Origin of the sequence: Paraburkholderia terricola (genome assembly GCF_900142195.1) — a bacterium.
GTDB classification, from domain to species: Bacteria; Pseudomonadota; Gammaproteobacteria; order Burkholderiales; family Burkholderiaceae; genus Paraburkholderia; species Paraburkholderia terricola.
In genome coordinates this window covers 1-57,671 of the sequence record NZ_FRAB01000036.1, presented here as the reverse complement: position 1 = coordinate 57,671, position 57,671 = coordinate 1, and the positions used below count along the sequence as shown (strand labels likewise).

At 61.5% G+C, this 57,671-nt stretch carries 51 protein-coding genes (1 of these 51 running past the window's edge); 14 read left to right on the top strand and 37 right to left on the bottom strand.

From position 1 onward, the window contains the following. Positions 1–657, bottom strand: the 5' portion of a protein-coding gene (locus BUE39_RS24985; protein WP_073431398.1) for an MraY family glycosyltransferase. The gene continues 384 nt to the left of window position 1, outside the view; only the first 657 of its 1,041 coding nucleotides appear in the window; the start codon lies at positions 655–657; the stop codon falls past the left edge of the window. A gap of 129 nt (positions 658–786) precedes the next feature. After that, positions 787–1,758: a UDP-glucose 4-epimerase family protein gene (locus BUE39_RS24980; protein ID WP_073431397.1), complete on the bottom strand. Its 972-nt coding sequence runs from the start codon at positions 1,756–1,758 to the stop codon at positions 787–789. Between the two features lie 114 nt (positions 1,759–1,872). Between BUE39_RS24980 and BUE39_RS24975 the strand changes: the two genes are divergently transcribed. After that, positions 1,873–2,964 (top strand): acyltransferase family protein, encoded by a 1,092-nt coding sequence (locus BUE39_RS24975; protein WP_073431396.1) that lies wholly within the window; start codon positions 1,873–1,875, stop codon positions 2,962–2,964. Between the two features lie 9 nt (positions 2,965–2,973). On the opposite strand, the gene BUE39_RS24970 is transcribed toward BUE39_RS24975, so the two are convergent. The 13 genes from BUE39_RS24970 to BUE39_RS24910 all read right to left on the bottom strand — a co-directional run bounded on the left by BUE39_RS24970 (position 2,974) and on the right by BUE39_RS24910 (position 17,780). Next, positions 2,974–3,825, bottom strand: coding sequence for a glycosyltransferase (locus tag BUE39_RS24970; protein ID WP_090518827.1), 852 nt, complete (start codon positions 3,823–3,825; stop codon positions 2,974–2,976). A 207-nt stretch (positions 3,826–4,032) separates the two neighbouring features. Next, positions 4,033–4,617: a hypothetical protein gene (locus BUE39_RS34450; RefSeq protein ID WP_235004935.1), complete on the bottom strand. Its 585-nt coding sequence runs from the start codon at positions 4,615–4,617 to the stop codon at positions 4,033–4,035. Positions 4,618–4,874: 257 nt separating this feature from the next. Continuing rightward, positions 4,875–6,788 (bottom strand): glycosyltransferase family 2 protein, encoded by a 1,914-nt coding sequence (locus BUE39_RS24960; RefSeq protein WP_235004951.1) that lies wholly within the window; start codon positions 6,786–6,788, stop codon positions 4,875–4,877. A gap of 2 nt (positions 6,789–6,790) precedes the next feature. Further along, on the bottom strand, positions 6,791–8,515 hold the full coding sequence (locus tag BUE39_RS24955; RefSeq protein WP_073431394.1) for a methyltransferase domain-containing protein: 1,725 nt from the start codon (positions 8,513–8,515) through the stop codon (positions 6,791–6,793). A 9-nt stretch (positions 8,516–8,524) separates the two neighbouring features. Continuing rightward, on the bottom strand, positions 8,525–9,451 hold the full coding sequence (locus BUE39_RS24950) for a glycosyltransferase family 2 protein (RefSeq protein ID WP_090518825.1): 927 nt from the start codon (positions 9,449–9,451) through the stop codon (positions 8,525–8,527). 9 nt (positions 9,452–9,460) lie between these two features. Next, complete coding sequence (locus tag BUE39_RS24945) at positions 9,461–10,555, bottom strand: NAD-dependent epimerase/dehydratase family protein (RefSeq protein ID WP_073431393.1); 1,095 nt, start codon at positions 10,553–10,555, stop codon at positions 9,461–9,463. A gap of 93 nt (positions 10,556–10,648) precedes the next feature. Further along, the gene (locus tag BUE39_RS24940) at positions 10,649–12,028 is read right to left on the bottom strand and encodes an ABC transporter ATP-binding protein (protein ID WP_073431392.1); all 1,380 of its coding nucleotides are present in this window, start codon (positions 12,026–12,028) and stop codon (positions 10,649–10,651) included. Continuing rightward, a complete protein-coding gene (locus BUE39_RS24935; protein ID WP_073431391.1) occupies positions 12,018–12,845 on the bottom strand; it encodes an ABC transporter permease in 828 nt (275 codons plus the stop codon). The genes BUE39_RS24940 and BUE39_RS24935 overlap by 11 nt, the downstream gene beginning before the upstream one ends. A gap of 70 nt (positions 12,846–12,915) precedes the next feature. Then, complete coding sequence (gene rfbD, locus BUE39_RS24930; RefSeq protein ID WP_073431390.1) at positions 12,916–13,818, bottom strand: dTDP-4-dehydrorhamnose reductase; 903 nt, start codon at positions 13,816–13,818, stop codon at positions 12,916–12,918. Continuing rightward, positions 13,815–14,366 carry a dTDP-4-dehydrorhamnose 3,5-epimerase gene (gene rfbC, locus BUE39_RS24925; protein ID WP_073431389.1) on the bottom strand — a complete coding sequence of 184 codons (552 nt, stop codon included), beginning with the start codon at positions 14,364–14,366 and terminating at the stop codon, positions 13,815–13,817. The genes rfbD and rfbC overlap by 4 nt, the downstream gene beginning before the upstream one ends. Next, positions 14,351–15,244, bottom strand: coding sequence for a glucose-1-phosphate thymidylyltransferase RfbA (gene rfbA, locus BUE39_RS24920; RefSeq protein WP_073431388.1), 894 nt, complete (start codon positions 15,242–15,244; stop codon positions 14,351–14,353). The genes rfbC and rfbA overlap by 16 nt, the downstream gene beginning before the upstream one ends. Before the next feature lie 10 nt (positions 15,245–15,254). Continuing rightward, positions 15,255–16,316, bottom strand: a complete 1,062-nt coding sequence (gene rfbB, locus BUE39_RS24915; RefSeq protein WP_073431387.1) for a dTDP-glucose 4,6-dehydratase — start codon at positions 16,314–16,316, stop codon at positions 15,255–15,257. Between the two features lie 552 nt (positions 16,317–16,868). Continuing rightward, complete coding sequence (locus tag BUE39_RS24910; RefSeq protein ID WP_073431386.1) at positions 16,869–17,780, bottom strand: GDP-mannose 4,6-dehydratase; 912 nt, start codon at positions 17,778–17,780, stop codon at positions 16,869–16,871. Positions 17,781–17,980: 200 nt separating this feature from the next. Here BUE39_RS24910 and BUE39_RS24905 point away from each other — a divergent pair, with 200 nt between their 5' ends. Next, on the top strand, positions 17,981–18,865 hold the full coding sequence (locus BUE39_RS24905; protein WP_073431385.1) for a symmetrical bis(5'-nucleosyl)-tetraphosphatase: 885 nt from the start codon (positions 17,981–17,983) through the stop codon (positions 18,863–18,865). A gap of 70 nt (positions 18,866–18,935) precedes the next feature. On the opposite strand, the gene BUE39_RS24900 is transcribed toward BUE39_RS24905, so the two are convergent. The 8 genes from BUE39_RS24900 to BUE39_RS24865 all read right to left on the bottom strand — a co-directional run bounded on the left by BUE39_RS24900 (position 18,936) and on the right by BUE39_RS24865 (position 26,010). Then, positions 18,936–19,772 (bottom strand): lysophospholipid acyltransferase family protein, encoded by an 837-nt coding sequence (locus BUE39_RS24900; RefSeq protein WP_073431384.1) that lies wholly within the window; start codon positions 19,770–19,772, stop codon positions 18,936–18,938. 35 nt (positions 19,773–19,807) lie between these two features. Next, on the bottom strand, positions 19,808–21,088 hold the full coding sequence (locus BUE39_RS24895; protein WP_073431383.1) for a dihydroorotase: 1,281 nt from the start codon (positions 21,086–21,088) through the stop codon (positions 19,808–19,810). A gap of 127 nt (positions 21,089–21,215) precedes the next feature. Beyond that, complete coding sequence (locus BUE39_RS24890; RefSeq protein WP_073431382.1) at positions 21,216–22,241, bottom strand: aspartate carbamoyltransferase catalytic subunit; 1,026 nt, start codon at positions 22,239–22,241, stop codon at positions 21,216–21,218. A gap of 148 nt (positions 22,242–22,389) precedes the next feature. Further along, the gene (gene pyrR / locus BUE39_RS24885) at positions 22,390–22,932 is read right to left on the bottom strand and encodes a bifunctional pyr operon transcriptional regulator/uracil phosphoribosyltransferase PyrR (RefSeq protein WP_073431381.1); all 543 of its coding nucleotides are present in this window, start codon (positions 22,930–22,932) and stop codon (positions 22,390–22,392) included. After that, positions 22,919–23,359 (bottom strand): Holliday junction resolvase RuvX, encoded by a 441-nt coding sequence (gene ruvX, locus BUE39_RS24880; protein WP_073431380.1) that lies wholly within the window; start codon positions 23,357–23,359, stop codon positions 22,919–22,921. The genes pyrR and ruvX overlap by 14 nt, the downstream gene beginning before the upstream one ends. Beyond that, a complete protein-coding gene (locus BUE39_RS24875) occupies positions 23,356–23,934 on the bottom strand; it encodes a YqgE/AlgH family protein (protein WP_073431379.1) in 579 nt (192 codons plus the stop codon). Before BUE39_RS24875 ends, ruvX begins: the two co-directional genes overlap by 4 nt. Positions 23,935–24,193: 259 nt before the next feature. Further along, the gene (locus tag BUE39_RS24870; RefSeq protein ID WP_073431378.1) at positions 24,194–25,606 is read right to left on the bottom strand and encodes a hypothetical protein; all 1,413 of its coding nucleotides are present in this window, start codon (positions 25,604–25,606) and stop codon (positions 24,194–24,196) included. 233 nt (positions 25,607–25,839) lie between these two features. Next, positions 25,840–26,010, bottom strand: coding sequence for a rubredoxin (locus tag BUE39_RS24865; RefSeq protein WP_007178992.1), 171 nt, complete (start codon positions 26,008–26,010; stop codon positions 25,840–25,842). Positions 26,011–26,298: 288 nt separating this feature from the next. Here BUE39_RS24865 and BUE39_RS24860 point away from each other — a divergent pair, with 288 nt between their 5' ends. The 3 genes from BUE39_RS24860 to cysC all read left to right on the top strand — a co-directional run bounded on the left by BUE39_RS24860 (position 26,299) and on the right by cysC (position 28,611). After that, on the top strand, positions 26,299–27,159 hold the full coding sequence (locus tag BUE39_RS24860) for a hydroxymethylpyrimidine/phosphomethylpyrimidine kinase (RefSeq protein WP_073431377.1): 861 nt from the start codon (positions 26,299–26,301) through the stop codon (positions 27,157–27,159). Between the two features lie 191 nt (positions 27,160–27,350). Continuing rightward, a complete protein-coding gene (locus BUE39_RS34445; RefSeq protein WP_143031976.1) occupies positions 27,351–27,962 on the top strand; it encodes a hypothetical protein in 612 nt (203 codons plus the stop codon). Between the two features lie 19 nt (positions 27,963–27,981). After that, positions 27,982–28,611 (top strand): adenylyl-sulfate kinase, encoded by a 630-nt coding sequence (cysC, locus tag BUE39_RS24855; RefSeq protein WP_073431376.1) that lies wholly within the window; start codon positions 27,982–27,984, stop codon positions 28,609–28,611. Positions 28,612–28,759: 148 nt separating this feature from the next. Here cysC and groL read toward each other — a convergent pair whose 3' ends face one another. Further along, positions 28,760–30,403 carry a chaperonin GroEL gene (gene groL / locus BUE39_RS24850; protein ID WP_073431375.1) on the bottom strand — a complete coding sequence of 548 codons (1,644 nt, stop codon included), beginning with the start codon at positions 30,401–30,403 and terminating at the stop codon, positions 28,760–28,762. Positions 30,404–30,455: 52 nt separating this feature from the next. After that, positions 30,456–30,746 carry a co-chaperone GroES gene (groES, locus tag BUE39_RS24845; RefSeq protein WP_073431374.1) on the bottom strand — a complete coding sequence of 97 codons (291 nt, stop codon included), beginning with the start codon at positions 30,744–30,746 and terminating at the stop codon, positions 30,456–30,458. 944 nt (positions 30,747–31,690) lie between these two features. Between groES and BUE39_RS36105 the strand changes: the two genes are divergently transcribed. After that, positions 31,691–31,939 carry a GGDEF domain-containing protein gene (locus BUE39_RS36105; protein WP_073431373.1) on the top strand — a complete coding sequence of 83 codons (249 nt, stop codon included), beginning with the start codon at positions 31,691–31,693 and terminating at the stop codon, positions 31,937–31,939. Between the two features lie 61 nt (positions 31,940–32,000). Continuing rightward, positions 32,001–32,303, top strand: coding sequence for a GGDEF domain-containing protein (locus tag BUE39_RS36100; RefSeq protein WP_073431372.1), 303 nt, complete (start codon positions 32,001–32,003; stop codon positions 32,301–32,303). Between the two features lie 42 nt (positions 32,304–32,345). Here the strand turns inward: BUE39_RS36100 and BUE39_RS24830 are convergent, their stop codons facing one another. Further along, positions 32,346–32,822: an SRPBCC family protein gene (locus BUE39_RS24830; RefSeq protein ID WP_073431371.1), complete on the bottom strand. Its 477-nt coding sequence runs from the start codon at positions 32,820–32,822 to the stop codon at positions 32,346–32,348. A 41-nt stretch (positions 32,823–32,863) separates the two neighbouring features. Here BUE39_RS24830 and BUE39_RS34945 point away from each other — a divergent pair, with 41 nt between their 5' ends. The 3 genes from BUE39_RS34945 to BUE39_RS24820 all read left to right on the top strand — a co-directional run bounded on the left by BUE39_RS34945 (position 32,864) and on the right by BUE39_RS24820 (position 37,926). Next, entirely contained in the window at positions 32,864–33,307 is a 444-nt protein-coding gene (locus BUE39_RS34945) for a hypothetical protein (protein WP_159442592.1), read from the top strand. Positions 33,308–34,888: 1,581 nt separating this feature from the next. Continuing rightward, a complete protein-coding gene (locus tag BUE39_RS24825; RefSeq protein ID WP_073431370.1) occupies positions 34,889–36,106 on the top strand; it encodes a pectate lyase family protein in 1,218 nt (405 codons plus the stop codon). A gap of 953 nt (positions 36,107–37,059) precedes the next feature. Beyond that, positions 37,060–37,926, top strand: a complete 867-nt coding sequence (locus BUE39_RS24820; RefSeq protein ID WP_073431369.1) for a transposase — start codon at positions 37,060–37,062, stop codon at positions 37,924–37,926. A 63-nt stretch (positions 37,927–37,989) separates the two neighbouring features. Here BUE39_RS24820 and BUE39_RS24815 read toward each other — a convergent pair whose 3' ends face one another. Continuing rightward, positions 37,990–39,426 carry a tyrosinase family protein gene (locus BUE39_RS24815; protein WP_073431368.1) on the bottom strand — a complete coding sequence of 479 codons (1,437 nt, stop codon included), beginning with the start codon at positions 39,424–39,426 and terminating at the stop codon, positions 37,990–37,992. On the opposite strand from BUE39_RS24815, the gene BUE39_RS24810 reads away from it, so the two are divergent. Beyond that, positions 39,362–40,576 carry a zinc ribbon domain-containing protein gene (locus BUE39_RS24810; protein WP_167363302.1) on the top strand — a complete coding sequence of 405 codons (1,215 nt, stop codon included), beginning with the start codon at positions 39,362–39,364 and terminating at the stop codon, positions 40,574–40,576. The genes BUE39_RS24815 and BUE39_RS24810 overlap by 65 nt on opposite strands. Before the next feature lie 44 nt (positions 40,577–40,620). On the opposite strand, the gene BUE39_RS24805 is transcribed toward BUE39_RS24810, so the two are convergent. From BUE39_RS24805 to BUE39_RS24770, 8 genes are all read right to left on the bottom strand, one after another. Beyond that, a complete protein-coding gene (locus tag BUE39_RS24805) occupies positions 40,621–41,802 on the bottom strand; it encodes a glycosyltransferase family 4 protein (protein WP_073431366.1) in 1,182 nt (393 codons plus the stop codon). Then, a complete protein-coding gene (locus BUE39_RS24800) occupies positions 41,799–42,980 on the bottom strand; it encodes a glycosyltransferase family 4 protein (protein ID WP_073431365.1) in 1,182 nt (393 codons plus the stop codon). Before BUE39_RS24800 ends, BUE39_RS24805 begins: the two co-directional genes overlap by 4 nt. Then, positions 42,977–44,242, bottom strand: a complete 1,266-nt coding sequence (locus tag BUE39_RS24795; RefSeq protein WP_073431364.1) for a glycosyltransferase family 4 protein — start codon at positions 44,240–44,242, stop codon at positions 42,977–42,979. Before BUE39_RS24795 ends, BUE39_RS24800 begins: the two co-directional genes overlap by 4 nt. Beyond that, a complete protein-coding gene (gene murJ / locus BUE39_RS24790; protein WP_084561475.1) occupies positions 44,239–45,534 on the bottom strand; it encodes a murein biosynthesis integral membrane protein MurJ in 1,296 nt (431 codons plus the stop codon). Before murJ ends, BUE39_RS24795 begins: the two co-directional genes overlap by 4 nt. A gap of 82 nt (positions 45,535–45,616) precedes the next feature. Continuing rightward, positions 45,617–46,708 carry an SDR family oxidoreductase gene (locus BUE39_RS24785; RefSeq protein WP_073431362.1) on the bottom strand — a complete coding sequence of 364 codons (1,092 nt, stop codon included), beginning with the start codon at positions 46,706–46,708 and terminating at the stop codon, positions 45,617–45,619. A 59-nt stretch (positions 46,709–46,767) separates the two neighbouring features. Further along, positions 46,768–48,045 carry a Vi polysaccharide biosynthesis UDP-N-acetylglucosamine C-6 dehydrogenase TviB gene (gene tviB, locus BUE39_RS24780; RefSeq protein WP_073431361.1) on the bottom strand — a complete coding sequence of 426 codons (1,278 nt, stop codon included), beginning with the start codon at positions 48,043–48,045 and terminating at the stop codon, positions 46,768–46,770. Between the two features lie 87 nt (positions 48,046–48,132). Beyond that, positions 48,133–50,385, bottom strand: coding sequence for a polysaccharide biosynthesis tyrosine autokinase (locus BUE39_RS24775; RefSeq protein ID WP_073431360.1), 2,253 nt, complete (start codon positions 50,383–50,385; stop codon positions 48,133–48,135). 139 nt (positions 50,386–50,524) lie between these two features. Next, complete coding sequence (locus BUE39_RS24770; protein WP_235004933.1) at positions 50,525–51,517, bottom strand: right-handed parallel beta-helix repeat-containing protein; 993 nt, start codon at positions 51,515–51,517, stop codon at positions 50,525–50,527. Positions 51,518–52,193: 676 nt separating this feature from the next. On the opposite strand from BUE39_RS24770, the gene BUE39_RS24765 reads away from it, so the two are divergent. After that, a complete protein-coding gene (locus BUE39_RS24765; protein WP_073431358.1) occupies positions 52,194–53,330 on the top strand; it encodes an MraY family glycosyltransferase in 1,137 nt (378 codons plus the stop codon). Between the two features lie 22 nt (positions 53,331–53,352). Here BUE39_RS24765 and BUE39_RS24760 read toward each other — a convergent pair whose 3' ends face one another. Next, positions 53,353–54,492 (bottom strand): GNAT family N-acetyltransferase, encoded by a 1,140-nt coding sequence (locus BUE39_RS24760; protein ID WP_073431357.1) that lies wholly within the window; start codon positions 54,490–54,492, stop codon positions 53,353–53,355. 82 nt (positions 54,493–54,574) lie between these two features. Here BUE39_RS24760 and BUE39_RS34435 point away from each other — a divergent pair, with 82 nt between their 5' ends. Both BUE39_RS34435 and BUE39_RS24755 read left to right on the top strand, forming a co-directional pair. Further along, entirely contained in the window at positions 54,575–54,778 is a 204-nt protein-coding gene (locus tag BUE39_RS34435) for a hypothetical protein (protein WP_143031974.1), read from the top strand. Between the two features lie 314 nt (positions 54,779–55,092). Beyond that, on the top strand, positions 55,093–57,027 hold the full coding sequence (locus tag BUE39_RS24755; RefSeq protein WP_073431356.1) for an acyltransferase family protein: 1,935 nt from the start codon (positions 55,093–55,095) through the stop codon (positions 57,025–57,027). Positions 57,028–57,030: 3 nt separating this feature from the next. Here BUE39_RS24755 and BUE39_RS24750 read toward each other — a convergent pair. Next, positions 57,031–57,671: GNAT family N-acetyltransferase (locus tag BUE39_RS24750; protein WP_143169519.1), on the bottom strand; the 641-nt coding region annotated here is incomplete at its 5' end.

Sequence of the window (57,671 nt, the reverse complement as noted above, 5' to 3'; positions counted from 1 at the left end):
CAGAAAGCCGAGCGGAATCGACCCGGCGTCACCGAGGAAGATTTTGGCCGGGTGAAAGTTGAAGATCAGGAAACCCGCCGCCGCCCCCGCCACCGAGCCCGAAGCCAAGGTGAGTTCCGGCGAGGGATGCCCGGAAATTGCGGCCCCGAGCGCGTAGCCAGCGAAGCCGAATAGCGACATGCCGCCAGCGAGACCGTCCGCACCGTCCATAAAATTGTAAAGATTGACCAGCCAGAGCAGTAAAAATGACAGGCCCGCCAGCAGCCAAAGCGGCGCCGGCGCCGGGTGCGCCCAGACGAAGACCGCCACCGCGGCGAAGTGCGCCGCGAACCTGACCCGCGCGGGCAAGCCACGCCGGTCGTCGATCTGGGAGACAGCCGCAAGCGCCGCCGCGAGCACCGCCGCGAGCCAGATGGTTGGCGTAGCGATCAGCATCGCGAGCACGCTCACAGGGATGATGCCCCAGCCGCCCACACGTGGCGTTGGAAGCGTGTGTAGCGAACGTTCGTTTGGCACATCGGTCGCGAGACGCCATGCGAGGCCGGTCCGCAGCAACGTCAGGAGAATCAACGCACAGGCCGCGAGCGAAACCGCCGCGACGCACGCGGCCGAGATCCATGGCGAATCGATAAAGAAAGGGAACACCGGGTGGATCATCCCAAATATTGATGCAGTAAAGGTAGCGCAATTGTCGAGACTGAGATATTGCTGGCTTAACGCTCGTTCGCGCGTTACGGGGACTTATCGGTTGTTACTGGATGTTAATTCGCCCGACCGGGCGGAACATTAATCCGTGCGCCCCGAGGCGGCGGGTCGTGACGCCAGATACCACGCGGCCGTGGCAGCCAGCCCTGCGTCCAGTGAAAACGGGGGCGACCAGCCCAGCACATCGCGGATATGGCTCGAATCGACGCGCAGGCTGCCCGTCAGTCGATCGATCTGGGCGGTTTTTCCCGTCAGCCGCCCCGCCATCTTCAGCACGCCGGGCGGCACGGGTACAAGCCGCGCCGGTCGCTTCAGATGCTGACCGAGACGGCGCGCCAGTTCCGCGACGCTCGCGTCTTCGCCATCAGTCACGTGAAACAGTTGGTTTGCGGCACCCGGATGCGTCGCGCAGGCGACGAGCGCGCTCACAAGATTGTCCACGTAGACCATGCTCCGACGCGCAGCGACCGCGCCGATCGGCAGCGGCATGCCTCTGGCAATCGCATGCATCAATGCAAAGAAGTTTGCACGGACCTCCGGTCCGTAGACGAGCGGCGGACGAATCACCACGATCTCCAGGCCCGCGGGTGCGCCATAGTCTTGCAGCATCACTTCGGCTTCCGCTTTCGATACGCCGTAAGGATCGGGCGGATGACGCTCGTCGGTTTCATAGAGTGGCCGGCCAGAGTCGAGCTCCGCGAGCGCCTTGATGCTGCTCACGAAGACGAAGCGCTTCACTCCGGCGCGCATCGCGGCTTCGGCGACTTTCAGCGTGCCGTCGACGTTTGTGGCGCGGAAGGCAGCAAGCGGATCGGTGGCAGCGTCGCGCATCACGTGGACGCGGGCCGCGAGATGGATCACTGAATCGGCGCGGGCGAAGGCATCGGGCGTAATCGCGTCGAGCGATGCGATGCGCACCGTCTCGTCGCCCCGCTCGAGCGTCGCGCCATCGCGCACGATGCCGACCGGCTGCATGCCGGCATCACGCAGGGTACGCGTGAGCGCGCGCCCGACGAAGCCGTTGGCGCCGGTGATGACGATGCGCGAGGTCATGCCTCAGCGCTCCGGATACACCGCGCCGCCACGTTGGAGGCGGACCTGCAAAAATCCTTGTGTAGTATCATTTACGATCCCTTGTTTTCAATCCCGGCCCCCGTTGCCCGCCCCATGCAGAATCTGAAGCCCGCCACGAGTTCCGACGCGTCTCGCCAGCTTGCCCATCCGCGCGACAACTTCGATGCCATCCGCCTCATCGCGGCGTTGATCGTTGTGTACGGCCATGCGTTTCCGCTCAGCGGTGTGGCAAGTCCGAACATTCTCGGCAACGAAGTGCAGACGCTCGCAGTCAAGGTGTTCTTCGTGATCAGCGGTTATCTCGTGATCGAGAGCTGGCGCCGCGATCCCTCGCCCTATCGCTATCTGTGGCGCCGCTGCCTGCGCATTTTCCCGGGCCTGTTCGTCTGCGTCGTGCTCAGCGCGTTCGTGCTCGGGCCGCTCGTTACGTGGCTGCCGCTCAAGGAATTCTTTGCGAACGAGTGGACGCGCCGCTATTTGGGAAACATCGTACTGTACCCGTCATACGCGTTGCCGGGCGTCTTCGACAAGATCACCTATCCGAATGCCGTCAACGGCTCGCTATGGACCCTGCCGGTCGAGTTCTCGATGTACCTCCTCTGCCCATTCGTCGTCCTGTGGGGTCGCGGCGAGAAAGTGCGCATTCTCATCGCGACGGCCATCCTGTGCGCGGCGGGATTGTATCTGGTGCGCTTCGCCCGCCCCGCCCACCAGATCGTTTTTTACGCGACCGATGTGGTGTCGGCCCTCGATGCCGCGCCGTACTTCTTCCTCGGCGCGAGCTGGCGCATTCTGGCGCCACAGAAGGCCTACAACCTGCAGGCCGCCCTGCTCGCGGTGCTGATGCTGGCTGCGATTCCCCACGGCACGATCACCTACGAGGTCGGACTCTATCTCGTGCTGCCCTACGCGATCCTGTCGTTTTCGCTCGCCAAACCGGCAGTATTCGGATGGGCCGGGCGCTTCGGCGACTTCTCGTATGGCGTCTATATCTATGGCTTCGTCGTTCAGCAGAACGTCTCGTATCTGTTCAACACTGGCGGGCGACCATACGTCAATTTCCTCATCTCGGTAGTACCGACGCTGGTGCTCTCCGTGATCTCGTGGCATCTGATCGAGAAGAAATTCCTCCTGCTCAAGCCGAAGAAGCGCCGCGCCGCCGCGACTGCTCTGGCGACGCCCTGAGGTCGCACGTCACAACCACTTCCAGCCAAAGCGCCGGAAGAAGGTCCAGGCCGAATGTGCGAACAGCATGATGTGCTTCCGTCCCTTCTTCGCCGCGCCGCCACCGTGGTGGACTACTTCGACACCCGGCACGAACACGACGCGCGCGAGCTTGCGAGTGCGCAGACTGAGGTCGTAGTCCTCGAAGTAGAGGAAGTAGCGCGGGTCGAAGCCGTCGAGGCGCTTGAGCGTGTCGGTGCGAAACAGCATGAAGCAGCCGCTGACGATGGGCGGATCCCAGAACACGCGCCTCGCGTCCATCACGTCGCGCATCTCGTAGTGGTCCAGCCGCCGCGCGAACGGACGCCGCAGCGGCACGGGCAAAAAGCCGCGCACGAACAGATCCAGCACCGACGGGAAGCGCCGGCACAGGAACGCCTGTTCGCCGTTCTCGTTGCGAATCAGCGGCGTGAGCAGGCCCGCCTCGCGATGCGCTTCGAGAAAGTCCAGCGCCTCGCGCAGCGCGTTCTCGTCCAGTTCGATATCGGGATTCAGCACCAGGTGATAACGGCTGCGCATCTGTTCGAGCGCGAGATTGTGGCCGCGTCCGTAGCCGACGTTGCCGTGGCCGCGAATCTCGTGTAGCTCGAACGGTTCGCGTCGCGCGGCAGCGGGAACTGGCGCCGCTTGTTCCGGCGCGCCGTTATCGATGAGATAGAGCGGCGTTTTCTCCGAGAGCAGCAAGCGGCGGAGAGCAGCCGCAAGCGTCTCCAGCGTGCGATCGAGCATCGCCAGATCCGGTCGATAGACCACGATCGACACGCTCAACAGCGGCGCCGTGTCCAGCGCGCGCGCGCCTTCTGGAACGGGGCCTTGATTCATCATATTCATACAGCGGAGACGGCTCGGCGAATCGGAATGAAAAGAGAAAGCGGCGACCAGGCAAAAAAATCTGCCTGACGCCGCGTGGTTCGACAAGTACCGCCCGCGGCCCTCGTCAGCGGATATTTGCTCCGAAGACGCGGCGCTCATGTTACCGCGCAAATGGAACAGGCCGCGCTTCGCCACAGGAGAGTCTATGCAAACTGATTAGACGTCCCTCTTTTGCCTCATTAAACTATAAAGCTCCAGATCGAGTTCGTTGGCATTTTCAATTACCCGGCGGTCCCCCGCTGAAAGCACCTCACGGGGACCAGCGAACACGTTCTCTCTAGCGACTACCAAGCCATCCTGCCCCAACCCTAACCATTCCGCAACAAAATTGGCAGTCTTCGAGAGGCTATCCACAAAGCCAATATGTGAAAAATATTTATCGAGATTCTCCAAAGCACACTTCAACCGAAACCCCTCATTAATCTGTCTAGTCGGCAATTTCTTTGTAACACTCCACCGATAATTTGCCAATCTATCCTCCAGGAGCGGGAAGTAACGATAGCTTGCCGAGAAAATTCTGACCATTTCATTATTGGTTTCTGGCGTTACGCACGACTCCACAAAATCTCGCAAAGAAAGATTTCCATCTTTTATAAATTTAAAATAGGGAGAATTAGTAAACCTGGCGTGATGACGGTAAAGAGAAACCACTCGCTCCAGCGGATCGCGCATGACAGTAGCATACAGTGGATTCTCATCACCAAATAGAACATGCGCCCCAAACGCGAAATGTCCGAACAAGAGGGACTCACTTGTCAAGCCGGGACGCGCCTCATCAGCTATTCGCTTATTCAACCCAGAATAAATTGGATAGACAGAACATGTGACAGATCGTGCGCCAAAAACCGCCGCGCCCAACGATGTCCCGGCCGTCTTGGGAATATGAACGAAATATCTCACAATACCTCACTTGTCTGTGTTTGCAGCGAGGCGTCGCTCGCGCCCGTATCTTTTATCCACCGTCCCCTCGCCTACATCAGGTGGCGCGCAATATGGCGCTACTTCTGACGTAATTGATGCAACCTTCTTGAAACCGTTCGCAGCACGAATGAAAGCCTAGATTGCGATCCGAATACGCGCGTCAAAATTGGATATTTCGCCGCAAAGCGCCTTGCGCTGCGCCGGGAAATATAAAGCAGCGATTGGGAACGCGCCTGCTCGTCCACCATCGCCACGACATCGCGCGGCGACAAGGTTATGCGCATCGACTTCTGCTTTTCGACCGCGCGCTCGTAGCTCTGATGCAGCTTGTGCTGGCGCGTCGCCGCGAGTCCGTGCGATTGCGGCACGCGCGCTCGTGACGTGGTCTTGCGCACCGCGTGGAAATCTCCGTCGAGCGCGTAACGCGTCCATAGCAGCCAGTCCTCGAGTTGGTCCATCGATTCGTCGAAGCCGCCGTGACGCTCGTAGAGCTCGCGCTTGAAGACGACCGACTGGATCGTGACTAGGTTCTCCTGCCACATCGCGATCTGCGAAAACGGCCGGAAGTGCGTGTACGGCTCGCCCTCCTCGATCACAAGATGGCCCTGCGCGTCGTGGCGCACGGTCGACGGCACGAAGTCCGCGGCACCGTACGCGGCATTGACGCCGTGTTCGGCCGCCGCCGTCATCAGCACCTCGATGTGATCCGCGTAGAGTTGGTCGTCGTCGTCGAGGAAACACAACCACGCGCCGCGCGCCATCGCCAGCGCGCGATTGCCGGCCGCGCTGCGTCCGACCGGCTCGCCGGTGGCCTCGTAGCGGATCGCCAGGCGCGGGGTGAATTCGGCTTCGATCATCGCCTGCGCAGTGGGCGCCCCATCCTCCACTACCACGGCCTCGATGTTCGGGTATGTCTGGTGCGCGATGGAAAGCAGTGCGTAACGCAACAGGTCCGCGCGCGCGTGCGTGCGCACGATTACGCTGACGAGCGGCCACGCGTCCTTCGCGAGCGGCGCAGTGGCGAACCGATGAAACGTGCCGAGGCGGCGGCGGCCATAGTTCCACAGCAGGAATTCGCCGCGAAAGCCGCGTTCGCGCCATGTCGCGCCGCTGGACCGGAAGTAGTTCAGTGATCGCGCGAAACGCCTCAGGCTATCGAGCGTCGCTCGGCGGCCGCGCGGCAGCTTGCGGATGCCGCTCAGTTCGACCAGCGACAGCCCGAGACCAGCGGCGATATCCCGCCAGGTGCCGAAACGCGCACGCAAACATAGCGACGCATAGATGCCGTTGAAAATCTGCGCGGGCTTCACTTCGCCGCCTGTCGCGTAGGTCCAATGCACGACGGCGGCGCGCGGCACGTATTTGAGCGCGTAGCCACTCGCGCGCAGCCGCCAAGAGAGATCAACGTCCTCGCCGTATAAAAAGATTCGCTCGTCGAAACCGCCGACTGCGTCGAACGCATCGCGCCGGAACAATACCGCCGCACCGCTGACCCAACTCGTCGTCAGCAAGGAAGGATCGTAGTCTTTCGGATGCTCAAAGGGGGTCTGCCGCATTTCCCACGCGGCGACCTTCGTGTTCGACTCGACTTCGGCGAGCAACTCCTCGAGCGCGTCCGGGAACAGTTCGAGATCCGGGTTGAGCACTAGCACAAAGGGCGCGTCGCTAAGCGCGATGTTCGCGTTGTGCGCGCGGCCGAAGCCGAGATTCTCGTCGGAGTGCGTCACCGAAACGGAGACGCCGCTCGACGGCGACGCGTTGCGCCGCATGGCCAGCGTCTCCCATTGCTCCGCAAGCGCGCGGTCGTTATTGCGGATGCGCACATGCGATAAGAGCCGCGCGGCGATCGTCTGCCGCGCGATGCTGTCGAGCAGGCGCTCGACCTCCTCTACCGTGTTGCGGTAGACGACCAGCGAGATGTCTACCGCCTGCCCTGTGGCCAGCCACGCGTCAGCGAGCGAGCCCTCGAGCGCAGGATCGATCGCCGTCACACTCAACGCAAGCGCCTCACGATGCGTCGCCCGATCTGCCGCGCCACCTTGTTCGAGCGCGACGCGAACGTCAGCAACGCCGGATGACGATGCAGGAACTCGAGCACCGAGTGCTTCGCGGACTTCGTGCGGCTCATGTACGCGATGTCGTTCTCGAGCTTGATGATCCACTTGCGCTGATCGTTGATGAGCTTGATCGTGCCGGGCGGGAACACGTGATATTGCTGGTCGATCTTGGCCAGGATCATCTGATAGTCGCGCTCCCACTCGCTTTGCGAATGGATCGAATACGACGACTCACCCTTCTTCCACTTGTGATAGATGCAGGTGATCTCGGGCGACGCCTCGACGCCGCACATGAACAGGCAGCGCAGTTCGAAATCCCAGTCCTCAGCGGTATTGAGCGACTCGTCGAAGCGCAAGCCCAACTCGTGGAACACCGCTCGCGGAAACGACATCGCCACAGGCGGCGAGTAATTCTGATGCAGATGCGCGTAGAAGTCATACTTCGCCGGGAACGGATGACGGATCGCGCCCACTACCGCGTAACCCTTGCCGCCCGCTGCGGTGTCCGCCGTCTCGGCGATGTTCTGCTCCGCCGCCACCGTACGCAGCATGCGGCCCGGCGACTTCTCGGCCATTTTCTGGAACGTCTCCACCCAGTGGGCGAAGATCATTTCGTCGTCGTCGAGAATCGTGATGTAGTGACCTCGCGCCAACTCGAAGCCGAAATTGAGCGGCGTGGTACGGCCGCCGCGATCGCACGGCACGACGCGCGAGCGGTTGCGAATGACTTCGGGCATGTCCTCGACGATGCGCTCGATGCGCTTCTGCAACTCGAATTCCACCCTGTGCGGAATCACGATCAGCTCGAAGTCCTGCGACGTCTGCGCCGTGAGCGCCAGCAGCAGATCGCGGAAGCTCGCGAGCCGACGCCCTTGCGTGCGCATCACGATGGAGAGGAACGGACGCTCCTCGGCGGGTTCGACGACAAGCGGCGCCGCCTTGCGCGGGCCCGGCAGATACGCGCGCACCAGTTCGTTGATCGACGAGAAATCGTCGGCAGCCTCGCGAATCTGGCCAAGATAACGGTTCAGCGGCGTGGCGTCCGAGACGAGCGGATCGAACCTCGGGAAATACTGGTCGCTGCGCTGACGGTGGAAGTCCGCGCGCGCCACTTCCGTCCAGCCCGCACTCGACATCATTGCGTTTAGCAGACGGTCGGTGTGGTGGATGACGTGCGTGTGGTCCAGCAGTCCTTCTACGGTGTAGTCCCAGCGGCCGGCCAGGAGCTTCGCGCCGAGATCGCGGTGTGCGACGTTCGGCACCGCGAGCACGAACAGCGCCGCGCGGTTCTCTGCGAAGTCGCGAAGCGCGTTCAGAAACTGCGGTCCGTTGGTGATGTGCTCGAGCGTGTCGATCATGCTGATTGATGCGAGCTTGCGGTCGCCCAGCGCGGTGCGCAGGGTCGCAATGGCCGCGTGCTCATCCGACAGATCGATCGCGTGGGTCTCGAAGCCGCGCTCGTCGAGCGCTTGCAGACGGGTGACGTCGAGATCGAGGCCGACATAGGTCAACCCCGTTTCGCGCACCGGTTCGGCGATCGGGCCGTATCCGCAGCCGATATCGAGATGAACGCCGCCGGTGCCGGCATGCACGTGCAGAAGCTCGACCACGCGACTATAGACGGTGCCGGACTCGTAAGGATGGTCGTATGCGTTACTCATGTCGTCCGGTCAGAATCTATGTTTGCTGTAGAAGCCATCGATGAACTGCGCGACCTTGTGATCCGCATCGATCTGCACCGGCAACTTGCCGCTCTCTTTCAGCGACTGGAATTTGCGCGCCGCTTTCTTTTCCGATTCGCTGCCGGCGTCGAGCAACTGCCGCTCGATGCGATCGGCGAGATCCGCGCGCGAGTACTTGTAGCTCAGCATCATCGCGGCTTCGGCCGAGAAGTACTCTTCCGCCGCGCCCACGATCCACTTGCCTTCCTGAGACAGGCGCTTGTCGTGGAAGATGACCGCCGACGGCTGGAACACCAGTCTGTAGCCGGCGAGCCGGATGCGCCAAGAGAAGTCGACGTCGTCGCAATAGAGGAAGAACGACTCAGAGTCGAAACCATTCACTTCCCTGGCGACGGCGGCCGTCACCAGCGCGCACGCCGTCGTTACCCAACCCGTCTCGCCGCTCGCGACGCTGTAGTCCTTCGGATGCTCGATCGGAACCTGACGCGCTTCGACCACGGCCACGCGCTGACGCTCGCGCATCGGCTTGACCAGTTCGATGAAAAGGTCGGGCGCGACGATCGTATCCGGATTCAGGATCAGCACGAGTTCGGAATCGAGGTCTTCGAGCAAACGGTTGTGACCGGCGGCCGAGCCCAGATTCTTGTCATAAAACTCGTATTGAATGTCGCCGAGACCTTGCGCCTCGAAGCGCTTACGGCGCTCCTCGATCTCCTCGTCGGTGAAAACGGGGTCGGGCGAACAATCGCCGAACGCCATCTGTACTTTCGACAACGCGCCCGACGAAATCGCCAGTTCCACGGCGCGCCCGAGGCTCGCGAGCGATTGATCGACGTGCTGCTGCGTGTTCCCGTAGAGAATCGACTGGATGCGCAGCGAGACCGCGCCTTTTAGTTGGGTGTCGTGTTGGGTCAAGCCGCGCTCCTAAGCCTGTTTGTTTTCTTCACTGGCGATCCAGTCCTGCAATTCCGCGAGGCCCGCGTCGAGCTTGACCTGCGGCGTCCAGCGCAGGCTGGCGAGCGTGCTCGACAGGTCGCAGGCGGCGTGGCGGACGTCGCCATCGCGGAACTGGCCGTTCACCTGCGGCGCCGGCGCGCCGTAATAATCGGCGATCAGCGAGGCGAGCGTGTGAATGGAGGTCGCGACACCCGAGCCGACATCGAAATACTGGCTGGCCGCCGGCGGCGCCGCCAGTGCCGCGACGATCGCGGAGGCGACATCGCGGATCGACACAAAATCGCGCGTGACATCGCCGTCCTCATAAAGCGGAATGGACTTCTTCTCGCGCGCGAGCCGCGAGAACAGCGCGACGATGCCCGTGTACGAGTTGGTGAGCGACTGGCCCGGGCCGTAGACGTTCTGCAGACGCAGGATCGAGAGCGGCACCTTCATCGACAGGGACCATGCCGCAAGGATATGCTCCTGCGCCAGCTTGGTCGCGCCGTACACGCTGGTAGGATGCGGGATTGTGTTCGCGACGCTCGACGGCAGCGACACCGAGCCGGGGAAATCCCACTGCGCCGCTTCGAGTTGCACGTGGCCGCGCTGCCCCGGATAGGTGATCTGGCGATCCGCCGTGCGCCATGCGCCTTCGCCGTAGACGGCGCGACTGCTGGTCAGCAGCACGTGTTGCATCGCGATCTTGTGACGGCCCACGGCGTCGGTCATCTGCGTGGTGCCGACCACGTTCACGAGACCGTGCCGGCTCGCCTCGGTCAGCGACTGGCCGGTGCCGGTCTCCGCCGCCAGATGTACGATGACCTCGGGCTGGAACTGCGCAAATACCCTGTCCCAGTCGGCGGGCACGGTGACGTCGCCGACCATCAGCTCAGCGCGCTCGTGCAGCGCCTCGGGACGCGTCTGCGTCTTGTGCACCTGCGGATGCAGGTTGTCCATCACCACGTAGCGCGCTGCCTCCGGCGCGAGGAGTGCCGCGATCGCGCAGCCGATGAAACCCGCGCCGCCCGTCACGAGAATGCGCTTGCCGGCAAAGTGCCGCAGTGTGTTCTGATCGCTCATGCTTCCCTCTCTCATTTCAATATTACTGAGCTCGTCCCGGGCGGTCAGGCCCGTGCCGCCCTCATGCCGCATGCCTGCGCGCCGCTGCGCGAGTCATTCGCTTTCCAGTTCAACCGAACGCATCGGCAAGCCCAGCAAGCCGGTGCTCACACTCGTCGAATGCGACTTGAAGATGATCGCATCGTGTACCCAGTGATGGACGACGTGCTCGTCCTGCGTCCCATCGGCAACGGCGGCGGTGATCGAATAATCCCCGACTGGCATGCGCGGCATGTGGAAGCGGAAGCGCGCCGTCAGCGTCGTGCCCGCACTGGTGTGCATCGGCGTGAGCTGCGTCGTGATGTACGTATTTTCCCCAAACAGATTCTGGCCGAGGCGGTCGCGCGCCAGGAAGCCGATGATTGGACGCGCGAGCGGCTGCAGCGTCTCCGCCCGCACCTCGACGCACACCGACTCGCCGCCTACCACCCAGGTCAGACGCCGGCCTTCGTCGTCAACCAGCCCCACATGCGTGATCTTCGCGCCGCCCAGGCCGAAACCATTGGCATCTTCCTGGAAGGTGAACACTTCGATGTCGTTGCGGCACGTCGAACCGTTGATCAGGTCGCTGCGCTGATCGTGATAATGCTGATCCACCTCGACCGAGCCGCTCAGCACCGCGTTGCGCTGCCCCGATACCGCAGCGCCTGAAGCCTCGTGCTGAGCCTGATAGTACGCTTCGAGATACTGCTCGCAGATTTCCTTGGCGGGCCCGACGGCCCGCACGCTGCCCTTGTCGAGCCACACAACGCGCTCGCAAAGATTGATGACCGCGTTGGTGTCGTGGCTCACGAACAGCACCGTGCCGGTCTTCATGAAGGTGCGCAAGAAGCGCATGCACTTCTGCGTGAAGAAAGCATCGCCCACCGCGAGCGCCTCGTCGATGATCAGCACATCGGCATCGACATGCGCGAGCACCGCGAACGCGAGCCGCACGTACATTCCGCTCGAATACTTCTTGACCGGCTGATCGACGAACGCACCGATATCGGCGAACTCGAAGATGGCTTCGAGCCGCTCGTCGATCTGCTTGCGCTTCAACCCGAGCAGCGCGGCGTTGAGGTAGACGTTCTCACGCCCGGTGAACTCGGGATTGAAGCCTGCGCCCAGTTCGAGCAGCGCGGCAACGCGGCCGTGCACCTGCACGTCGCCAGCCGAAGGCGCGAGCGTACCGCAGATGATCTGTAGCAAGGTGGACTTGCCCGAGCCATTGCGCCCGATCACGCCGACCGTCTGCCCGCGCGCGATGTCGAGCGACACGTCCTTGAGCGCGTGAAACTCGGTCGCGGCCGCTACCGCACGCACGTTGAAGCCCGGCAGCAGCAGCCCGAGCCGGTAGAACATCGCGCGCTTCAGGCGATCCTGCGGCCGGTCATAGATCGAATAGCTCTTGCCGACGTGAATAACGCGGATTGCGAGATTGTCAGATGACATCGGCGAACCCCCTGCGCGCGGACTGGAACCACCAGTAGCCCAGCCAGGCCACCACGACGCTGGCGACGAGATACAGCCCAAGCGTGGCGAAGTCTGGCAGACTGCCGCCGACGAGCACAGCCCGGCTCTCCTCGATGAAGAAGGTCAACGGATTGAGCTGCAACCAGATGCGGTATTTCTCCGGCAGTGCGGAGATCGGATAGAACACCGGCGACAGGAACATCAGCACGGAGGCAAGAAACGCCGTGGCCTGCGCGATGTCGCGCACGTAGACGCCCGTTGCGGCCAGAAACCAGCCCAGGCCGAGCGACAGCAGAAACAGCGGCAGCACTACGAGCGGAAACAGCAGCACCGTAAGATGCACCGATCCGCTCACGAGCAGCAGGCCCGCGATCAGCACCAGCATGCTGATGAACAGATGGAACACCGCCGAGCACAGCGCAATGACAGGAAAGATCTCGAGCGGGAAGATTACTTTCTTCACGTAGCTCGCGTTCTGCAGCACCAGCAGCGGCGCACGGTTGATGCATTCGGCGAACAGCGTGTGCACCGTCATGCCGACGAAGAGCATCATCGCGAATTCACCATGACCGACCGGCGCGGTGGCAGCCCCGCCCCAGCGCGACTTGAAGACGAACGAAAAGACGAAGGTGTAGACCGCCAGCATCAGCACCGGGTTGAAGAACGACCACGCGAGCCCGAACACCGACCCTCGATAGCGGCCAATGACCTCCCGTTTGGTCATCTGAAAAATGAGCCCGCGATTGCGGTACAAGGAAACCACCAGCGATGTCAAGGATTTCGAAGTTGCGTCCATATTATGAAGAAACCGTACCACGTGGCCGGGCACCCTCTCCTGTCGAAGTGTCGTGAAAAGGTTCCGGCACTTAGCGGAACGCGGCGAGCAAGTCGGCCAGGCAGAGCGACATGCCGACTCGCCAGTCCGGCAGGCGAACGCCGAAACGCGTCTGCAGCGCGTCGTTGGACAACACCGAATTGGCCGGACGCGGTGCGGGCAACGGATACTCGTCGGTGCGGATGGGCACGACCGATTTCACCATGTACTCAGTGTCGGGCTGCAGCCGGCGCGCCTCCGCGATGATCGCGTCGGCGTAGCCGTGCCAGTTGGTCGAGCCGCCCGCCGACAGATTGAACAGTCCCGAACGGAACGTGCCGGCGCGTCGCTCGGCTATCGCGCGGCTCACGATCTGCGCGGTGGCGTCGGCGATGTCGCGTGCCCACGTCGGGGCGCCGAACTGGTCGCCGACGATGCGCAATTCCTCGCGGCTCGCCGCCAGACGCAAAATAGTGCGCATGAAGTTACTGCCACGCGCGGCATAGACCCAGGTCGTGCGGAACACCAGCCAGTCGCCGCCCGCCTCACGCGTGGCGAGTTCGCCCGCGAGCTTGCTGCGGCCGTAGGCGTTGACGGCGCAGGTGTCGTCCGTTTCCAGATACGCACCCTGCTTCGAGCCGTCGAACACGTAGTCGGTCGAGTAATGGATGAACAGCGCGCCGCATTCGCGCGCCGCGCGCGCGAGTTCGCCGACGGCCTCGCCGTTGATCGTGGTCGCCTGCGCTTCCTCGCTTTCAGCCTTGTCGACCGCCGTGTAGGCCGCCGCGTTGACGATCACGTCCGGGCAGAAGTCGAGCACGGACTGACGCAAGGTATCGGGCTTCGAGAGATCGAAGCTGCGGCGATCGACGGCGCGCACTTCGCCCAGCACCGACAGGCTGCGCGCAAGTTCCCAGCCAACCTGGCCGTTCGCACCGGTGACGAAAATCTTCATGCGAACACCTCCGCTTCCGCCAGCCGCTTGCCCGCCGCATCCTTCGCCGCGAGCAGGGGCTCGAAATCTATCGGCCATTCGATGCCGATCTCCGGATCGTTCCACACGATGCTGCGCTCATGCGCCTGATACCAGTAGTCGGTCGTCTTGTAGAGGAACTGCGCCCACTCCGACAGCACGACGAAGCCATGTGCAAATCCCGGCGGCACCCACAACTGCCGATGGTTTTCTTCCGACAGATTCACACCGACCCACTTGCCGAAATTCGGCGAGCTCTTGCGGATGTCGACCGCGACGTCGAACACCTCGCCCTCGACCACGCGCACCAGCTTGCCCTGCGCATGTTCGATCTGATAGTGCAGCCCGCGCAGCACGCCCTTCGCCGAACGCGAATGGTTGTCCTGCACGAACTCGACGCTGCTGTCCACCTGCTCCGCGAATTCGCGCGCATTGAAGCTCTCGAAGAAGAAGCCTCGCGCGTCGCCGAACACCTTCGGTTCGATGATCTTGATTTCGGGAAGCACCGTTACTGTTACCTGGATGGCCATGCCACTTGATCCGTAAGAATGTTTTTAAGGTACTGACCGTAACCGTTCTTCGCGAGTGGCTGCGCGAGCTTCATCAATTGCTCGGCGTCGATCCAGCGCTTACGATAAGCGACCTCTTCCGGGCACGCGACCACAAGCCCCTGGCGCTTCTGCAGGGTCGCAATGAACGTCGCCGCCTCGATCAGCGATTCATGGGTGCCCGTGTCCAGCCACGCATAACCACGCCCCATGATTTCGACATCGAGCGCGCCGTCCTTCAGGTAACGCGAATTCACGTCGGTAATCTCGAGTTCGCCGCGCGGCGACGGCACGATGTCCGCCGCTATGTCGCACACGCGTTTGTCGTAGAAGTAGAGCCCCGTGACCGCGTAATTCGAACGCGGCTTTGCCGGCTTCTCCTCGATCGACAGCGCGCGGAATTCCTTATCGAATTCAACCACGCCATACCGCTCCGGATCATGCACGTGATACGCGAACACGGTCGCGCCGTCGGTCTGCGCATTGGCGCGCTCAAGCTGCTTCGCCAGATCGTGGCCGTAGAAGATGTTATCGCCGAGAATGAGTGCCGACGGGTCGTTCCCCACGAACTCCCTGCCGATGATGAACGCCTGCGCGAGCCCGTCCGGCGAGGGCTGCACAGCATACTGAATGTGCATCCCCCACTGGCTGCCGTCACCGAGCATCGCCTCGAAGCGCGGCGTGTCTTGCGGCGTCGAGATGATCAGCACGTCGCGAATGCCTGCGACCATCAGCGTCGACAGCGGGTAATAGATCATTGGCTTGTCGTACACGGGAAGCAATTGCTTCGACACGACATGCGTAATCGGATACAGCCGCGTGCCCGACCCGCCCGCGAGAATGATGCCTTTGCGTGCCATCGTGCCGCCCTTACGCGCGTTGCGCGTAGTTGGTTTCGACCCACTTGCGGTACTCGCCCGAAGCGACTTCGTCGACCCATTCCTGGTTGTCGAGATACCACTGGACAGTCTTCGCGAGCCCCGTCTCGAACGTTTCGGCCGGCTTCCAGCCAAGCTCGCGCTCGAGCTTGCGCGCGTCGATCGCATAACGGCGATCATGGCCCGGACGATCCCTGATGAAGGTCATCTGGTCGCGATACGAGCCTCCCGCCTTGGGCTTCAGTTTGTCAAGCAGGTCGCACAGGGTATGGACGACTTCGAGGTTGGTTTTCTCGTTCCAGCCGCCGACGTTATAGGTTTCACCCGGCTTGCCGCTCGCGAGCACCTGGCGGATTGCCGAGCAGTGGTCGGTCACATACAGCCAGTCGCGCACGTTCTGACCGTCGCCGTAGATCGGCAACGACTTGCCTGCGAGCGCATTGGTGATCATCAATGGAATGAGTTTTTCCGGGAAATGATACGGACCGTAGTTGTTCGAACAGTTGGTAGTCAGCGTCGGCAAACCGTACGTGTGGCGGTACGCCCGCACCAGATGATCCGATGCGGCTTTCGTGGCCGAATAGGGGCTATTCGGCGCGTACGGTGTTGTTTCGGAAAACTGAGGATCTTGCGGACCGAGCGAGCCGAAGACTTCGTCGGTGGAGACTGCCAGCATGCGGAAAGCCGACTTTTCGGCCTCCGGCAACGCGCTCCAGTAGGTGCGAACCGCCTCGAGCAGCGTGAACGTGCCAATCACGTTGGTCTGCACGAAGTCAACCGGGCTGTCGATGGAACGGTCAACGTGGCTCTCCGCCGCGAAGTGCAGCACGGCGCGCGGCTTGTGCTCAGCCAGCAATGCGTCGAGCGCGGCACGATCGCAGATGTCGACCCGGGCAAAAATGTGCTTGTCGCTTCCCTGAAGCGACTTAAGCGTGGCCAGATTACCCGCGTACGTGAGTTTGTCCACGTTCACCACAGGTTCGTCACTTGCACTGAGCCAGTCCAGCACGAAATTCGCGCCGATGAAGCCGGCGCCGCCCGTTACGAGAATCATACAAATCCTTAAGTTGTATTCGTGCGCCGCAGCATAGGCAACGCGCCCCGCCCCACCTCCGCCGGCGCCTGCAGCACCGGCCGGACGCTCGTTGAATGCGGGTCCTCGCAACAATCGGCTGGGATACACGGCCGTGCCTCATTAGGCAATGGAGACGAAGAGCACCACGGCCAGGCGCGCTTTTGACGCTTTGGGAGCGGAGATTATATGACAGCCAGCCTCCAAAACAATGCCCCTATACGACTTGATACATCGCACCGGAAGCAAAAAAACAGTGGGGGGAAGCCCTGATCCATACAGGCCTGACACAAGCTTGTGGTAAGGACACGCCTTAATCCCGCTATTTGGTGTGCCGGCTCGAGCGGCCGGCCTGATGGGCGATCACATCCAAATTTCGTAATTTTCCCGCTTGCTACAAACCGTTTCGGAATTTGCAGCACGATTACATTCCAACACCCAGATTGAATGGCATGCGTCGCAAACGGGTACGCCACTCATATCGGTCAGACTTGCCTGGCGCTACCTCTGCGAATCGATTTTCGGTAAAAATAACTAAGCCGCCAACATCCAGCGCAGTGTCTCCATGAACGGAATCGATTCGACTTCCGGCACGAGCGTACGCAGTTTCGCGGGCGAACCGGCCAGCATCTTGACGTCGGTTTGCCGCACGAAGGCGGGATTGATCCGCACGTCGAGTTCGTGGCCCGTGAGATCGCTGGCCGCCGAGAGAATCTCGCGCAGCGTATAGGGCGTGCCGGTGCAGACGTTGACCGTTTCGGCCGCGGCCTCGGAATCGAGCAGCGCTTCATAAGCGCTCGCCACATAGCGCACGTCGGAGAAATCGCGCGCCACGTCGATATTGCCCAACTCGATGGACGGTTCGCGCCGCGCGAAATGCTCGACGATCTTCGGCACGAGGAAATTCGACGCCTGTCCGCGACCGGTATAGTTGAACGGCCGCACGATCAGGATCGGCAGCCGGTCGAACCACGTCCGCACCATTGTTTCCATTGCCGCCTTGCTGGCGGCATAGTGGTTGACGGGCGTGACCGGAAAGCTCTCCTCGATGGCGTCGCTCGTCACATTGCCATATACGTTCGCGCTGCTCGCGATCAACAGCTTGCGCGGCGTATGACCGACGGCCGAGCAGGCCTCGAGCAGATTGAGCGTGCCGATTACATTGACGCGGTAAAAGTCGAGCGGATCGTTATGACCCACGAAGCTGATCGCGGCGAGGTGCACGATGTAGTCGGGCCGCGCCGTTTCGATCACGCGCCGGCACGCATCCGGCGACGTGATGTCGAGACGCAGGCGCGTGGGCGTTTCCGGCTCGTCGCGCCCGGCGATCGTTTCGATCACCGTATGCCCGCGGCCGAGCAGGTTGTCGACCAGATAACGGCCAGTGAAGCCGCTCGCCCCGGTGACGAGCGTGCGGATGGGTTGCTTCGCATGATAGGTCGACATGCTTTCTCCGTTCACGAGGTCATCCTGTTGTGCCGCAATATCGCGTGGGCGCCAGCGCTATGCCCTTCCGGCTGCGCCTGACGGCGCATGGGCGATGCCCGCGCTTCAAACGGGCTATTATGTCACGCTACGATGTTGCACTGCCCAGCGCGGCACGTCGCATGCGTAACCGCATGTATCAAACTGCACCGAATCCCTCGATGACACCCTTGAGCACTTCCAGCACCCACTCCGCTTCACAGCCGCACCCGCCACCGCTCGCCTTCGGCGACCTGCAAGGCTGCCGCACGCCGTTCCAGCGGCTGCTGGCCAAGGCCGCGCCGCCGGCGGGCACGCCGCTGTGGTTCGCGGGCGACCTGATCAACCGTGGGACGGAATCGCTCGCCACGCTGCGCGACGTCATCGCGATGGGTGAGCTCGCCGTGCCGGTGCTGGGCAATCACGATCTGCATTTGCTGTCGGTGTCGGCGGGAATTCGCAAGTCGAAGAAAGGCGACACGATCGACGAAATCCTCGCCGCGCCGGACGCCCCCGAACTGCTCGAATGGATTCGCCACCGCCCGCTCGCGCACTTCGACAACGGCATGCTGATGGTGCACGCGGGCGTCCTGCCGCAGTGGGACGCGGACCTCACGATGGAACTCGCCGACGAATTGCAGCGCGCGCTGCGCGCGCCGAGCTGGAAGGAAACACTCGCCGGTTTGTACGGCAACGAGCCGAACCGCTGGACGCCCAGCCTGAAGGGCATCGACCGCTTGCGGCTGACGTGCAGCGCGTTGACACGCATCCGTTTCTGCACCGCCGATGGCGCGATGGATTTCAGCACAAGCGGCGGCCTGAACGCCGCGCCGCCGGGTTGCATGCCGTGGTTCGACGTGCCGTCGCGCAAAACCGCGGACGTCACCGTGGTGTTTGGCCATTGGGCCGCAGTCGGCTTGACCTTGCGCGACAACCTGATCGGACTCGACTCCGGCTGCGTATGGGGCGAAAAGCTGTCGGCCGTGCGACTCGCGCCCAATCCCGCCGAGCGCACGCTGACGCAGGTCGATTGCGAGCCTTGCCGCGAGGCTGGCACCGGTAATTGAGCCGGTTGTGCCTGGCAAGAACCGTCGGCTCATCGCGGCGCAACGATCTGTCGGCTGAACCGACTGAACGTTACGCCGAGCGGCCCTGCTGGTCGATTGGCTCTTCGATCAGCGCTTGCGTCACGGCAGGCGTTGCGGCTTCCTCGGCACACACGGCACCGGCGCTCGCCATGCCGCTTTGCATTTCCTGCAACGCAGCCGCAATGACCGCTTCTGCTTCGGCCGCCAGCGTGCGCCGGTCGGCGCCCGGCGCCAGCGGCGCACCCACATACACATGCGCGGTCAAGGGTCCGCCGCGCAACAGCAGGTTCAGCGAATCCGCCAGCGACAGATCGTCGATATAGGCGGGCGCGGTGGATTGCCGGCCTTGCGCGTCCTCGTACATGATGCACAGCGGCTGCACCGGCGCCGAGGCCGATACCGCCGCCTGAAACATGTTCGCGTGAAACGGTAGCAGCGCGAGTCCATTGGACGTCGTGCCTTCAGGGAACACGCACATCAGTTCACCGGCGCTCAAGCGGTCGGCGAGCTCATGCATGATCCGCTTCGCGTCGCTGCGCTTCTCGCGCTGGATGAACACCGTGTCCAATTGCTGCGCGAGCCAGCCCACCAGCGGCCAATTGCGAATCTCCGCCTTGGACACGAACGGCGTGGGCCGCCATGCATTGATCACGTAGATGTCGATCCACGAGATGTGATTGGCGACCACCAGCGCGCCGCGGTCGAGGCGCGCACCGTCGTTATGCACGACGAGCCGCATGCCGCACAAACGCAGCATTTTCAGCGACCATGCGCGATTGAGCGCATGACGCCGGTCCGGGCCGGCTTTAGGAAAGCGCGTCGCGACGATCCACATGCCGTGCAGCAGATGCGCGATGAGACGGGCCTTGCGTAACGCGAGCTTCATGTCGGAGCTTTCCGTAACGGGCAATGCCGCGGATGTTAGCGCTGTTCGAACGCGAGGCGGCCGGACACGATGGTCGCCCGCACGCGCGCCGGCAGTTCATAGCCGAGGAACGGCGTGTTGTGCCCCTGGCTCTTCAGCGCGCGCGGTTCCACGAGCCAATGCGCGTGGCGGTCGAACACGCACAGGTCCGCCGCGCCGCCCACGGCGATGCGGCCCGCGGCTTCCAGGTTCAGCACATCGGCCGGCGCCGCGGTAATGCGGTTGAACGCCTTCGCGAGCGGCAAGCCCGCTTCGTCGGCCCATTTCACCGTCAACGACAGCAATAGTTCGAGACCCGTCGCGCCCGGCGTGGCTTCGGCGAACGGCAGCAGCTTTTCGTCGTCGTCCACCGGGGTGTGATCGGAGCAGATCGCGTCGATCGTGCCGTCGACGAGGCCTGCGCGGATCGCGTCGCGATCGCGTTGCTGGCGAAGCGGCGGATCGAGCCGGTACTGGGCGTCGAAATAGCCGATGTCGAGGTCGATCAGATGCACGTGGTTCACGGTAACGTCGCATGACACCGGCAAGCGCTCGGCCTTGGCGGCGCGTACCAGCGCAATGCCCGCCGCCGACGACACATGCGACAGATGCACCCGCGCGCCGGTCACGCGCACGAGTTCGAAAATGGTGTGCAGCGCGATGGTTTCCGCCGACACCGGCACGCCCGACAGCCCGAGGCGCGACGCCAACGCGCCGCTCGCGGCCACGCCGCCCTTGCCGAGATAGGCATCCACGGGACGCAGCCATACGGTGTAGCCGTAGGTCCTCGCGTATTGCAGCGCGCGCATCAGCACCTGCGTGTCGACCACCGGCACGTCGGCCTGCGAAAAGCCGATGCAGCCCGCTTCCGTCAGTTCGACCATCTCGGTGATCACATGGCCCTTGAGACCGACGGTCAATGCGCCGAGCGGATAGACGTGCGCCTGATCGAGATTGCGCGCGCGAAACTTGAGCATCTCGACGAGGCCCGGTTCATCGAGCGTCGGATCGGTGTCCGGCAGGCACACGAGACTGGTCACGCCGCCCGCGAGCGCCGCGGCCATTTCCGATTCGAGCGTGGCCTTGTGTTCATAGCCCGGCTCGCGCAAGCGCGCGGCAAGGTCGACCAGGCCCGGCGCGATCCAAAGGCCCTTCGCGTCGATGGTTTTCTCGGCCTGGAAATCGGCAGGCGCGTTGCCGATCGCGGCGATCTTGCCCGCCGCGATAAAAATGTCTTGCTGCTGTTCGGTGCCCGCTGCCGGATCGATCAGCGTGCCGCCTTGAATATGAATCTTCATGCGCTGCCTTGTGTTCAGTGTTCAGCCAGGTTTCGCGTGACTTGCCGCGGGTTCGCACGCTGCCGTGCCGTCGTGCTGACGGCGCGCCGTGACACCCGTTGCGTGACGGCGCTCGAAGCCGGCGAGTTCAATCGTGATTGCCCGCGACGATGCCCATTACCGCCATGCGCACCGCGATGCCGAACGTCACTTGATTGAGGATCACCGACTGCGGACCGTCGGCCACCTGCGAATCGATTTCGACGCCGCGATTCATCGGGCCGGGGTGCATCACGATCGCATCGGGCTTCGCGAGCGCGAGGCGCTCGGGCGTCAAGCCCCAGCTCTTGAAATACTCCTGCGCCGAGGGCAGCAGCGCGCCGCTCATCCGCTCGTTTTGCAGACGCAGCATGATGATCACGTCGACGTCCTTCAGGCCTTCGTCGAGATTGTGGAACACGCGCACGCCCATCTGCTCGAGCCCGCCCGGCAATAGCGTGCGCGGACCGATCGCGCGCACTTCCGGCACGCCGAGGGTGGTCAACGCATGAATGTCGGAGCGCGCGACCCGCGAATGCAGAATGTCGCCGACGATCGCCACCCGCAGATTGGTGAAGTCCTTCTTGTAGTGGCGGATCGTGTACATGTCGAGCAGCCCTTGCGTGGGGTGCGCATGACGGCCGTCGCCGGCATTGATCACGTGCACGTGCGGCGCGCAATGCTGGGCGATCAGATAAGGCGCGCCGCTCGATGCGTGACGCACGACGAACATATCGGCATGCATCGCCGAGAGGTTGTTGATCGTGTCAAGCAGCGATTCGCCCTTGCTCGTGGACGACGCGTTGATGTTCAGATTCAGCACGTCCGCCGACAACCGCGTGGCGGCGATCTCGAAGGTGGTGCGGGTGCGCGTGGAGTTCTCGAAGAACAGATTGAACACCGACTTGCCGCGCAGGAGCGGCACCTTTTTCACTTCGCGATCGGTCACGCTGACGAACTGCTCGGCGGTATCGAGAATGTGATTGACGATCGCCTTCGGCAAGCCCTCGATCGACAACAGATGTTTGAGCTCGCCGTTTTTCGTGAGCTGCGGGTTGCCCTTCAGGAAGCCATGACGGAAGCGCTCGGTGGCGCTATCGGCTGGATCCTTCGGAGCCTGAGTGGCGGTGTTCATGGGTGTACCTGCTTCAAATACGGGCTTCAACGTGATCGATGTCGATGCGGACTGCTTGCGTGGTTTTCGGCTACGCCGGCCCTTTGCGCGAAACGCGGTGCGCCCGCGCGTAGTCAATGACGGTCTTGCGCAGCGTGCAAAGCCGCGTTCAGTCGACGCGTGCCTCGGTGTGAAAAGTGAAACGCTGCTGCCCCGCCGCGCCTCCCTCTGCGCGAGCCAGCACGAGCGTCGCGTCGGCGGGCACGTTCACCGTGCCGCCGACAAAGCGCGCCGCCACCGGCAACTCGCGTCCGCCGCGATCGGCCAGCACCGCCAGTTCGACCGACGCCGGACGGCCATAGTCGTATAGCTCGTTCAGCGCGGCGCGAATGGTGCGGCCGGTGTAGAGCACGTCGTCCACCAGCACGATGCGGGACTGGTCGACCAGGAACGGCAGCGAGGTCGGGCTCGCCTGCGAGTGCAGGCCTTTTTTCGCGTAGTCGTCGCGATGCAGCGCGACGTTCACCACGCCGAAGCTCGGCAGGTTCAGATCGCGCGCGAGCCGCTCGGCAAGCCATGCGCCGCCGCTATAGATGCCGGCCAGCACGGCGCCTTGCGCACCGTCTTGCCCCGCGCCGAGCTTCTCGCCGTATACGGCGCGAATCTGCTCGAGCAACGCGCGATAAAGCGCTTCGGCGTCAATGGAACTCATGATCGTCGGAAAGTCCGTCTAGATATTGCTGGAGGATGATGCTGGCGGCTTCGGCGTCGAGCATGTCGGCGCGGCCGTTGCCGGCGCGGATTCCCGCCTTCGCCTCGACCGACGAATAGCGCTCGTCGACCCACGTCACCGGCAGGTTGAAGCGGCCGTTAAGCTGATTGCCGAAGCGCTTCGCAAGCTGGGTCATTTCATGAGGCGTGCCGTCGGGATGCATCGGCAAGCCGACCACCAACGCGTTGGGCTTCCACTCGGCGATCAGCTTGCCGACCGCCTCGAACCGGTATTCGCGGCTGCGGTTCGGCACGATCACGAGCGGCCGCGCGTGGCGCGTCAGCGAATTGCCGACCGCCACGCCGATGCGTTTTTCACCATAGTCGAACGCAAGCAGCGTCGCCTCACGTCCGGCCGGCAGGTTCATGCGTGGCCCGCCTCGCCCGACAGCATGGACAGCGAAATGCCCAGCAGCGCCAGCGCGGCTTCGAGACGCTCTTCGGCGGGCACGTCGAAGACGATTTTCGGGTCGGCTTCCACCGTGAGCCAGCCGTTCTTCGAAATTTCTTCCTCGAGCTGGCCCGCGCCCCAGCCGGCGTGGCCGAGCGTGAGCAGGAAACGCTCCGGACCGGTGCCGCTCGCGACGGCTTCGAGCACGTCTTTCGAAGTGGTCATCTCGAGCCCGCCCGGCACCGACATAGACGACGTGTACACGTTGCCGTCTTTCGGATCGTGCAGCACGAAGCCGCGCTCGGTTTGCACCGGACCGCCGAAATACACGGGCACGTGAAGAAGGGGTTCGATCTCGAGCTTGAGATCGATGCGACTGAAGAGCGCTTCGAGGTCGATATCGGTCGGCCGGTTGATCACGAGGCCGAGCGCGCCGCGCTCACTGTGATCGCAAAGGTAGACCACCGTTCCCGAAAACGTCGGATCGGCCATGTTCGGCATGGCGATCAGGAACTGGTTGGTCAGATTGATGCGATCGTTACTCTTGGACATAGTTCGGATTTTAGCAAAGACGATGCAGTGTGGCGGGCTTTGAGCATGGGACCGCAATGTGCGCGATGCAGTGCGCCGCGAGCCATCGACGGCCAGTCAAGTTCCACTCTATCACGCACGCGAGCCCTGGCCACGGTGCAGGTTAGCGGTTTGCGGCACGCATTTCATGTGCCTCCCGGTTCGATCATTGCTTCCTTCGTTGTTCGCTCTCCTGCCGGCGGCGACGCTCGCCACGGACACGGCCGGCCACGCATGCCCGTCAGGCGTCGCCCTCCTCGATCGAGCGCGTCAACGCGGCCAGCGTGGCTCCGCCGGCCGGTGGAGCGACGCCGGCCGCCACCTTGTGCAGCATCGCGCGCAACGCTTCGGCGGTCCGCTCGAGGGTGCTCGCCGCCGGCGCGCCGACGATCACGTGCTCGCGCACTGCCGGGGTCGAGACGCCCGCGTGCGCGCGGCGGCGCCAGGCGAGCCCTAGCGCGTCGGCAAGCAGCGCCACATGGCCCAGGCCGAGCGCGCAGGCGGCGGCGCCGAGCCGGTAGGCGGCGTCGCCCGCTTGCAGCGCTTCGCTCGGATCGGCTTTCTCGGGCTGGTCCGCCGCGCGGGCATGCTCGGTCAATGCCGAAATCGCGGCATCCGCCGTCTGAAGAAAGTCTTCATAGGCGTGCGCGTTGACCGTGAGCACGCCCAATTCGCGTGTCAGCGCGGAACGGCTGGCGCTAATCGTTTGCGCTTGCACGGCGCCTGCCTCCCATAGCATTTCGGATGCCAGCGTTCCCGCGACGTGCCAATCGACCGTCAAGCCATAGTCATGCAGCACCTCGACCTGGTCGGCGTCTTCGGCTGCGGCGCCGAACAATGCATAGTCGCGCCACAGCAGCGCCAGCGTTGCGCGCACCAGTGAACGCGGCGCGCGCTGGATGCCGCGTGCATGGTCGGCCAGCGCGAGATTGCAGCGAGCGTAGAAACGCCGCGCGTCGGTTTCCCCGGTGGCGCGGCCGCCCGCGCGCAACGCTTTGGTGCAGGCCTTGGCGAGACGCCAGAAGTCGTAGGGGTCCGGGCCGGCGAGTTCGGCGAGCACGGCGTCCAGTTCGTCGAGCGCCGCGTGGGTGGCGGCCCGCGCGGCCGCGCTGCCGGTGTCCGGCTGGGAGCGCAGTACCGGCAGCAGCGCGCGTTCGTAGCGGGCTCGCAAATGGGCCAGCCGGTCGGCGGCCTGGGCGTGAAACGACACCGGCGGCACTGGTCGCGCGCTGAGCGCGAGGTCTTCGAAAGCGATGGTGAAGCCGGGCGTGTGGTCGGCCAAATGCGAGCAGAGGGCACGATAGCGCTCGAACAGCGTGGGCGAGCACGCCAGTTCGCGCAGATTGTGCCGTTCGAGCGCCGTGCGGAAATCACGCAGCGCCGCACCGAACACGGGCCGCGTGCTGTCCGCCTCGGCCGGATCGGCCGCCGCCAACGGCGAGAGCCGCACCAGGGCGTCCGCGAAACGCTGCGCGCTCAACCAGCCGGCAACGCGCAACGCATGAGACGCACGCACCAGCGCGGCGGTGCTCTCGCCGCGCTGTTCGAATGCGAGGAGCGCTTCGGCCAACGCAAGCTCCGCGGAACGGACGGCGCCGCCGCGCGGATTCGGCAAGGCATCGAAGGAATCAGGTGCGGCGGATCGGAGAGTCATGAGCAGGCGAGAGGAAGCTGACGGGCCGCCGCTTCGCGCCGCGCGCAGACTGATCGGCTAACGCGCGAACCGGCGACAGGACAATGACAGATTACCGCTGCGGCGCGGCGCAATCGAGAACGTTCGGTGTCGCAACGGCGGACAGTGCGCCGGCGTGCAACCGGCGCATTCGATGCGGCGCACGCCGTTTTGCAAAGGCAACGCCGCGCCGGCATTCGCCGGTATGCCCCCCTTCAGATCTGGACCATCTCGAAGTCTTCCTTGCGCGCTCCGCACTCCGGGCAGGTCCAGTTAATGGGGACGTCCTCCCAGCGGGTGCCCGGCGCAATGCCTTCCTCCGGCAAACCGGCTTCTTCGTCGTAAATCCAGCCGCAAATCAGGCACATCCAGCTTTGATATTCCATTCTTGTGTCGCGTCGTAGAGTCCGTGGAAATGGGAGCCATGATGGTACCGTGTTGCCGCCCCAATGCCTAGCAATCACAAGCGCGCGATCGCAGTCCGCAGCGGCCGCTGGCTATGCCGGTTGCGTCGCCGCAGGCGGTCGCTCGGGTACCATGCGGCCTTGCGCGCGCCGCTCGTTCCCGGTATTGCGCCCAGGAATGCGAAAAAACGCCCTCGCGACAGTTTAGGCCGCATAATTGAGTCGATTGCGCACTCTCTGCGCCTAAATACCGCTCCTTTTGTCAATTTCATGCCTAGCGATACGCCTCCGATCGTCCTCACCTTCGGCCTCTCCGACCCCACCGGCGGCTCCGGCCTGCAAGCCGACCTGATGACGCTTGCAAGCATGGGCTGCCATGGCGTCACCGTGCTCACTGGCTATACCGTGCGCGACTCGGCCAGCTGCGACGAAGTCAACGGGCTCGACCCCGAAGTGGTCGCCACCCAGGCGCGGATGCTACTCGAAGACATGCCGATCGCCGCGTTCAAGGTCGGCGCGTGCACGCGCGCCGAAGTGGTCAGCGCCATCGCCGAAGTGGTCGCCGATTACGACGACATTCCGCTGATTCTCGCCCCCGACTTCACGCTTGACGACGAACACGTGCTCGCCGCCGACGAACTGCGCGAAGCGATCGCCGATCTGCTGGCGCCGCAAACCACCTTGCTGGTCGCCGATTCCACCACGCTGCTCGCGCTCGCCCAGCCGGACGGCGACGCCGAGGCGCCGAGCCTCGACGCCGCGATTTCGCATCTGCTATCGCAAGGCTGCGAATACATTCTGTCGACGGAAACCGGCACCCACCGGCTCGTCAATACGCTGTTCAGCGAAGACGGCCAGTTGCGCCAGGACATGTGGGACCGCGGCAGCCATCGGATCATGGGACTGACCGATACGCTGGGAGCCGCCATCGCCGCGCTGTTGGCCAACGGCCAGGAACCGGCCGAGGCCGTGCGTGAGGCGCAGGAATATCTGTACCAGGCCATGCGCAGCGCATTCCGGCCGGGCATGGGCGCCTATATGCCGGACCGTTTTTTCTGGGCGCGCAGCAGCGACGACGAAACGCCGCCCGCGGCCGGCAAGGACGCGGCACCAGGAGAAGCGCGGCATTGAAATGCGTGGGGCGTGTCTGTTGCTGATAAAAGCGCGGGCGCGGCGCAGTTGGCCTCGCTGTTGGTCCCGAGCTATTGACGGTCAAAAAACCCGCCTCCGTGCGGGTTTTCTCTTGAGGCACCTTCTGCTCTTGAATAAGCAGCACATGTGATTTCGCATAATTACATGGCCGTCGGTAAACGAATCGCTGCTTGAACGACGCAACGAGGCGTTGTATTGCGCAATCAAACGTTACAACCAGCGTAGTTTTGATCACGCTACACTTACAACTCGCAAATCCGTCACCTAACCCCATGTCTTTGCCCGTCTTTTTCTTTCCTCTACCGAACGGCGGGGGATCATCCGCCATTCCCTTTTTCGATTTGAATAAAGGCAAAGGTCGATTCGTCCACTTCGAATGCGATCGACAAGGGCGGGAAAGCTGCCGCGCAAGGCGTCTAGCAACGCGTATTGGCGGCGGCCAGCACGCATATCGCATTCACAGAAGCACGACGAGCACCGCCAATTACCACACTGTCCTGCCGCTCGTTTTCGAAACAAACAGGACCAGCGGTTCACAAAAAAGCGCAAGCCGTTTGAGCGGAGAGGCCAAAACGGAATTCGTTGAAGACAATAGCTTCGATTACGAACTCTTTGTTCATGCCAACTCGGAAATCGAAAAGCGTGCACTCGAATCGGGCAGCAATTTCTCGAAAGATCGGCAATGGGTTCAGCGTGTTGTCGCCCGAATAAATGAACCCGAGAACTCACCGGAGCGCCTGAGCAACGCGGGAATCCGGCGCCAACGATGGCACCACGCCTGAGCGCCAGGGGAGCATGACAATGGGAAAGTCTCACGCTTTCGTGCAACGTTGCCATGGTGCGATTACCGCTGAGGACAGAATCCGGATGTTCCGCCAAAGGCCGGTCACCATCTGGCTCACCGGTCTTTCAGGTGCAGGCAAGTCGACCATCGCGTTCGCGCTCGAACAACAGCTCGTGTCACTCGGACATGCGTGCTATGTGCTCGACGGCGACAATATCCGTCACGGCTTGGCGCGCGACCTCAGCTTCGAAAAGGAAGATCGGCGCGAGAACATTCGCAGAGTCGCACACGTCGCACAGTTGATGAACGACGCCGGTCTCATTGTCATCACGGCGCTCATTTCTCCCATGCGTGAAGACCGGGCCATGGCGCGCGAAATCATTGGGGCGGGCACATTCATCGAGACCCATCTTTCCGCGCCGGTCGACACGTGCGCTCGCCGTGATCCGAAAGGCCTCTATGCGAAAGCCAGGGCGGGAGAGATTCCTTCGTTTACCGGTGTATCGGCACCCTATGAAGCCCCGGTCGAGCCCGAGCTGCGGATCGATACCGCAACATTGACGCCGGATCAAAGCGTGGCGAAGATATTCGACTATTTGCGCGAGAACGCTCTCGCCCTGAAGCTCGCCCGCGAAGCGGCCTCGTGATACCGGGGGTGCCCGCGCGCGCGCCGCCTGCTCCCAAGAAAAAACCCGCAAAGCTAAATGCCTTGCGGGTTTTTCGTTGGAAAGCACGCCTCGCGGCGCGCTTTCCCATGCATTCCCAAGCGAGCCTCGTAACGAGGCCCACGCGGAATTACATGTCCATGCCCATGCCGCCCATGCCGCCCGGCATTCCGCCGCCGCCCATCGGAGCGTCTTCCTTCGGCAGTTCGCACACAGCTGCGTCGGTCGTCAGCAGGAGACCTGCAACCGATGCTGCGTTTTGCAGCGCGGTGCGCGTCACCTTCGTCGGGTCCACGACACCTGCGTCAACCAGGTCGACGTACTCGCCGGTTGCCGCGTTGTAGCCGTAGTTGCCCTTACCGGCAGCAACAGCCGCCACCACGACGCTGGCTTCTTCGCCGCCGTTCGTGACGATCTGGCGCAGCGGCTCTTCCATCGCGCGCAGCACGATCTTGATACCTGCGTCCTGATCGGCGTTGGCGCCCTTCAGACCTGCGATTGCCGTGCGTGCGCGGATCAGCGCGACGCCGCCGCCGGCCACGATGCCTTCTTCCACAGCTGCGCGCGTTGCGTGCAGTGCGTCTTCGACACGCGCCTTCTTTTCCTTCATTTCGACTTCGGTCGCAGCGCCAACCTTGATCACTGCAACGCCGCCTGCCAGCTTGGCAACGCGTTCCTGCAGCTTTTCACGGTCGTAGTCCGACGTAGCTTCTTCGATTTGCGTGCGAACCTGCTTCACACGTGCTTCGATGTTTGCAGCTTCGCCAGCGCCGTCGATGATCGTGGTGTTTTCCTTGCCCACTTCGATGCGCTTTGCTTGACCCAGTTCGGCCAGCGTTGCCTTCTCGAGCGTGAGGCCGGTTTCTTCCGCGATGACTTGGCCGCCAGTCAGGATCGCGATGTCTTCCAGCATGGCTTTACGGCGATCGCCGAAGCCCGGAGCCTTCACGGCAACCGTCTTCAGGATGCCGCGGATGTTGTTCACCACCAGCGTGGCCAGCGCTTCGCCTTCGACGTCTTCAGCGATGATCAGCAGCGGACGGCCTGCCTTTGCGACTTGTTCCAGCACCGGCAGCAGATCGCGGATGTTCGAAACCTTCTTGTCGTGCAACAGCACGAACGGGTTTTCGAGCACGGCAACTTGCTTGTCCGGGTTGTTGATGAAGTACGGCGACAGGTAGCCGCGGTCGAATTGCATACCTTCGACGACGTCCAGTTCGTCTTGCAACGACTTGCCGTCTTCAACGGTGATGACGCCTTCCTTGCCGACCTTGTCCATCGCTTCAGCGATACGGTCGCCGATCGACGAATCGCTGTTCGCCGAGATCGCGCCAACCTGAGCGATTTCCTTGTTGGTCGTGCACGGCTTGCTGATCTTGCGCAGTTCTTCGATCGCGGCGGTCACGGCCTTGTCGATACCGCGCTTCAGGTCCATCGGATTCATGCCCGATGCGACGTACTTCATGCCTTCGCGGACGATCGACTGAGCCAGGACCGTTGCGGTCGTGGTACCGTCACCGGCGTTGTCGCTGGTCTTGGAAGCGACTTCCTTGACCATTTGCGCGCCCATGTTCTGAAGCTTGTCTTTCAGTTCGATCTCTTTCGCGACCGAAACGCCATCTTTCGTGACCGTCGGGCCGCCGAAGCTGCGCTCGAGGACAACGTTGCGGCCCTTCGGACCCAACGTGACCTTCACAGCGTTCGCGAGGATATTCACGCCTTCAACCATCTTGGCACGGGCGGAATCACCGAATACGACGTCTTTAGCTGCCATCTTCTAACTCCTTGAATTCTTGGGATATAACCGGGGAAGTAGCGACTTGCGCCTACTTCTGCACCACGGCCATGATGTCTTCTTCGCGCATGACGAGCAGTTCGTTGCCGTCGACCTTGACGGTCTGGCCTGCGTACTTGCCGAACAGAACGCGGTCACCCACCTTCACGTCGAGCGCAATGGATGCGCCCTTGTCGTCACGCTTGCCCGGGCCGACTGCCAGGATTTCGCCTTGATCCGGCTTTTCCGCTGCGGCTTCGGGGATCACGATGCCCGACGCGGTCTTGGTTTCTTGATCCAGACGTTTGACGATCACGCGATCATGCAAAGGACGAAGGTTCATACATACTCCTCTCTTGATTGAGACTGAAGAACGCTGAGAAAACCCGGCTGGCCGAGCCAACCGGCGATGTTGTTAGCACTCTCGTGCAGCGAGTGCTAATTATATGGACGGGTGGTGACAAATTCAAGAAGGGATGCGGCGATTGTCGAAATCCGCTTACCTTTGCGCTTTGTTTGCTTCGGTTCGAACCTTGCATTGCAGCAAAAATCGGCGTCTCATTCGAATAATGTTATTTCGCAACAAGTACTTATACGGTTTCTCGCGTATCGCTAGGCGTCACCGGTTCAAGCGCGGACCGCCATCCTGAGAATCAGCGCGCCGCAATTCGATGCGCAAGCATCCTGGCAGGGAAAACCCTATCAAGACCGGTAGCCAGAAATATTTGTCGGCCTTCATGCAGCTTCGACGAAGCGGCCGCGGGGCGTGCTGATCATGTATTCCGCTGCACATGCGCATTGGTGAACTCGCGACGCGGACACAAGGCCTCTCTCGAAGCGCGTGGACGTCAAGACGTGCGGTCGGATGCCGATGGACTCGCCATGCGTTCGCGGCTATGGCGAATTTCTCTCCGAAGAAAATGCCTCGCTACAAGGTGCTTCCACGCTGTCTGCGGGGATAGTTGACCTTGAATAAACCATCTCTGGCGCGCGATTGCCTTCGTGGTGATTGCGTGCCTGTCTCTCGTTGCGCTTGATGGCTCGCGAAGTTGAAGTGCATGGGCAGTCGAGCGACAGCACGCTAACCTTGGTCCGCGCATTGGCGCCCGCGTGATAAGCAGATCAAGGTGGGTTATTCCCGTTTCGAGGAGAATCGCAGAATGGCGTCATGCGGCTGAACAACTACCGCAGCCACCCGCACTGTCCTTTGTAGCAGTTGCGTTGTCCAAAGACGAGATTTTGCATGAGTACTGGCGCCACACAATCTGGGCATTCCGCTGACGTGCTTTGCCTCGTCATTGTGGTGCGATTGTTCGTCTGGCATCTAATCCGCCAAATCGAACTCTTGATCGACTTGGATTACAAGACGGCCTGACTTGGCCCGCAAATCACCGCCAATTCGATATCGCATTGCATGGCGAATTCAGTCGCGCCATGCGTCACGTGAATGCTCTTGCACTGATCATGCTGGATGTCGATTGCTTCGAGCGATACCACGACATCCAGGGACACGCAGCGGGCGATGACCGCCTGTGAACGATTGGCCATTTCATCAGAGATCTGATAGCTCGACGTTCTGGAGAGTTGGCCACACGCTATGGGAGAGGAGATTGCAGCGCTTCTTCCGTATACCGATGTAGCCCATGCCGTAGCAATCGCGGACACTATCCGCAGCGCTATCCGTAGCCTGAAAATTGAACATTCAGGCAACCGAACCGGCTTCGTCACGATAAGCGCAGATGTTGACGAGCGGATGCCGATGCGAAGTGTGGGTGAGCCCGTGGAGCTAATACTCGCTGCCGACAAGGCTTTGCGTGAGGCAAAGCGCAAAGGACGAAATCGAACGCGTGGCGCCACGGGTGACTTTCCGTCATCGGCTACGGCCTTACATCGTCACTGAGCGCCTCGAGTGCAAAGCGTTCAATCCATTGCCACGCTGGCTTCATCCATGCTCGACGCCAAGCAGCCGCCGCGCCAGCGCCGCGCCGCCTTCGCGCATCACTGCGTCATGGTTCCATTGGAAAACCGGTCGCAATAAAGGCGCCAATGCATTCATCCATGCGCGGTTCGTACGGACGCACCAGTCATAGCGGACCACGGTAAGATCGCGTCCGTCAGTCGAAAAGCTCCACCGGCCGACGCCTTCGACGTCGCCACTGGCTTCCCCTTCCAGCGCTACCAAGGGTTCGACGCGCGTCACTCGCATGTCGAACACGAGACGATAGGGCAACCGGCCTTTCCACGTATAGCGTTGTACGGCGCCCACGCCCTGATCGGAACCGGCCTCTAGCTGGTCCACGCGCTCGACGTTAATCCACCACTCGGGCCAGCGCGCCGAATCCTGGATTGCCGCCCAAACTTCCTGCACTGGCGCGTCGATGCGCCAAATGGTGCAAAAGCGGTATTCGACCGTCCGCACTCGACCTCCATTTTTTGATGTTCTTGCAGAGATTTTGTCAGATGCTCACTGCCCTTTCCATTACCCGCGAAGGGGCACCGCTTTTCAATCCTCATCTCGTCAAGCCTGCTGCGACAGAATGCAGGATAGTTGAAGGTGGACGAATGGTGCATGAGAGTCGATGGCTGAAAGCTTCAATCCCAGCGAAAGCCATTACGATCATCTCTTGCACCCTTGAGGTGGACGTGACGGTAGACGACTCGTGTGGCGCTTCGCCCGCAGTTGTCGTTGGCAATAGCGGCCAGATCCACCATCGCTACTTTCGATTTGCCGGCTCAAACTTCAAAATCAAAGTCTTTGACCACGACGACAGAGTTGAGACAGCAACGGCGAAAGGCGAGGTACAACTACATGATTGGACGCATCTGCGCCCGCGGAGTTGTCAGCAACGCATTCATGTCCGGCCGACGCCGGCGAATATGTCTCTGCAACACTCGAAAATCTAACCAATGGCGATGGCAACTCGAGTGCCTACGGCCATCGCTGGACCGATCATTCAAATGGTGACACACGACGCTGCTGATGCTTCTCGCGCTTGGGGAGCTCGGCAATCCAACACGTCTGGAGACCCCTGCGTCGCAAAAGAAGAGCACCTTTTCCCGTTGCTGCTGAAGTAATGGTTCGTTTGCGATTTGCACGCAGTATTTTTCCAGCGCAAACCATCGACGTTGCGCACAAACAGCAGCGCAATAATGATTTGTGAGCATCGCCGTGACGTCGTCGCCTCCATCGAGACTTAGATCGCGCCACAGATGCCACGTCGTAGATAGGTAGTACCGGAAATCGGCTCACGACAATGGGCGTTGTAGTGTAGCGCGAACGATACTTCGGAAAACCTCACCGCCTTGACCGCAGCGGCGCTTTCGCAATGCATGGGAATACCCGGCCACGACCGCGTCGGGACTCGAGCGTCCAACGAATACCCTAACCGCGCCTATTACAGAACCACTTGAACCGCCCGAGTTCCCCCCGAAGCGACCGATTAATTCGATTCGCGATATTGATCTGATAAAATGGCTGAGGCCGATTTAATATTAATAATATAAATTGCCGTAGCTTTAAATTATTAGTCAGTCAAGTCCAGATTAACGCGTAAAAAAATAAAAATACTCATTTTCCCGCGTAGACAATGTGCGGCTTTCTTATTACCACGAACCGCGGAACATTTTGAGCAAATATTAAACGACCGCTTCTGATTCGTCCTTATCAGCAGTTTTTCCAAACTCGTTACAGAAGTGAAACGTTTATAATTCTTCTGCCAAAACCTTCTGCAAGTAATACCGTGAACCCTGAAGAATAAGCAATATTTACCGATTCCGGTTCTGTACTGTCGGTAGACGCCCAGCACTGACTAATGGAACCGGAGCCTCGAATATCCGTGGCTATGCGCGCCGCGGATGCTGCGCTACGCAATTCGGCGCGGACTGGCCCAAGGCCCATTCGGTTCGCACCGAGGCGTTATGCATGAAATCTTGGGGGTAAAGAGATCTGTCTGATCTTTTAGTTATCCTCAATTTTGAAATTGAAGCATCAAGTCGAAGTCTGTTGTTACATCTACAAGCATGCTGAGAATCTAGCGTAAGTCTTACACGCTAGCCCCGGCATGCATAAACCTCATGCGTCGGCCTTTGGTCCCGCGTGTGGGGGACGAGTCGTCGACCTAGCTGAGAGGTCGACTAAGTCGTGTCGCAGGTCGAGTACGTACGGGAGAGTCTCGCCCGATCGTGTACTCCGGCCTAGTGGTGCAATCCAAGGCTTTAATCACTAATAGCACTTCGCTATATGGATCACATGCAAGCGTACATTAAGTACTACCAAATATTCACCTGATGACTATTTCCCGATCAACAGGTTTAGAACACTGCCCTAGTGGCAGCAGTCGATACACGTTCGTCTAACGGTATCTGCGAGCGCATATCGGCACATTGGAAGCGTCAGCTTCTTCAGCAATGAACGCGGTCAACGCGTTCCCTTGTTTCGCCTCTTCGCTAGAAATAGCGCCATGTCTAACTTTGGAATGTAACGGAATGAGACATCTCAAATACCTGCTTTTTTTCCTTTTTTCGCTCGCCTTTTTGCCCGCGGCTTACGCGCAGAACAACCCGTCGAGTGTCGTCGTGAACGGTACTACGTGGAACAAGTGTGCAGACGAGCATGGCACCTGCTCCTTCTCCGGCACGCAGAGCGTACTCTATGGGGCGTGGCCTCCGAGCGCACCTTCGGCCATGTACGCGGTGAATGGCACCTATACCGGCAAGGTGCCGTGTGACAACAGCGCCATGGCCGATCCTGCGGTTGGCTATCAGAAAGCGTGCTATATCAAGGCCACGTCTACGTCCACATCTACATCGACGTCCACACAATTTACCCCGCCGGCGCTCGTGAACCCGGTGAATCCGATGGCCTATGGCGCGAAGTGCGACGGTGTAACGAATGACACGGCCGCATTCCAGAAGGCAATCAATGCAGGCGACGTGTTGGTTCCGTCCGGGACTTGCGTCATCAATGGCACCCTCAATGTGAGGGCGAGCAACCGGCACATTCAGTGCCAACAGACCGTGCTCAAGCGCACCACCGGCTACGCCAACCAGATGTTCGTCATCGGCGACTACAACAACTACTATCACGACGACAGTATCGTTAACTGTAATTTCGTGGGCGCCAACACCGTGGTGCCGCAGTATTACAACAACGACGCACGGCATTGGGATATTCCGGTTGAAACCGTTGGTCCGGTCAGCAACTTCTTCCTGGCAGGCAACAGCTTCAAGCAGTTCTTCGGCCAATCGATGTTCCAGACCTACGGCTCGACCAACGGCGGAAGCGGCGACAAAATCATCTACAACACCTTCGCGAGCTGCGGCTACTATGGGCCGGTGTTCGTTGCTCATACGAACGGCTACATCGGACACAACACCGTGACCGACTGCGCTGTGGGTATCGAGAATGACAACACCACGCAACAGACGGGCCATAACGTGATCGAGTACAACACCATTAAGGCCGTCTATGGCTATGGTGCGCCTGACATGTCTTCCTCGGTGATGCTGACGGGCGGTGTCGCGGCGAGTGCGGACTACTCAACCAACATCGTGCGCAACAACACGGTATCTGGCACGAGCAACGCGCAGGGCTTCCGTGGCGCTAACATCCCGAGCCGAACCATCATTGGCAAGAACTGGGGCGTAAAAGCCGCGCAGTATTCGAACAATACCTGCGTTTCGGGATGCTCGGTTACGCAGTAATCGTGCGGCAGTAAATGAAGAAAGCAGAGTCGGACTACGTGCGCGATTGGCTCGACTCTGCTGCTGTCAGGGCATCGATTTCACAATCGCATGACCCCGCATGACCCTCGAGGTGCACCCACAGGTACTCGACAGGATTGACTTGCTGAGAACTGCAACCATGACGCGACCGAAGTGCACCCAAAGCACGTTGACAACCGCGGTAATGTTGCTGGTCACTTCATGCACGGCATGATCGTCAGTTCCCTGTTGGGTGCAGCCAATCTCCCCGCTTCATCCCGCGCAATGCGGCGCGACCACCGGCATGCGATGTACCGTGCCCAAGGTGCGCGATGTCCGCGATGACGCACGTCAGCACGCGGCGACAGCTTGTCTTGCGAAACATCGATGTGGATTGAAACACGCTGCCCGTGACCCGACGGCAGCAGTCGACAATTCGGCATTCCGTTCGACGAGCGCGTTACCCTCAGCCAAGAACCCTCATACCGACCTCGGCACACAAAACTAGCGGCACCTTCAAAGTCGCTCGCCTGCATGAGCGGCAGGTCGCCACTCGTCGCGCCACGACGGATGAAGCACTTGAACGGCCCAGACAGCCATCAAGGCAATGGCTACACATTCCCCCGTCAAACCGCACCACTGCTGGCGTGTCCAGCCAAGGGACAGATCCTGCGTCAGCGTATCCTGACAAAAGATTCAGTGGACGCTGCGTTGAGTCGTGTCCAAACCCTGACTGCAAAAAACAATATGGCATGGGTCAATCACTATCAGGCGGGAACTTCGCATTGCCCTGCCGCACCTATCCGGTTTCAGCGGGCGACAGAACAGCCCAAGCCTCGGGCAAGCTCTGTCACCGCTATTTCCGCAGACAATACGCGTCGTCACCGCTTATGCCCGTCGAGCTGCATTCGCGCGCGGTGAGACTTGGGAGTTGCAATGTCCTGGAGGTTGCAATGTTCTTCGAAGAGCTTTCCGACGAGGAGTGGTCATTGATCGGCCCCATGCTGGCCGATCCCGTTGTTCGCCTGACGAAACGCGGCCGTCCGCGGGTACAGCCGCGGGTGGTCACCAACGCGGTCTTGTGGATTTTGACCACGGGAGAATCGTGGTCGAAGCTGCCAGAGAAATATCCGTCGCAGCCCACTTGCAGGTACCGATTCGAACAGTGGCGGATAAATGGAAAACTGGCGGAAATGATGCGCGTCCTGTCGCGTGCAGGACGGCATTTTTCATATGTTCCCGATCGACCGCCTTCAGAGAAGAAGGCGGATCAGAAACCAGCCGTTGCTCCGCTCGATGATGCGGGCACGGAGGACGACGTCGGCACACCTGACGTGGTCTGGAAAAGCCAGGAGTCGTGGCTGAGTACGAGCACCGAGCGCACGGCGTACCATGCCGACAGTTGGATATTGGGCGACATAGGCCGCACGCGCGACACGGAGCCCGGTCCTGCAGAAGCATGCAACGACGACGCAAGCGCGCAGGAAGAAGCATCGTCGAAACGTCAGCGCGTTTACTCCCAGGGGGCATGGCGGAGCGCGTCAGAAGCCAGCGGAACGAGCGTCGTCAACGAGCGGGGCTATGTCGTCCACGCCGCTGCGGACCTCATGCAGAACGATCTGTTTCGAGGCTGGGCGGAAATCACGGAAAACGGACAACGGGTGGCGCACTCCGGCCTCGTGGGTCCGAGGTTTATCGCGCCGGAGGCTGCCAGGCAGTGTGCGTTGGACTGGGCGCGCGATTGGATCGACAAGCAGGAGGACGCTGCGAACTCCAGCCGCTACACAACCGGGTCAAGGGCAACATTGCGAAGAGGCTGAAGTGTGCGGCTGCGACGCGCGCAAACAATGCCCTCGCGTCGCAGCGCTCACACTCTCAGCAGATCACGGGCCTTCCGTCGACAGCTCGAGACGCATCTCGCCTACCGTCAATACCGGACCCGTTGGGTAGTTCGGACCATTGACGCGTACTAGCGAGATCACAACCTCCTTCAGATTCGCTACGCCGACGTTGCGCAACACGTCGGTCGCCGGCAATACCAGGCTGCCCTCGCCATGGTGTATTGCACCCGACACTTCGAATGGCCCGAACGTGCCGAGAAAATGCGACTGACTCTCGACGTCCGCGTTACCCGAAGCGGGCAGATTGAGGTAGACGTTATAGAAATAGCCGCCCTGCTTTCCCGCACTGGTGACACCAAGCTTGTCCAGCACGATGCGCGGATACTTGAACGTTGTCGTTGTCGTCTCGCTCGTGGTGGCTGTATCGACGGTTGACGCATTCGCAGCCACTGCATCCTGCAAGGAGGTGGTGCCTGACGCCTGCAAGGGCAAACGCGCACTGACAGACCGCTCGTTGAGCGTAAGATTCGCGACGCCGCCAAGCGACCGGCGGGTCGTCGCGATGGTACGCGGGGGCGTCGTTGAAAAGCTGCCGAGCGCCGGTCGCACGAGGATCGGGGCATGCTGCGCCTGCACACGAATGATGCGTCCTTCCTGAGCGTTCAGCGGCATTGCAGTCGGCACCTTTTGATTCGAATATTGGTAGTTCAGCAACGAGGGCATATAGGTCGTCGATTTCTTCATCGTCAGGCCGGTTGCGTAAGTGAACGTTCCGGACCAGTACGAACTGTTCGGATAAGGCATCGTGGTTTTCGGCTGCTGCGCCCACGCGTCCCATAGGCGGTCGACGTTCGCGTGATGCAAATAGAAGATCGGGTCGGTCGGCGACTGCATGTCGGCCATCCATCCACCGATGACGTTGTGCACCGGATTATGCGGAGCCGATTCGAAAGACGCCTCAAACGAGTTGGACGTACCGCGCTGAAAATTGGTTACGTTCGGTGCGAACGGCGCAAGCGTGAGCGCGGAATAGACGTTCGAGTTGGCCCGGCCCGACACATAAAGTGCATTACCGCTGGACGGATCGGTAAACTCACTGGGCATGGTGGGATACGTGTAGTAGTCCCAGTACGGCAAGGTCAACAGGCTGTCTCCGGACACCGTTCTCAACTGCTGTTCGAAGTAGTAAATGTAGCCCCTATGCCACGCGAGAAAGTACGGCACCATATGCGGACAGTAGTTCATATGGACGTTGACCCAATACGCCCAGGAGGTCGGTTTTGTCGCGTCCGTGGCCGCTTTCATCAGTTTTACCGCATTCAGGAACGATGCGTACTGCGGCGTGGTTTTGAAAACCTGCCATTCCAGCCGGGTCGAAACCGACCCTGCGCTCATGGCCGGCATTGGAAGCGACATGAGAGCCGCAGCCGATGCGGACCCCTGCAGGAAAGAACGCCGGCTGAAGTGGTTCCTTGACATTCAGGTTCTCCTCAAATCGGAAAGATCGGGGGCCGTGCTTCAGGGTGCCGGCTGTTTATTGAAACCGTCTTTTATCCGATCGCGCCTTTATAGCCACAGATACACGATAGCCTGGCTGCTCATCGATCACGGTGCTATTCCCGCGAGAAATGTGGTCGAGCCCACACTTCAATTTCGCCGAACAGCACAACATCAATATCCGCGCTTCGACGGCCGCCAGCCGCGTTCGGCGACCTTCATCGTATCGGGTCGTTGCGTATTGACGGACATCATGGCCATCGTCGCTGGCTATAAAGCGACATACACCAGCAAGGGCGCGGATCATTCGAAAGGTTCGAGTATGAACAAGCGCATGCTGTTTCCGGTCGCCATGGTTTCCGCCGTCTGCCCGCGCTGTGGAAGCCTCATACAGCGAGACCAACGCTTCTGCACCCGATGTGGAGCGTTTCAGTCCGCCGTGCCCGAAGCAAACCGCGACCAGTTGGGCACGTACTCACAACGAGCGAATGTGCAGCACTCTCAGCCTCCGGAGCGCGATCTGGTGAACGTCGACGCCTACGACGCTCACGGCCTGTCCGCGTTTCCTCCAAGGCCGCCTTCGCTGTTGCAGCGAACGCTCAGCGTGAGGACGGCTTTATTGGGCGCATGTATCGCGGCTGCCGTCGCCTTCGGCCTGACCTATCTGCGCTATGCACCAGTTGTAGCAGTCCGCGACGAAGCGCAGCCTGCCCCTCATGACGCTGCCGCTGCAGAACAGAATTCGTCTGCCGACACCGCCTACATGACACCGCGCGCGTTGCGCGAGATCGATGCAACACTCGGCATGCCCAAAGACAAGTTCGACACCGCGCCGCCTTCCGGGCTTACGTCGACCGATACGGCCCTCTCCCCCACCCGAGTACCCACCGACAAAGACATGCGTGTCGACGCATCACCTACTGATAACCGCACGGTCGCGGAAACCACGGCAGCGGCAGTAGCAGAACCCAACCCTGTTACAGACACCGACGTCTCCCAGTCACAGCAACGGCCGGCACTCTCCCCGGATTTTTCAAACATTAGCGACCCAGAGGCCTTGGAACAGGCGATCAAGCAGTACGGCTGGACCCTTGACACGGGCGCTGCTACGCAAAGAGGCAGTGCGGACTAAACCACTTCCCGAACGGACAGTTAGCGCCATGTGCGATCCGCCGCTCAAACCGCCGACTGTTCTCGCTTGTCCAGCGCCTCCACGTAAGCCTCTTCGTAACGGCGCCAACTCGCTTCTATGGAGAAGCGGCTTTGAATCCGTCTTCGCGCCGCATGTCCGAGCCTCGTGAGTTCGTCACGCGGCAACGCGAGTAACGAACACAACGCGCGACCAAGCGCCTCGGGATCTTGCGCCGGCACGACGCGGCCGGTCGTGCCGATCAGCAACGCGGTGTCGCCGACATCCGTTGCAACGCACGGCACTTCGCAGGCCATCGCCTCGCCAATCACAGTCGGCAAGCCCTCGCTGCTTGACGACAGACAGAACACGTCGAGTCCGGCGAGCAGGGTCTGTGGTTCCGCCTGCGGTCCAACCAGGCTACAGGCATGAGCGATTCCCGCGGCGTTGAGCAGCGCTGCCAGTTCGTCATTATCCGGTTCGAGCCCCTGACCGGCCATCACGAAGCGGCATTCCGGCATCGCGTCGACAACGATGCGCATCGCGGCGATGAACGTCCCATAGTCCTTGACGGGATGGTAGCGGCCGACAATTCCGACGAGTGGAGTGAGCGCCCCGATACCGAGCGAGCGCCGCAACGTCTCGCGCGCCCCCCGACTGGCGTGGAAGCGTTCGAGGTCGATGCCGTTGTGAATGACGGTCATGCGCTGCGCGCAGTAGCCGCCCAGGCGGTGCGACGCTTTCGCCGATTCGGCGCAGCAAACGATCCGATCAGGTATGCGCGACGAGATCAGCGCGCATGCGCGCGCGATCCAGCGCGTCATGCGGGCGCTGCCGGTCAAACGCAGATCCGTGTGATGGACGCCCCACAGCAGCGCGGGTCGCTTCACATGCGCGCCGCGCAAAAAACGCACGGCTTGCGCCCCATAGGTGGCTGCGCCGCCCATCAGGTCGGCGTGATACATCCAGGTCTGCACGACATCCGGTTCCAGTTCGTCGAGCCATCGGATGAGGCGGCGAAACGTCCTGATGTCGGGCATGCCGCGCCTCATCCCGAGTACACGCACCTCTACGCCGAGCTCGACGAGACGATCGGCCAGCGGCGCCTCGCGCGACAGCGATATGACGACATGCTGCAAGCCCTCGCGCTGTGACGTTCGGATCAGCCGCACCAGCATCGTCTCCGCGCCGCCGACGGCGAGATCCGTAATCACGTGAACGATCTTCACGGGACGACGCTCCCGCTCACGGGCATGGCCTGCCGCGCCGGCGCGAGCACTTCCCGGTAGACGGCGAGCGTGCGCTCGATGATGATCTGTTCGTCGAATTCCCGTAGCGCCTTTTGCCGCGCCGCCTCACCGAGCTTGCGCGCCAGCGCCCGGTCGTCGTCGAGACGACGAATGGCGCCGGCGAGTGCGCGGCCATCGCGCACCGGCACCACGAGCCCTTCTTCGCCGTCGATGCCGACAACCTCGCGGCATCCCGGCGCATCGGTAATGATGAGCGGCAACGCGCACGCCGCCGCCTCGATCATCGATTTGGGCAGCCCTTCGCGATAACTGGGCAGCACCGCCACATCGGTCTCGGCAAAGAGCGCGGGCATATCGCTAACGTGTCCCAGCCATTCGACGAGTCCATCCCTGACCCAGCCCCGCAGCAAGTTCTCGTCGACGGCAGCCGGATTGCCTGGGTCCGGTGTTCCCGCGAGAATGCATCGCACGCTGCGGCCTTCGGCTTTGAGGATGCGCGCCGCTTCGACGTACTCGGCGATGCCTTTGTCCCACAGCAGCCGTCCCGCCAGAACCACGCGCAACGGCTGCGCTTCGAGCGGATCGGCTTCCTCGGAACGCGGCTTGAAGCGGCTGATGTTGACCCCCGAACCCTTGATCACGCGTATCGCCCGTTCGTCGACGATATTGGCCGTGCGGAACAGCGCAAGATCGTCGGGGTTTTGCAGGATCAGCATGCTGCCTTTGCCGCCAAACGCCGTGCGCATCACTCTGCGCACCAGCGGACGCAAAACGATCGCCTTGACGTCGCGGCTCGAAAAAACATAGCCCATTCCCGCCACGGCGTTGACGCGCACCGCCACCCCGGCAAGACGGGACGACAACGATCCGTAGACCGCGCACTTGATGGTAAAGCCGTGCACGAGGTCGGGCTGTTCGCGCCGCAGGAAACGCACGAGCCACATCAACAGCGTCACTTCGCGCAATGGGTTGAGACTGCGCCGCACCATCGGGGCCGGCTCCCAGCGAAATCCCAGCGCGCGCAGTTGCGGTCCGTATTCGCCTGGCGGAGAAAGCAGCACGACCTCATGACCCAGTTCGCGCAACTTCCGCGCGAGCGATAGCCGGAAGTTGTAGAGGTACCAATCGGTGTTGGCAAACAGGATCACCTTGCTCATGTCGGCTCCTTGTCGACGCGCTGAATGTTTACGAGCGCGGGCTGGCGTGCGGGTTGGCGTATGTCCCCGCGCGAACTGTCGGGCGGGACGGCCGGCATCGCGGCACTCACTGCCGCGCCGGCGCGCCGCGGGCGCGCGCCCACACGCTCGAATTCCGCATCCCACATGTCGAGCACGGCCTGCGCCGAAAAACGCTCCCGGATTGACCGCGCCGCTCTGCGGCCGAGTTCGGCACGCAACGCATCATCGGAGAACAGGCGCCGCAAGCCCTGCTCCATTCCGTACGCGTCGCCCGGCGGCACCAGCCATCCGTCGCTACCGGCGCGCATCAGTTCCCTGGGGCCGCTACGGCAATCGAATGCGATCGTTGCCATGCCGAGTCCCATCGCTTCCATCAGCGCCATCGGCAAGCCTTCGAAACGCGACGACAGCACAAAGAGGTCCGAGCGCGCCATTTCCGCCCACGGGTCGACTGTCTTGCCGGGCAGAAAGACGCGCTCTTTCAACGCCGCCCCCGCCACCTGCGCCTCGAGCCTTGCGCGCTCCGGCCCGTCGCCCCAGATCCACAAATCCCATTCAGGGAAAGCATCGGCAAGCGACCCGAACACGGCGATCAACAGGTCATACTGCTTCTGCTCGTGCAAGCGGCCCACGGAGACGAGCCGTCGCCTGCCATCGCCATGCTCTGTCACGCCTCGCTCGCGGGCGAGCCCGCCGCGATCGGCGCGATCGAACAGTTCGTCGGGCAGCGGATTGGGCATCACGGCGACGCGCGCCATGCGCGGCACCATCTGCCTGAACGGCGCGACGACGTTCTCCGTCAGCACCGCCGCAAGGCTCGCCCGTGGATAGAGGAGGCGGCACGCGAGCCGCCATAAACGGGAGCGCCCGTCGGCGGCGGGATCATTGTGTTCGCACACGATGACGGGCACGCGCAATCCCCTCGACGCCAGGATCGCCGAAATATTGACGTTGGTGAGAAACGAAATGACGACATCCGGCTTGCTGTCGCAAAGCAACGTGCGCAGTGCGCGCAGGCGTGCCGCGTAACCGCGCGGCCCCAAGCGCTTCCGCCCCGCGAGATCGGTGAGATAGATGAGCCGCACCTGGCTCGTGAGCGTATAGAAGCAGGTGCCGCGGCCGCTATAGGTGATGACGAGCGTCACCGTGTCGCCCCGCCCGGCCCACGCATTGACGAGCGTCGATGCCACGCGTTCCGCGCCGCCGGTGCCCATCGAACTCACGAGAAGAACGATATTCATGGCTGCCCTGCCGTCGTCGTGGCGGTGCCCGTTGGCCAGCCTTGCACGTACACGAGATAGCAGATGAGCGTCGTCGCGTGCGTCAGCGCAGTGGCCGCGAAAATGCCGGGCACGGCCAGCCAGTGCGTCATGACGACGTTGGCGGCGACCTTCACGAGAAAACTCAGCAGGGCGATGGTGGCCATTTCCCGGTAACTTCCCGCGCTCGCGAACAGCGTCAATAGCACGAGGCCGGAGAAATAGAACGGCACCTGCATTTGCCCCCAGCGAAAAAGCTCCGTCACGGCCGCCGTATCCCGCGCGGTAAATGCGCCGCGCTGGAACAGTAGCGCAACGGCCTGCGGCGCAAGCAACCACGACACCAGCGCAATGGCCGAGCCGAGCAGAAACATGAGCATCGTCCACTTCACGGCAGTATGGCGGGCGCGCGACAGATCGCCGACGCCGATGATATCCGACAGGATCGGCAGGATTGCCTGACCGATTGCGAGCGCGCCCATGCTGAGGAGCAGCGAGAGAATGCGGTTCGTGTAGCCCACCGTGGCGACCGCGCCATCGCCATAGGCGACCACGAAGAATTGATCCAGTATCGGCGTGCAGCACATGACCACCTGGCCGAGGGCGAGCACCCGCACCGCCCGGAACACCCGCTGCCATTGCGGCGCCTTCAGCGTCAGACGGAGCCTGTAGCGAATCGGGTCGACCCGCACCGATAGCGCTCGCACGACCAGGGTTTGGACCACGTACCCGCCGATCGTGCCGTATATGAGCGGCAGCGCCTTGGTCTGGTCGCCGATCGATAGAACGAAGGCCAGCACGAAGCCGGCGGGCAGACCTTCGAGCAGCGTGTTGATGTGGCGTTCGCGCGATTGCAGCCGCGCCGCGTATGCGCTGGACACGAGCATGAGCGCGCCGACCGGTCCCATCGTCAGGATCATCTGCCGGCACAGGGCGCGTGTTTCCGCCGACAGACTCTTCGCGCCGATCTGCAGCGCGAGCGGCCAGCACGCATAGAGCAATAGCGTCAACGCCGCGCCCACCGCTATGGCCCATGCTTCGAGTTCACCCAGAAAGCGTGTCTGATCCGCAAGCGGCTGCGCGCGAAGATCGACAAAGACTGGCACAAGCACCATGATGAATATCGTCGCGATCACCACGGGCAGCCAGCCCACCAGCGTCATGGTCAGTTGGTATGCATCGACCACAGGGCCTGTGCCATAACGGTACGCGACGGCCATTTCCTTCAATGCGCCCGCACAGCGTCCCGCCAGCACGAAAACCGAAATGCGCATCGCACCACGTGCGATGCGCAAATGATCGGGGTGAAATGGCGGGATCTTGCTTCGTAACGCGCCGAAGTACGAAAACACGCGCTCACCCCGCCGTCATGTGAATGGCTTCATCGAAGCCGCGAGCGTCGTCCCCTCGGCCGTTGCGCTGAGCAACGAAGCGCACATACCACGGCATCGCCACGGCAAGTCCCTGCGCGAGTGGAATGGCGTCCGCGTAGCCGAGCAGTCGTTCCGCCTTCTCGACGTTGGCCTGCGAATGGCGGATGTCGCCGTCGCGCGCAGGGCCATAAGTGGCACGGTGCTCGCCTGGCTGAACGCCATGAAGCGCGAGCGTCGCTTTCAGATAGTCGTACAGCTGATTGAGCGTGGTACGGTCACCCACCGCGACGTTGTAGACCTGGTCGCGGCTCGCTTCGTCGGCGCACGCAGCCAGCAGATTCGCCTGCACCGCATTGGCGACGAAGCAGAAGTCCCGGCTCGTCTCGCCGTCGCCATTGATGATCACCTCGTCGCCGTTGATGAGCGCGGCCGTCCAGCGCGGAATCACCGCCGCATAGGCGCCGTCCGGGTCCTGGCGCTGGCCGAAAACGTTGAAATAGCGAAGGCCGATCGTTTTGAAACCGTAGTTGCGCGCGAAGACCGATGCGTACAGTTCGTTCGCGTACTTGGTGATCGCATAGGGCGACAACGGGCGCCCTATGCAGTCCTCGACCTTTGGCAATCCGGCGTGATCGCCGTAAGTGGAACTCGAGGCGGCATAGGTAAAGCTTTTGACGCTCGCATCGCGTGCGGCAAGCAGCATGTTGAGGAAACCACTGAGGTTCACCTCGTGGGTCGCAATGGGGTCCAGCAACGAACGCGGCACGGAGCCGAGCGCCGCCTGGTGCAGCACGTGATCGACGCCCTTCACAGCCGCCGCGCATTCGGCGGGATTGCGTATATCGCCTTCGATGAACCTGAAGCGCTGCCATTGGTCGATGCCGACCAGCGAACGGACTTCGTCGAGATTGCGGCGATGGCCGGTCGCGAAGTTGTCCAGCCCGACCACATGCTGATCGAGCTCGAGCAATGTCTCCAGAAGATTCGAACCGATGAAACCGGCCACACCTGTAATAAGCCACGTTTGCGGATGCTGAACGAGGTCGCGACGTACCCGATCGTATCGGTTTGACATTGAAGTCTCCTGACCATGACACTCATGCCGGCACCGAAGGCCGACGGGTTTATCGAGCACTATAGGCGCAGGTCGCTCGACTCTGCCGGCAGCACATATTTGAGGTCGTAAAGCACATGCCGCGGCTTGCCGAACGAACGCAGTTTCTCGTATCCCCACTCGACGAACTGCCTGTGCGCAACGGCAACAATGGTCGCGTCGTATACACCCACCTCCGGTTCCTCGATCGGATCGATCCCGTACTCGTGGTGCGCGGCCTCCCGGGATACCCAAGGATCGAATACATCGACGAGCACGCCGTAGTTTTTCAGGCCGTGGACGATATCGACCACGCGCGTGTTGCGCAGATCCGGGCAGTTTTCCTTGAACGTGAGGCCCAGCACGAGCACCCGCGCACCGGGTATGAAAATTTCAGAGCGCGTCAACGCCTTGATCATTTGCGATACGACGTACTCGCCCATGCTGTCGTTCAGCCGTCGTCCGGCAAGGATGATCTCCGGGTGATAACCGATCGACTGCGCCATATGCGTCAGATAGTACGGGTCGACGCCGATGCAGTGGCCGCCTACGAGACCGGGACGAAACGGCAGGAAATTCCATTTGGTTCCGGCGGCCTGTAGAACCGCTTCGGTATCGAGGTTAAGCTTGTTGAAGATGATCGAGAGTTCGTTGACGAGCGCGATATTCAGATCGCGCTGCGTGTTCTCGATCACCTTGGCCGCTTCCGCGACGCGGATGCTGCTCGCCTTGTGCGTGCCGGCCGTGATGATCTCGCGGTAAAGCGCGTCGACCACCTCCGCGATCTCCGGCGTCGAACCCGAGGTGACTTTGCGAATGTCGGTCACGCGGTGCGCCTTGTCGCCGGGATTGATGCGCTCCGGGCTATAGCCCGCGAAGAAGTCCACGTTGTATTTGAGGCCCGACACCCGTTCGAGAACCGGCACGCAGTCGTCTTCCGTCGCACCGGGATACACGGTCGACTCGTAGATCACGATGTCGCCTCTCTTGAGCACGGAGCCGATCGTTTCGCTCGCCCGCAGTAGCGGGCCAAGATCCGGGCGCTTGAAACGGTCGATCGGCGTGGGTACGGTGGCGATGAAAACGTTGCATGCCCGCAGATCCTCCACGTCGGACGTGAACGTCATGCCGGTCGCCGCCGCCAGTTCTTCCTCGCTCACTTCCAGCGTCGCGTCGCGCCCTTCCCGCAGCGCCGAAATACGCGCGCCACTGATATCGAACCCCACTACCTCACGATGCTTGCTGAACTCCACCGCCAAAGGCAAACCCACGTACCCCAAGCCGACTACCGCGACCTTTAGTCCATTCGACTCACGCATGACCAGTCTCCGCTAATGCAACGATTGCGTTGGGGCGCCCACGTATTGCCCCCGCTTTGTTCTTGAATGTGCAGCCGCTAACGTCGGTTAACGCGTCGTCGAGTCCGAATGGTAGTCGTACGCGACATAGGCGCGACTGCCGTAGCGGCGCGCGAGCGCATAGTCCATCGTGTGCATGTTGATGCCGTTCAGCAGCACGCCGTTCACTCGGGCGCCGGTCTGTCCAAGCCGCTTGACGGACTCCTCGAGCTCACGCACACGCGTGTCCGCGAAACGCGCGACGAGGAACAGCAAGCCCGCGACGGGCGCCATGATGCCTGTGTCCGACGCGACCAACACCGGCGGTCCGTCGATAACGACGATGTCGTAGCGCGCCGATGCGCTTTCGATCATCTCCCGGTACCTCGGCAGCATGAGCAGTTCGGCGGGGTGAGTCGGATAGGGACCGGTCTGCAGAACATCGAGCCGCGGCTGCACGTCTCGCGCAATCGCCGCGTCGAGTTCGCACGTTCCGGCCAGCACATCCGCGAGACCTTGACCAGGCTGCAAACCAACCAGGCGATGCAGGTGTCCTTTACGAAGATCCCCGTCGATCAGCAGCACGCGCCGGCCGCCCGATGCAAGCAGCGCCGCCAGGTTGGCGGACAGAAACGACTTGCCGATGCCCGGCAGCGGGCCCGCGATCATGACGACGTTGTTGCGCGCGCCGATCTGTGCAAACTGCAACGCGGAGCGGAGGATACGCAACGCTTCGACGGCGGCATCTCTCGGATAGAGGGAAGCAAGCAGCAGGCTCTCACCGGTTCGGGCCTTCGCCTTCCTGTCCACCAACTGCTGTTTGTCGCTTTGCGGAATGGCCGCGAATACACTCAGGCCCGTGCCGATTTCGATCTCGCGCGAGTCCGTCACGCCGCGGAAGACGTAGTCACGCGCAATCGCGAGCCCGATACCCGAGAGCAGCCCGAACATCGTCGAAACCAGCATGACGAGCCATTTGATCGGCTTGACCGGCTTTTCCGGCACGTCCGCCGTGTCGATCAACTGCGCGGAGGCAGCCTTGCCAGCCTGGATAACGCGCAATTGTTCGATGTTGTTGCGCAGCGTCGTATACAGGTCCGTGTTGACGCGAACGTCGCGCATCAGCCGCATCGCGCCCTGCTGCTCGGTGGGCATCCCCTTGATCTGCGAGTTCAGGTCGTCGATGTACTTTTGTGCCGAGCCGATCTGCTTATCGAGTGCGGCGACGGCCGGATAGCTGGCCGAGAACGTCGCCAGCAGCGTGGCGCGCCTTTGCTGCAATTCGATCAGTTTGGTCGTCGCGTCCGCGCTGCGCGAGAGGAGCAGTCGTGCCTCCTCGTTCATGTCCAGCAGCGAGTGTCCGTTGCGATAGTTGTTGTACGCGTCTTCCGCTTCGCGAACCTGCCGCGCCATCGACGGCAACTGGCTTTGCAGATAATCGAGCGAGTTCTTCGCGATGACCGCCTTGCGCGCGGCGTTCCATTGCTCGTACTCGCGGCCGATCTGATTGATCGTCTCGGTGGCGCGAGCCGCATCGGGGCTTTCGATCGAGACCTTCAGCACGCTGGATTTCGCGCCCTGCTCCTTGATCTTGAGGGTTCGCTGCAGCCGGTCGACGGTCAGTTGACGCGATTCCCTCGTCAGATCGAATTCGGCGCCGGGGCGTCCCACAAGCGATTTGACCAGCAGCGTGATTGAACCGGCTGCCGAGTCGACGCGCAGTACGCGCCCTACCGTGCCGGTTGCGCCTTCGTCGGGCAGTCCTGGCCCGCTCAACGAATACAACCCGTTCTGCAGCGCCTTCAGCGTGTAACCCTGACCCTGATCTCGTTGCGGCACTTCAAACGACTCGACCTTGATCGATTCGGCGCCCCAGACATATCCCCCCAGCCCCATGAAGCCGGGCGCGGACAGACCGTCCGCGCGGCGAGCCAGCCATTCGCCGATCAAAGGGAAGTAGTGCGGCTTCGCGTTGACGTAAAGGTGCAGCGCATCCACCGCGCGCGCAATGATCAACCTCGAACCGAGCACCTGCATTTCGCTTTCGGCGGACGACTTCTCGTCGAAGCCGGGCGAAATGTTATTCAGGAGTTCATTACCGTCATGTCGTGGGGCCATGCCGGTCGAGTCTTCGACCTTGATGAGCACGCTCGCCTCGTAAATCGATGGCGTGAGAAATGCGTAGCTCGCCCCGAGCAGCATGACAACGAGCGTCGTGACGATAATCATCACACGGTATTCGATCAAAGCGTCGAGGATTGAAGCCAGACCTGCCCGCTCGTCCCGGCCGACGCTCGCCTCTATAGTTGAAGCTTCTTTCATGGGCTTTCTCGCTAAAGACTGTTGCAGCGCTATCCGCCTGTCAGCGCGTACCTCAAGCTATCAGCGCACCCTCTTCAGGTATGTTCGGGAGCGCACGCACGCACGACGGCCCAATCCAGGCGCGGCTGCGGCGAGCCAGCTAGGGGATGATCTTCTGATTGTTCACGACGATCTCCGGGCCGCTCACGCGGTCATAGTTCTCGCTTCTCAATGCCGCGAGGCGCGGCTTGACCCACACCGGCGAGTCGATCACGATGCGGCCTTTCACGATTCGGCCATTCAGTTCGAGCCCCGAGATGTTGACGGGGGAAACGGCCGCCGACTCGTCGCGGTGATTTGTTATTTCGATCTGAATGACCTTGGGGATCGGGCCGACGATCTCCTGCAAATACATCAGGATGCCCGTGCGGCAATTACGCGTGGTCGGGCTCACGACGCGGATTTTCTGCAACACATCGAGGTTGCTGTTCGGCTCGATATCCAGACCCGCCGACGGCATCGTCCCACCGATGTTCTCCCAGACCGGGTGCTCGAAAAGGATGTCGGAGCCGCTGATGATCGAGACGCCCTGGCGGCGGCAGCCGTACGCCCGATGGCCAATCACCTTGATGGCGCTGGGAAATCGGCCCTTGTACGTGTAGCTGTTGGCGATATAGATGCCATCGCCCCAGCATTCCGACGTGGTCGGCGCTATGAGCGTGACGTTCGAGCTTCCGGCAATCGAAATGCCCATGCCGTATCCGCCATTACGGGTATCTTTTGGCGCGGCATTCAACGCCTTGCTGCCGTCCAGCATCGCGCGTTCCAGCACGACGTTCTGCACGTCCCAGATGCGGATGATTTGATAGAAGGCTGCATCGTGCGGCAGCAGCTTGATCGACGCGCCTTGCGCGAACCGCACGCGGCTCCCGCTGCGCAGATCCAGGCCTCGCGCGTCGATGCGGCATGCGCCCGTGATCACCAGCGTCTTGCCGACTGATCGGTCGATGGCCGCCTGCAGTTGCGCTCGATCGTTTGCCTGTCCGTCGCCTACGACGCCAAACGCACTGGCCATCACGACCGGTTCGTTCGACGCGTTGTCCGCCTGCGCCGCCTGCGCCGCCTGCGCCGCGTGTGTTATTCCCGCCGCCATCGGGCATGCCAGCAACGGAAGCGCGCGGACGATGCGCCGCCGCGCGACTGAAATCGATTGCCCGGTCTTGCGCGCATCTTGCGCCGTCCCCTCGCGGCGCCTCATTGCCGGCCCGCGGAATCAGGTTGCCGTTCGATAGCACACATGTCGTCTCCTCCGCGCGGGTTCATACGCTGGCATGGACATCGCCCGTCAAAACTTTAACTCACATTCTTAAACGAGCGAGTCGAAAAACACTAAGCGGTTACCCGGCCGTTCAATCACGCAATTCCTCATATATATTAATTCCCGCTTAATCAGTGTTATCCGCGCATCACATCTCCGATGGAACAAGCGTCCATTAAGCAAACCGCGGAACCTATGTGCGCTAGCAGACATTGGCCGCTGCGCGAGTGGCGTACTAACACGGTAATACGGCGGACGTGTGCGGTCTTTTGCTGATCGGGCCGGCCACGCTGCTATCTCTGTGCGTCGAATGAAGGTAAACCGCCATGCCAAATAATCTTGAACGCCCGCTTTTTCTGGCTATGATGAAACGGTCGCGGGATTGGCTGTTCATCTGGCTCGCTCATACGTAAGCATTATGCGAAACATATTCTTCACTAAACCGAAAAGTCGACGCAAAGCGCACTCCGTTCATGAGTCGTCCCATAGTTGAGCTGCCGGCCTGGATACCATGTTTAATCTCTCGCTTAGTTTCATTAGTTCTTTCCTCGTCACGATGCTGATCGTTCGCTATGCGGGCATGTTCGGCAAGTTCTCGATGGACTACGACTTGCACGGGGTGCAGAAGAACCACACCTACGCTGTGCCGCGAGTCGGCGGCATCGGCGTCGTGAGTGCAACCTGCTTCACCTGTTTCGTTGGCGCGCTGTTCGGAACCAATCCACGTGCCGAAACGATGCTGCTGTTAGCGGTCGCCGCGCCCGCCTTTTGCAGCGGCCTCGCTGAAGATCTGACCAAGCGCGTCAGTCCACGCGTGCGCCTGCTGCTCGCCATGGCAGGCGCCGGGCTAGGCGTGTATCTGCTCGATGCGGTAGTGGTGCGTGTGGATTTGCCGCTGATCGACGCGTACCTGACGTTCGCGCCAGTCGCGATAGGTCTCACCGTGCTGACCGTCGCCGGCCTCACTCATGCCATGAATATCGTGGACGGCATGAACGGCCTCGCCTCGGTCACCGCTATCCTGATCTTCGGCTCGATCGGTTACGTCGCGCACGAGGTAGGGGACTGGTTCGTGATGAGCGTCGCGCTCACCATGGTCGGCGCGATCCTGGGCTTCGTGATCTGGAACTATCCGATGGCATCGGTGTTTCTCGGGGACGGCGGCGCATACTTCGCCGGCTTCGTGATGGCGGAGCTGCTGGTGATCCTGATACTGCGTCATCCGAATGTGTCCGCCTGGTATGCCGCGGTCGTCACCATTTATCCGCTGTTCGAAACCGTCTTCTCGATCTATCGCCGGCGCATGCTCAAGGGCCGGCCAGCGAGTCAGCCCGACGGTTTGCATATGCATACGCTCGTCTACAAGCGCATCGCACGGCGCGGCGTGTATTCCGGTCACACCCGGCGGCGCGAGCGCGGCAATCCGACTGCGTCGATCTACCTTTGGGCAATGGCGCTGATCGGCATTGTGCCCGCCACACTCTTCTGGCAAAGCCCGCTCCTGCTTGCCTGCGCGGCGCTCGCCTTCGTCGCCGTGTATCTCTGGCTCTATAGCTGCATCGTGCGGTTCAGAACACCACACTGGCTGCTCATGGGCCACCACGAAGTGATTACCGCGTCCGCCCCTGACAAGACGCGGCACCACTGAACCGCGCGCGCGGCGCGCCGCCCTACGGCGAATGCACCGGATTCTGTTCGGGCGTTCGCCGGCCCGCGATGTTCGAGGTCACCGTGCGAAGTTGTTTGGCGACCTGCTTCGCCGCATAACCCGCCTGCCCCCAGCGGGTCGGAATGACGAGAAACGACGAAGTGAGGTACGAGTGCCCGGCGCTCCAGAAGGATTTGTATTGCTGGTCGCCTGGCCCGAAGTCCATGTCGAGCCGATTGTCGAATGCCCATTTCACGCAGTAATCGACAAGCACCGTTCCTGGTGTCAACTTCCCGTATCTGAGATCGTAGGTGTTGGCCACCAGATAAGCGCGCGTAGCCTGCACGGCGACGATATTCAAGGCTACCGGCTCTCCGGCCAGCGTCAGGACGAACAGGCGGAATACGCCAACACCAGACGAATCGTTCGACAACAGGCTGCGCCAGAACTTGCTGCTGGCTTCCGAAAAAGTCCACCGGCTGTCGATCAGATTGTGCTGCGCCCACTCGCGCTTGCGCAACACGAACCACTCGACGAGTGACGGCACGCGACTGTCGTTGACATCGATGATTTCAAACTTCACTTCATCATGCCTCGCGAGGCGCCGTTCCAGATACTCCGGCCGGGTTTTCTTGCGGCCCGGCAGCGCGCGCACAAACGTCTCCCACGGGCCCTGATCTCTCAATCTGGCGTAGGGTGTCGTTTCTTCGGTGCCTCGCTCGATAACACCATGGCGCGTCGCATTGCGACACAGCGGCGAGTCCGAGCGAATTCGCCATAGCTCGATGGCGTCGGCGCGAGTCGATTGCAGTGCCGCTTTCCATGCGCCATTCACGATCTGCTCGACGTCCCCGTCCGGCGAGGCAAGGATGTCACTGGGCGACCGGTTGGCGGGCGTAAGTGCTGTAGCGTACTTCCAGCAGCTTCTCCAGAACGTCATGAGAGGCCACACCACGACTAACCTGCCCTCGCGCCGTCCGGCGATGCAGTGGAGTTTGCGTCGGGATGCGGCGTCTTCCGCCTCAAGCGTGCCATGGCAGAAAGCGAAGGACTGGAAATACTCGCCTTCCGCGCGACGCCACAGGTCGTTCCAATCGGATTGCAGCGCGCGGAATCGGTCGATGTCACGAACGACTTCAAACGCGACGGGGCTCATTGCCATCGTGATACTCCTTTACGCGTCGCATCGTGCGTAGGGGGCGAGCGACGCTCTGTGGACCGCCCGTAAGCCGATCAAGCCGGCGATGGACCTGCCGCGCCATCGCAAGCGGCCACCCGTGAGTAGCGGCGCTTCCGCACTTTCCCGATTGAAGTGTGAGCAGTTCGACATCACGCTCACCATTGCAAAAGAGTCGACGAACGTGATCGTTCCGTTTGGCGGAAGAAAACCAGATATCGTGCGCACAGGCCGCGAAGTGCGGGATGAAATCACAAAGGTCACATTATGAAGGCTTGTCGTAAGCCGCTTCCTCCTATTCGGAGAGAAGCGTGCGCAAGCGCACATTGGCTATTCCTTTTTCCATTCATTAAGCGAGACAGTAATAGCCAGCGAAGTGGCGAACGTTCAATTGTCACGATTTTTCCGTAGGCGTTTCCCCGCGCCAAGCGAGCACTGAAAGCGTGCGCCATCGCACATCGACAGCTCGCCCGGGCGATGCATCATTCAACTCGGGTCAGCGTCCAGCCTCTGTGATCCAGGTATGTGAGGACCTCATCCGCCGACGTTCGCCATCGTCGGTTTATCGGCACCCGGGAGACTTCGATGAAATTCCGAAGTGACATCAACGGTCTGCGTGCCATTGCCGTAGCAGCCGTCGTCCTTTACCACTTCTCGGTGCCGCACTTTGGCGGCGGGTTTATCGGCGTCGACGTGTTCTTCGTCATATCGGGCTTCCTGATGACCGACATCATCTTCAGGGGCATCGACAAAGGCTCGTTCTCGGTTCTTACGTTTTACAGGTACCGCGCACGAAGGATCGTTCCCGCGTTGGCGGCAATGTGTTTCATGGTGTTGGCCATCGGCTGGTTCGTCCTTTTGCCTTCGGAGTTTCGCGCCCTCGGCAAGCAAGCCGCTGCCAGCATCGGCTTTTTCTCCAATATCTCGTTCTGGCGCGAGGCCGGCTATTTCGATGTTCGATCCCTCGATAAGTGGCTGTTGCATACCTGGTCGCTTTCAGTCGAGTGGCAGTTCTACCTGCTATACCCGCTCGTGCTTGTCGCGTTGAGAAACTGGCTGTCCGCCGCATGGTTGCGCAGATGGATCATGATCGGGACAGTGATTTCCCTTGCCACCTGCATCTACCTGTCCGCCCCAACGAGATGGCCCAGCGCGGCGTTCTATCTCTTGCCGACGCGTTCGTGGGAAATGCTCTTCGGCGCACTCGCGTATCTCTACCCGATACGCGCGCCCGAGCGTACGCGAGCGGCAATGGAGTGGGCCGGCCTTGGGCTGATAGCCTTTGCGCTATTGAGCTTCAACGCCGGAGTCAGTTGGCCTGGCTGGTTGACGCTATTGCCCGTGGCCGGCACGGCGCTGATCATCGCCGCGGCGCGAAGCACATCGTGGGCGACGAGCAACGCGGCCGCGCAATTCATCGGCAAGATTTCGTATTCGGTGTACCTGTGGCATTGGCCGATAGTCGTGGCGGAAAACTACTATGAAAAGGCCACTCAACCAGTGTGGATCGCAGGCGGCATTCTCGCTTCGTTCGTCCTCGGTTATCTCTCGTGGAAGTTCGTGGAATTGCGCACGCAAGGCAAGGCCGCCCCCTCTCATGCCTTTCTGCCCAGCGTTCCACTGCCCGTGACGCTTGCATTCGCGTTGCTGGTTTTCATCGGCGGCGGCGCGATCTACTACCGGCAGGGTGTACCGGAGCGCTTCGACCATTCGGTCTTCGTCGCGGACGAAGAAACGTACGACACCAATCCGCACCGTAGCGTCTGTCATATGCTCATGGATCCATGCGACGTATATAAAACGCAACTGGCGAGTCGTGCCGTGATTCTCGGCGATAGCCATGCGGACGCGCTCGCCGAGGCGGTGAACGCCGCCGTGCCGAACGGCAAGCGTGGCGACGTGATCCTGATCGCGGTGCAGGGTTGCCCGACGGTCGACGGCGTGCGCCGCGATAACGGCGAATGCTTCGAGGCCAACCGGAAATACATCCGTCTGCTCGGCAAACAATCGTCGAGGAGTCCGCCTGTCATTATCGTCAACCACTGGTCCGAATACATGTCGGGCGAATCCGCCAGCAAGCTGTCTTTTTCGGATACCAATCAACCGGGATACAAGGGCGAGCCGTACTCGGTCGATCAATACCGCAGGCACTTTCTATCGACCATGTGCGGTCTCGCTAAAACGCGGCCCGTCTATCTGGTGCAACCGGTTCCTGAATTCGACGTGAACGTGCCGAATACGCTCGCGCGCGAAAAACTCGCGGACCCAGGCGCCCCCGACCTGACGCTAGACATGGCTGAGTACTACAAGCGCAACGCGCGAGTGCTCAAGTTATTGCGTGAGGCACGCGATCAGTGCGGCGTCCAACTGCTCGATCCCACGCCGTATCTCTGCCCGGAGGGAAAGTGTTTGGGTTCCTACCAGGGAAGGCCGCTCTATTCGGACAGGCATCACATGAGCGAATACGGGAATCGTTTTCTCGTTCCGATGTTCAAGCAAGTGTTCGCGTCGTCGCAATAGACGTCACCCGCCACGTTTCAGTCGCCTTACGCGCTGGCGTACCGAACGTGATACGCATCGCCCCAGATGCAGGATGCTTCGCATCGCGGCATAGTCCGCTCTCGCCCGCTCGACCTCGAGCCGCGGAACCAGGGTTCCCCCGAAACCGCTGAGGAACTTGAGAATGCCGACATTGGAAATGCCGTCGAAGTCGAAAGTGAGGTTTTTTTCCCTGGCACTGCGCATGGCGTTCCATAACAACAGGCCGATGACACCGCCATGGGCACCTTCTTTTCTCGACGACAGCAGGTAATACATCGTGTGTTTATCCCATATCACCGCGATGGCGGAGCACAAGCTGCCGTCCGCCTGGTAGGCGCCAAGCACCATGCCGGATCCCCTCGAGATGAAGGCATCGACGAGTTGCCTCATGACGTGCGTGCCGTACACGTTGTCACGATTCCGGCGCGTCAAATTGGCATCGTAGAAGCTGACGAACAGGTTCGCGTCCGCTATCTGACGAACGGTGTGCTGTTCGCCGGCACGGCGAATCAGGTTGCGGGTATTCGGACGAAGTCCGGCCCATACCTCCGGCTCGGCTCTGCCGGGCTCGATCCGCATCGTATAGCTTACGGCGACCTCGAAGCCCAGCAACGCAAATCCCA

What these genes read in the sequence shown, in the direction of transcription:
- BUE39_RS24955 (WP_073431394.1), bottom strand. Translation starts at nt 8,515, where the DNA reads ATGAGTAACGCATACGACCATCCTTACGAGTCCGGCACCGTCTATAGT.
- BUE39_RS24800 (WP_073431365.1), bottom strand. Translation starts at nt 42,980, where the DNA reads ATGAGCAAGGTGATCCTGTTTGCCAACACCGATTGGTACCTCTACAAC.
- BUE39_RS24875 (WP_073431379.1), bottom strand. Translation starts at nt 23,934, where the DNA reads ATGTCCAAGAGTAACGATCGCATCAATCTGACCAACCAGTTCCTGATC.
- ruvX (WP_073431380.1), bottom strand. Translation starts at nt 23,359, where the DNA reads ATGAACCTGCCGGCCGGACGTGAGGCGACGCTGCTTGCGTTCGACTAT.
- BUE39_RS24895 (WP_073431383.1), bottom strand. Translation starts at nt 21,088, where the DNA reads ATGAAGATTCATATTCAAGGCGGCACGCTGATCGATCCGGCAGCGGGC.
- BUE39_RS24820 (WP_073431369.1), top strand. Translation starts at nt 37,060, where the DNA reads ATGTTCTTCGAAGAGCTTTCCGACGAGGAGTGGTCATTGATCGGCCCC.
- BUE39_RS34945 (WP_159442592.1), top strand. Translation starts at nt 32,864, where the DNA reads ATGCTCACTGCCCTTTCCATTACCCGCGAAGGGGCACCGCTTTTCAAT.
- BUE39_RS24910 (WP_073431386.1), bottom strand. Translation starts at nt 17,780, where the DNA reads ATGTCGACCTATCATGCGAAGCAACCCATCCGCACGCTCGTCACCGGG.
- BUE39_RS24760 (WP_073431357.1), bottom strand. Translation starts at nt 54,492, where the DNA reads ATGGCAATGAGCCCCGTCGCGTTTGAAGTCGTTCGTGACATCGACCGA.
- BUE39_RS24980 (WP_073431397.1), bottom strand. Translation starts at nt 1,758, where the DNA reads ATGACCTCGCGCATCGTCATCACCGGCGCCAACGGCTTCGTCGGGCGC.
- BUE39_RS24775 (WP_073431360.1), bottom strand. Translation starts at nt 50,385, where the DNA reads ATGAAAGAAGCTTCAACTATAGAGGCGAGCGTCGGCCGGGACGAGCGG.
- BUE39_RS24770 (WP_235004933.1), bottom strand. Translation starts at nt 51,517, where the DNA reads ATGGCGGCGGGAATAACACACGCGGCGCAGGCGGCGCAGGCGGCGCAG.
- cysC (WP_073431376.1), top strand. Translation starts at nt 27,982, where the DNA reads ATGGGAAAGTCTCACGCTTTCGTGCAACGTTGCCATGGTGCGATTACC.
- BUE39_RS24945 (WP_073431393.1), bottom strand. Translation starts at nt 10,555, where the DNA reads ATGAGCGATCAGAACACACTGCGGCACTTTGCCGGCAAGCGCATTCTC.
- BUE39_RS24755 (WP_073431356.1), top strand. Translation starts at nt 55,093, where the DNA reads ATGAAATTCCGAAGTGACATCAACGGTCTGCGTGCCATTGCCGTAGCA.
- rfbB (WP_073431387.1), bottom strand. Translation starts at nt 16,316, where the DNA reads ATGATTCTCGTAACGGGCGGCGCCGGCTTCATCGGCGCGAATTTCGTG.
- rfbD (WP_073431390.1), bottom strand. Translation starts at nt 13,818, where the DNA reads ATGAAGATTTTCGTCACCGGTGCGAACGGCCAGGTTGGCTGGGAACTT.
- BUE39_RS24810 (WP_167363302.1), top strand. Translation starts at nt 39,362, where the DNA reads ATGAGAGCCGCAGCCGATGCGGACCCCTGCAGGAAAGAACGCCGGCTG.
- groES (WP_073431374.1), bottom strand. Translation starts at nt 30,746, where the DNA reads ATGAACCTTCGTCCTTTGCATGATCGCGTGATCGTCAAACGTCTGGAT.
- BUE39_RS24860 (WP_073431377.1), top strand. Translation starts at nt 26,299, where the DNA reads ATGCCTAGCGATACGCCTCCGATCGTCCTCACCTTCGGCCTCTCCGAC.
- rfbA (WP_073431388.1), bottom strand. Translation starts at nt 15,244, where the DNA reads ATGGCACGCAAAGGCATCATTCTCGCGGGCGGGTCGGGCACGCGGCTG.
- rfbC (WP_073431389.1), bottom strand. Translation starts at nt 14,366, where the DNA reads ATGGCCATCCAGGTAACAGTAACGGTGCTTCCCGAAATCAAGATCATC.
- BUE39_RS36100 (WP_073431372.1), top strand. Translation starts at nt 32,001, where the DNA reads ATGGGAGAGGAGATTGCAGCGCTTCTTCCGTATACCGATGTAGCCCAT.
- BUE39_RS24865 (WP_007178992.1), bottom strand. Translation starts at nt 26,010, where the DNA reads ATGGAATATCAAAGCTGGATGTGCCTGATTTGCGGCTGGATTTACGAC.
- BUE39_RS34435 (WP_143031974.1), top strand. Translation starts at nt 54,575, where the DNA reads ATGGACCTGCCGCGCCATCGCAAGCGGCCACCCGTGAGTAGCGGCGCT.
- BUE39_RS24785 (WP_073431362.1), bottom strand. Translation starts at nt 46,708, where the DNA reads ATGTCAAACCGATACGATCGGGTACGTCGCGACCTCGTTCAGCATCCG.
- BUE39_RS24815 (WP_073431368.1), bottom strand. Translation starts at nt 39,426, where the DNA reads ATGTCAAGGAACCACTTCAGCCGGCGTTCTTTCCTGCAGGGGTCCGCA.
- tviB (WP_073431361.1), bottom strand. Translation starts at nt 48,045, where the DNA reads ATGCGTGAGTCGAATGGACTAAAGGTCGCGGTAGTCGGCTTGGGGTAC.
- pyrR (WP_073431381.1), bottom strand. Translation starts at nt 22,932, where the DNA reads ATGAGTTCCATTGACGCCGAAGCGCTTTATCGCGCGTTGCTCGAGCAG.
- BUE39_RS24795 (WP_073431364.1), bottom strand. Translation starts at nt 44,242, where the DNA reads ATGAATATCGTTCTTCTCGTGAGTTCGATGGGCACCGGCGGCGCGGAA.
- BUE39_RS24825 (WP_073431370.1), top strand. Translation starts at nt 34,889, where the DNA reads ATGAGACATCTCAAATACCTGCTTTTTTTCCTTTTTTCGCTCGCCTTT.
- BUE39_RS24970 (WP_090518827.1), bottom strand. Translation starts at nt 3,825, where the DNA reads ATGAATCAAGGCCCCGTTCCAGAAGGCGCGCGCGCGCTGGACACGGCG.
- BUE39_RS24975 (WP_073431396.1), top strand. Translation starts at nt 1,873, where the DNA reads ATGCAGAATCTGAAGCCCGCCACGAGTTCCGACGCGTCTCGCCAGCTT.
- BUE39_RS24870 (WP_073431378.1), bottom strand. Translation starts at nt 25,606, where the DNA reads ATGACTCTCCGATCCGCCGCACCTGATTCCTTCGATGCCTTGCCGAAT.
- BUE39_RS24940 (WP_073431392.1), bottom strand. Translation starts at nt 12,028, where the DNA reads ATGTCATCTGACAATCTCGCAATCCGCGTTATTCACGTCGGCAAGAGC.
- BUE39_RS24900 (WP_073431384.1), bottom strand. Translation starts at nt 19,772, where the DNA reads ATGAAGCTCGCGTTACGCAAGGCCCGTCTCATCGCGCATCTGCTGCAC.
- BUE39_RS24765 (WP_073431358.1), top strand. Translation starts at nt 52,194, where the DNA reads ATGTTTAATCTCTCGCTTAGTTTCATTAGTTCTTTCCTCGTCACGATG.
- BUE39_RS24935 (WP_073431391.1), bottom strand. Translation starts at nt 12,845, where the DNA reads ATGGACGCAACTTCGAAATCCTTGACATCGCTGGTGGTTTCCTTGTAC.
- BUE39_RS24890 (WP_073431382.1), bottom strand. Translation starts at nt 22,241, where the DNA reads ATGAACACCGCCACTCAGGCTCCGAAGGATCCAGCCGATAGCGCCACC.
- murJ (WP_084561475.1), bottom strand. Translation starts at nt 45,534, where the DNA reads ATGCGCATTTCGGTTTTCGTGCTGGCGGGACGCTGTGCGGGCGCATTG.
- BUE39_RS24905 (WP_073431385.1), top strand. Translation starts at nt 17,981, where the DNA reads ATGACACCCTTGAGCACTTCCAGCACCCACTCCGCTTCACAGCCGCAC.
- groL (WP_073431375.1), bottom strand. Translation starts at nt 30,403, where the DNA reads ATGGCAGCTAAAGACGTCGTATTCGGTGATTCCGCCCGTGCCAAGATG.